General features: G+C 72.9%; 50 protein-coding genes and 2 pseudogenes (1 of these 52 running past the window's edge). 16 read left to right on the forward strand and 36 right to left on the reverse strand.

The window, feature by feature from the left end; all coding sequences use genetic code 11:
* The 3 genes and pseudogenes from ACTMS9_RS15305 to ACTMS9_RS15315 all read right to left on the reverse strand — a co-directional run.
* Positions 1–355: pseudogene (locus tag ACTMS9_RS15305) on the reverse strand (hypothetical protein); the annotation flags it as partial.
* The gene (locus tag ACTMS9_RS15310) at positions 352–1,854 is read right to left on the reverse strand and encodes a replication-associated recombination protein A (RefSeq protein ID WP_441149162.1); all 1,503 of its coding nucleotides are present in this window, start codon (positions 1,852–1,854) and stop codon (positions 352–354) included. The pseudogene ACTMS9_RS15305 and the gene ACTMS9_RS15310, both read right to left, overlap by 4 nt.
* Positions 1,855–1,929: 75 nt before the next feature.
* The gene (locus tag ACTMS9_RS15315) at positions 1,930–2,142 is read right to left on the reverse strand and encodes a hypothetical protein (RefSeq protein ID WP_088962756.1); all 213 of its coding nucleotides are present in this window, start codon (positions 2,140–2,142) and stop codon (positions 1,930–1,932) included.
* A gap of 120 nt (positions 2,143–2,262) precedes the next feature.
* On the opposite strand from ACTMS9_RS15315, the gene ACTMS9_RS15320 reads away from it, so the two are divergent.
* Positions 2,263–2,997, forward strand: coding sequence for a GNAT family N-acetyltransferase (locus ACTMS9_RS15320; RefSeq protein ID WP_441149238.1), 735 nt, complete (start codon positions 2,263–2,265; stop codon positions 2,995–2,997).
* A gap of 169 nt (positions 2,998–3,166) precedes the next feature.
* On the opposite strand, the gene ACTMS9_RS15325 is transcribed toward ACTMS9_RS15320, so the two are convergent.
* The 4 genes from ACTMS9_RS15325 to aspS form a co-directional block, all read right to left on the reverse strand.
* On the reverse strand, positions 3,167–4,576 hold the full coding sequence (locus ACTMS9_RS15325) for an MFS transporter (RefSeq protein ID WP_441165267.1): 1,410 nt from the start codon (positions 4,574–4,576) through the stop codon (positions 3,167–3,169).
* Entirely contained in the window at positions 4,573–5,166 is a 594-nt protein-coding gene (locus ACTMS9_RS15330; RefSeq protein ID WP_280837129.1) for an ArsR/SmtB family transcription factor, read from the reverse strand. The genes ACTMS9_RS15325 and ACTMS9_RS15330 overlap by 4 nt, the downstream gene beginning before the upstream one ends.
* An 84-nt stretch (positions 5,167–5,250) precedes the next feature.
* Entirely contained in the window at positions 5,251–6,063 is an 813-nt protein-coding gene (locus ACTMS9_RS15335) for a sugar nucleotide-binding protein (RefSeq protein WP_441165268.1), read from the reverse strand.
* A 107-nt stretch (positions 6,064–6,170) separates the two neighbouring features.
* Positions 6,171–7,976 (reverse strand): aspartate--tRNA ligase, encoded by a 1,806-nt coding sequence (gene aspS, locus ACTMS9_RS15340; RefSeq protein ID WP_441165269.1) that lies wholly within the window; start codon positions 7,974–7,976, stop codon positions 6,171–6,173.
* Between the two features lie 139 nt (positions 7,977–8,115).
* Between aspS and ACTMS9_RS15345 the strand changes: the two genes are divergently transcribed.
* On the forward strand, positions 8,116–8,730 hold the full coding sequence (locus ACTMS9_RS15345; protein ID WP_441149157.1) for a DUF998 domain-containing protein: 615 nt from the start codon (positions 8,116–8,118) through the stop codon (positions 8,728–8,730).
* A 63-nt stretch (positions 8,731–8,793) separates the two neighbouring features.
* Here ACTMS9_RS15345 and ACTMS9_RS15350 read toward each other — a convergent pair whose 3' ends face one another.
* Positions 8,794–9,849, reverse strand: a complete 1,056-nt coding sequence (locus ACTMS9_RS15350; RefSeq protein WP_441165270.1) for a S1 family peptidase — start codon at positions 9,847–9,849, stop codon at positions 8,794–8,796.
* Positions 9,850–10,095: 246 nt separating this feature from the next.
* Here ACTMS9_RS15350 and ACTMS9_RS15355 point away from each other — a divergent pair, with 246 nt between their 5' ends.
* On the forward strand, positions 10,096–10,926 hold the full coding sequence (locus tag ACTMS9_RS15355; RefSeq protein ID WP_441149155.1) for an SGNH/GDSL hydrolase family protein: 831 nt from the start codon (positions 10,096–10,098) through the stop codon (positions 10,924–10,926).
* Positions 10,927–11,037: 111 nt separating this feature from the next.
* Here ACTMS9_RS15355 and ACTMS9_RS15360 read toward each other — a convergent pair whose 3' ends face one another.
* On the reverse strand, positions 11,038–11,514 hold the full coding sequence (locus ACTMS9_RS15360; protein ID WP_441149154.1) for a winged helix-turn-helix transcriptional regulator: 477 nt from the start codon (positions 11,512–11,514) through the stop codon (positions 11,038–11,040).
* A 56-nt stretch (positions 11,515–11,570) separates the two neighbouring features.
* On the opposite strand from ACTMS9_RS15360, the gene ACTMS9_RS15365 reads away from it, so the two are divergent.
* On the forward strand, positions 11,571–12,086 hold the full coding sequence (locus ACTMS9_RS15365; RefSeq protein WP_441149153.1) for a PaaI family thioesterase: 516 nt from the start codon (positions 11,571–11,573) through the stop codon (positions 12,084–12,086).
* Between the two features lie 145 nt (positions 12,087–12,231).
* Here the strand turns inward: ACTMS9_RS15365 and ACTMS9_RS15370 are convergent, their stop codons facing one another.
* From ACTMS9_RS15370 to ACTMS9_RS15380, 3 genes are all read right to left on the reverse strand, one after another.
* Entirely contained in the window at positions 12,232–13,173 is a 942-nt protein-coding gene (locus ACTMS9_RS15370) for an acyl-ACP desaturase (protein ID WP_088962766.1), read from the reverse strand.
* 69 nt (positions 13,174–13,242) lie between these two features.
* Positions 13,243–14,571, reverse strand: coding sequence for a histidine--tRNA ligase (hisS, locus tag ACTMS9_RS15375; RefSeq protein ID WP_441165271.1), 1,329 nt, complete (start codon positions 14,569–14,571; stop codon positions 13,243–13,245).
* Positions 14,572–14,623: 52 nt separating this feature from the next.
* Positions 14,624–15,343, reverse strand: a complete 720-nt coding sequence (locus ACTMS9_RS15380) for an MBL fold metallo-hydrolase (RefSeq protein ID WP_441165272.1) — start codon at positions 15,341–15,343, stop codon at positions 14,624–14,626.
* A 258-nt stretch (positions 15,344–15,601) separates the two neighbouring features.
* Between ACTMS9_RS15380 and ACTMS9_RS15385 the strand changes: the two genes are divergently transcribed.
* Complete coding sequence (locus tag ACTMS9_RS15385) at positions 15,602–16,483, forward strand: peptidylprolyl isomerase (protein ID WP_441165273.1); 882 nt, start codon at positions 15,602–15,604, stop codon at positions 16,481–16,483.
* A gap of 60 nt (positions 16,484–16,543) precedes the next feature.
* On the forward strand, positions 16,544–17,386 hold the full coding sequence (locus ACTMS9_RS15390) for a peptidylprolyl isomerase (protein ID WP_441165274.1): 843 nt from the start codon (positions 16,544–16,546) through the stop codon (positions 17,384–17,386).
* Between the two features lie 58 nt (positions 17,387–17,444).
* On the opposite strand, the gene ACTMS9_RS15395 is transcribed toward ACTMS9_RS15390, so the two are convergent.
* The 10 genes and pseudogenes from ACTMS9_RS15395 to ACTMS9_RS15440 all read right to left on the reverse strand — a co-directional run bounded on the left by ACTMS9_RS15395 (position 17,445) and on the right by ACTMS9_RS15440 (position 28,296).
* Positions 17,445–19,886 (reverse strand): RelA/SpoT family protein, encoded by a 2,442-nt coding sequence (locus tag ACTMS9_RS15395; protein ID WP_441149237.1) that lies wholly within the window; start codon positions 19,884–19,886, stop codon positions 17,445–17,447.
* Positions 19,887–20,079: 193 nt separating this feature from the next.
* The gene (locus ACTMS9_RS15400; protein WP_179804286.1) at positions 20,080–20,646 is read right to left on the reverse strand and encodes an adenine phosphoribosyltransferase; all 567 of its coding nucleotides are present in this window, start codon (positions 20,644–20,646) and stop codon (positions 20,080–20,082) included.
* A gap of 93 nt (positions 20,647–20,739) precedes the next feature.
* Positions 20,740–21,930, reverse strand: a complete 1,191-nt coding sequence (secF, locus tag ACTMS9_RS15405) for a protein translocase subunit SecF (RefSeq protein ID WP_441149149.1) — start codon at positions 21,928–21,930, stop codon at positions 20,740–20,742.
* Between the two features lies 1 nt (position 21,931).
* Positions 21,932–23,848 carry a protein translocase subunit SecD gene (gene secD, locus ACTMS9_RS15410; RefSeq protein ID WP_441149148.1) on the reverse strand — a complete coding sequence of 639 codons (1,917 nt, stop codon included), beginning with the start codon at positions 23,846–23,848 and terminating at the stop codon, positions 21,932–21,934.
* Positions 23,849–24,076: 228 nt separating this feature from the next.
* Positions 24,077–24,424, reverse strand: coding sequence for a preprotein translocase subunit YajC (yajC, locus tag ACTMS9_RS15415; protein WP_441149147.1), 348 nt, complete (start codon positions 24,422–24,424; stop codon positions 24,077–24,079).
* A 139-nt stretch (positions 24,425–24,563) separates the two neighbouring features.
* On the reverse strand, positions 24,564–26,432 hold the full coding sequence (ruvB, locus tag ACTMS9_RS15420; RefSeq protein WP_441165469.1) for a Holliday junction branch migration DNA helicase RuvB: 1,869 nt from the start codon (positions 26,430–26,432) through the stop codon (positions 24,564–24,566).
* 3 nt (positions 26,433–26,435) lie between these two features.
* A pseudogene (locus ACTMS9_RS15425) lies at positions 26,436–26,636 on the reverse strand (Holliday junction branch migration DNA helicase RuvB); the annotation flags it as partial.
* 40 nt (positions 26,637–26,676) lie between these two features.
* Positions 26,677–27,279 carry a Holliday junction branch migration protein RuvA gene (gene ruvA, locus ACTMS9_RS15430; protein WP_210777247.1) on the reverse strand — a complete coding sequence of 201 codons (603 nt, stop codon included), beginning with the start codon at positions 27,277–27,279 and terminating at the stop codon, positions 26,677–26,679.
* Positions 27,276–27,803, reverse strand: a complete 528-nt coding sequence (gene ruvC, locus ACTMS9_RS15435) for a crossover junction endodeoxyribonuclease RuvC (protein WP_441165275.1) — start codon at positions 27,801–27,803, stop codon at positions 27,276–27,278. The genes ruvA and ruvC overlap by 4 nt, the downstream gene beginning before the upstream one ends.
* Positions 27,804–27,924: 121 nt before the next feature.
* Positions 27,925–28,296 (reverse strand): DUF1905 domain-containing protein, encoded by a 372-nt coding sequence (locus tag ACTMS9_RS15440; RefSeq protein WP_441165276.1) that lies wholly within the window; start codon positions 28,294–28,296, stop codon positions 27,925–27,927.
* A 160-nt stretch (positions 28,297–28,456) separates the two neighbouring features.
* Here ACTMS9_RS15440 and ACTMS9_RS15445 point away from each other — a divergent pair, with 160 nt between their 5' ends.
* From ACTMS9_RS15445 to ACTMS9_RS15455, 3 genes are read left to right on the forward strand one after another with little or no spacing between them, the layout of a single operon-like run.
* Positions 28,457–29,239 carry a 3-hydroxybutyrate dehydrogenase gene (locus tag ACTMS9_RS15445; protein ID WP_441165277.1) on the forward strand — a complete coding sequence of 261 codons (783 nt, stop codon included), beginning with the start codon at positions 28,457–28,459 and terminating at the stop codon, positions 29,237–29,239.
* A gap of 14 nt (positions 29,240–29,253) precedes the next feature.
* Entirely contained in the window at positions 29,254–31,173 is a 1,920-nt protein-coding gene (locus ACTMS9_RS15450) for a helix-turn-helix domain-containing protein (RefSeq protein ID WP_441149143.1), read from the forward strand.
* A 57-nt stretch (positions 31,174–31,230) separates the two neighbouring features.
* On the forward strand, positions 31,231–32,988 hold the full coding sequence (locus ACTMS9_RS15455; protein WP_441165278.1) for a hypothetical protein: 1,758 nt from the start codon (positions 31,231–31,233) through the stop codon (positions 32,986–32,988).
* Positions 32,989–32,992: 4 nt separating this feature from the next.
* Here the strand turns inward: ACTMS9_RS15455 and ACTMS9_RS15460 are convergent, their stop codons facing one another.
* Both ACTMS9_RS15460 and ACTMS9_RS15465 read right to left on the reverse strand, forming a co-directional pair.
* Positions 32,993–33,601 (reverse strand): TetR/AcrR family transcriptional regulator, encoded by a 609-nt coding sequence (locus ACTMS9_RS15460; RefSeq protein ID WP_441149141.1) that lies wholly within the window; start codon positions 33,599–33,601, stop codon positions 32,993–32,995.
* Between the two features lie 11 nt (positions 33,602–33,612).
* Positions 33,613–35,181 (reverse strand): MFS transporter, encoded by a 1,569-nt coding sequence (locus ACTMS9_RS15465; protein WP_441149140.1) that lies wholly within the window; start codon positions 35,179–35,181, stop codon positions 33,613–33,615.
* Between the two features lie 637 nt (positions 35,182–35,818).
* Here ACTMS9_RS15465 and ACTMS9_RS15470 point away from each other — a divergent pair.
* A complete protein-coding gene (locus tag ACTMS9_RS15470; protein ID WP_441165279.1) occupies positions 35,819–36,415 on the forward strand; it encodes a hypothetical protein in 597 nt (198 codons plus the stop codon).
* Positions 36,416–36,596: 181 nt separating this feature from the next.
* Here ACTMS9_RS15470 and ACTMS9_RS15475 read toward each other — a convergent pair whose 3' ends face one another.
* The 8 genes from ACTMS9_RS15475 to ACTMS9_RS15510 all read right to left on the reverse strand — a co-directional run bounded on the left by ACTMS9_RS15475 (position 36,597) and on the right by ACTMS9_RS15510 (position 44,758).
* Positions 36,597–37,613, reverse strand: a complete 1,017-nt coding sequence (locus ACTMS9_RS15475) for a branched-chain amino acid ABC transporter permease (RefSeq protein WP_350797972.1) — start codon at positions 37,611–37,613, stop codon at positions 36,597–36,599.
* Entirely contained in the window at positions 37,610–38,491 is an 882-nt protein-coding gene (locus ACTMS9_RS15480; protein ID WP_441165280.1) for a branched-chain amino acid ABC transporter permease, read from the reverse strand. Before ACTMS9_RS15480 ends, ACTMS9_RS15475 begins: the two co-directional genes overlap by 4 nt.
* Complete coding sequence (locus ACTMS9_RS15485) at positions 38,488–39,738, reverse strand: ABC transporter substrate-binding protein (protein ID WP_441148121.1); 1,251 nt, start codon at positions 39,736–39,738, stop codon at positions 38,488–38,490. Before ACTMS9_RS15485 ends, ACTMS9_RS15480 begins: the two co-directional genes overlap by 4 nt.
* Before the next feature lie 51 nt (positions 39,739–39,789).
* Positions 39,790–40,482, reverse strand: coding sequence for an ABC transporter ATP-binding protein (locus tag ACTMS9_RS15490; RefSeq protein ID WP_154938182.1), 693 nt, complete (start codon positions 40,480–40,482; stop codon positions 39,790–39,792).
* Entirely contained in the window at positions 40,469–41,230 is a 762-nt protein-coding gene (locus tag ACTMS9_RS15495) for an ABC transporter ATP-binding protein (RefSeq protein WP_210777259.1), read from the reverse strand. Before ACTMS9_RS15495 ends, ACTMS9_RS15490 begins: the two co-directional genes overlap by 14 nt.
* A 314-nt stretch (positions 41,231–41,544) precedes the next feature.
* Positions 41,545–42,621 (reverse strand): zinc-binding dehydrogenase, encoded by a 1,077-nt coding sequence (locus tag ACTMS9_RS15500; protein WP_441165281.1) that lies wholly within the window; start codon positions 42,619–42,621, stop codon positions 41,545–41,547.
* On the reverse strand, positions 42,618–44,060 hold the full coding sequence (locus ACTMS9_RS15505) for an aldehyde dehydrogenase family protein (protein WP_441165282.1): 1,443 nt from the start codon (positions 44,058–44,060) through the stop codon (positions 42,618–42,620). Before ACTMS9_RS15505 ends, ACTMS9_RS15500 begins: the two co-directional genes overlap by 4 nt.
* 44 nt (positions 44,061–44,104) lie before the next feature.
* Positions 44,105–44,758: a TetR/AcrR family transcriptional regulator gene (locus ACTMS9_RS15510; protein ID WP_441148117.1), complete on the reverse strand. Its 654-nt coding sequence runs from the start codon at positions 44,756–44,758 to the stop codon at positions 44,105–44,107.
* 84 nt (positions 44,759–44,842) lie between these two features.
* Between ACTMS9_RS15510 and ACTMS9_RS15515 the strand changes: the two genes are divergently transcribed.
* Complete coding sequence (locus ACTMS9_RS15515) at positions 44,843–46,015, forward strand: acyl-CoA dehydrogenase family protein (RefSeq protein WP_441165283.1); 1,173 nt, start codon at positions 44,843–44,845, stop codon at positions 46,013–46,015.
* 165 nt (positions 46,016–46,180) lie between these two features.
* Here ACTMS9_RS15515 and ACTMS9_RS15520 read toward each other — a convergent pair whose 3' ends face one another.
* Both ACTMS9_RS15520 and ACTMS9_RS15525 read right to left on the reverse strand, forming a co-directional pair.
* Positions 46,181–47,218, reverse strand: coding sequence for an aminotransferase class V-fold PLP-dependent enzyme (locus ACTMS9_RS15520; protein WP_441165284.1), 1,038 nt, complete (start codon positions 47,216–47,218; stop codon positions 46,181–46,183).
* Positions 47,219–47,314: 96 nt separating this feature from the next.
* Positions 47,315–48,757, reverse strand: a complete 1,443-nt coding sequence (locus ACTMS9_RS15525; protein WP_441165285.1) for an FAD-dependent oxidoreductase — start codon at positions 48,755–48,757, stop codon at positions 47,315–47,317.
* A 414-nt stretch (positions 48,758–49,171) separates the two neighbouring features.
* On the opposite strand from ACTMS9_RS15525, the gene ACTMS9_RS15530 reads away from it, so the two are divergent.
* From ACTMS9_RS15530 to ACTMS9_RS15540, 3 genes are read left to right on the forward strand one after another with little or no spacing between them, the layout of a single operon-like run.
* The gene (locus tag ACTMS9_RS15530; protein ID WP_441165286.1) at positions 49,172–49,624 is read left to right on the forward strand and encodes an SRPBCC family protein; all 453 of its coding nucleotides are present in this window, start codon (positions 49,172–49,174) and stop codon (positions 49,622–49,624) included.
* Positions 49,621–49,974 carry an ArsR/SmtB family transcription factor gene (locus ACTMS9_RS15535; protein ID WP_441148112.1) on the forward strand — a complete coding sequence of 118 codons (354 nt, stop codon included), beginning with the start codon at positions 49,621–49,623 and terminating at the stop codon, positions 49,972–49,974. The genes ACTMS9_RS15530 and ACTMS9_RS15535 overlap by 4 nt, the downstream gene beginning before the upstream one ends.
* Before the next feature lie 48 nt (positions 49,975–50,022).
* Positions 50,023–50,466, forward strand: coding sequence for an SRPBCC family protein (locus ACTMS9_RS15540; RefSeq protein ID WP_441165287.1), 444 nt, complete (start codon positions 50,023–50,025; stop codon positions 50,464–50,466).
* A 130-nt stretch (positions 50,467–50,596) separates the two neighbouring features.
* Here ACTMS9_RS15540 and ACTMS9_RS15545 read toward each other — a convergent pair whose 3' ends face one another.
* Positions 50,597–51,988, reverse strand: a complete 1,392-nt coding sequence (locus ACTMS9_RS15545) for a cation:dicarboxylate symporter family transporter (RefSeq protein ID WP_441165288.1) — start codon at positions 51,986–51,988, stop codon at positions 50,597–50,599.
* Positions 51,989–52,102: 114 nt separating this feature from the next.
* Here ACTMS9_RS15545 and ACTMS9_RS15550 point away from each other — a divergent pair, with 114 nt between their 5' ends.
* Positions 52,103–53,689 (forward strand): sensor histidine kinase, encoded by a 1,587-nt coding sequence (locus ACTMS9_RS15550; protein ID WP_441165289.1) that lies wholly within the window; start codon positions 52,103–52,105, stop codon positions 53,687–53,689.
* Positions 53,686–54,396: a response regulator gene (locus ACTMS9_RS15555; protein ID WP_441148109.1), complete on the forward strand. Its 711-nt coding sequence runs from the start codon at positions 53,686–53,688 to the stop codon at positions 54,394–54,396. The genes ACTMS9_RS15550 and ACTMS9_RS15555 overlap by 4 nt, the downstream gene beginning before the upstream one ends.
* An 84-nt stretch (positions 54,397–54,480) precedes the next feature.
* Here the strand turns inward: ACTMS9_RS15555 and dnaE are convergent, their stop codons facing one another.
* Positions 54,481–56,903 carry the 3' portion of a DNA polymerase III subunit alpha gene (dnaE, locus tag ACTMS9_RS15560; RefSeq protein ID WP_441148108.1) on the reverse strand. The gene runs 1,111 nt beyond the window's last position, so only the last 2,423 of its 3,534 coding nucleotides appear in the window; its start codon lies off the right edge, out of view; it ends in the stop codon at positions 54,481–54,483.

The following is a 56,903-nucleotide window of genomic DNA, read 5'->3' on the forward strand; positions in this document are numbered from 1 at the left end:
GGCGCGGCGCGGCGGCACGGCCGGGCGGTGGCGCGTCGGCCCGCGGCCCGCGGGCGGGCGGCGGGCCGTCCGGGCTGGGTACGACCGGCCCCGGCCGGGGACCGGCGGGCGGCGTGGCCGGGCCACGGCCGCCGGCGGGCGCGGGCGGCGTCGGGCGGGGTGGCTCACCGTCCGGGCCGAGCTCGCCCCGCTGCTGCTTGGCGCTACGCAGGTCGTCGATCCAGCCGAACTCCTCGCCGGCCGGCTCCGGCGGCGGCTCCTCGGCCCGGCCCCGGCCCCAGCGGCGTCCCTTGGCGCGGGAGTCACGCCGCTCGTCGGGACCGTCCTCCGGTCGCTCCCCACCACGCGATGTCACTGCTGACCCTCCCCGACGACGGCGTCGCCGTCTTCATCCGCCCCACCGGCGTGCCCCGTACCCGACGGGTGGCGGCCGTTGACCGCCACCGGCGTCGGTTCGTCGGGGCGCGGCGCCGGGGCGGACAGCCCCCGGACGATCCGGCGCAGCAGCGGCAGCCGGGCGGCCACCGACCGCTCCGCACCGTGCCCGCTGGGCCGGTAGTAGTCGGTCCCGACGAGATCGTCGGGAGCGTACTGCTGAGTGACCACTCCGCGCTGGTCGTCGTGCGGGTAGCGGTATCCCGTGCCGTGCCCGAGCCCCCGCGCGCCGGCGTAGTGGGCGTCGCGCAGTCCGCGCGGCACCGGGCCTCCCCGGCCGGCGCGCACGTCGGCGATGGCCGCGCCGATGGCGGTGGTGGCCGAGTTCGACTTCGGGGCGGTGGCCAGGTGGATCACCGCCTGGGCCAGGTTGAGCTGGGCCTCGGGCAGGCCGACGTACTCCACGGCGTGGGCGGCGGCGGTGGCCACGCCCAGCGCGGTCGGATCGGCCATCCCGACGTCCTCGCTGGCGAAGATCACCAACCGGCGGGCGATGAACCGGGCGTCCTCGCCGGCGACCAGCATCCGGGCCAGCCAGTGCAGCGCCGCGTCCACGTCCGAGCCGCGCATGCTCTTGATGAGGGCGCTGGTCACGTCGTAGTGGGCGTCGCCGTCCCGGTCGTAGCGGACCGCCGCCACGTCGACCGCCTGCTCGGTGGTGGCCAGGTCGATCCGGTCGGTGCCGGTGGCCACCGCCGAGGCCGCTGCGGCCTCCAGCGCGGTCAGCGCCTTGCGGACGTCGCCGCCGGCGAGGCGTACCAGGTGGTCCTCGGCCTCGGTGTCGAGGGTGAGCGCGCCGCCCAGGCCGCGCTGGTCGGCGACCGCGCGGCGCAGCAGGCCGCGCACGGCCGCGTCGTCCAGCGGCTGGAGGGTGAGCAGCACGCAGCGCGACAGCAGCGGGGAGATGACCGAGAAGTACGGATTCTCCGTGGTCGCCGCGAGCAGGGTGACCGTCCGGTCCTCCACCGCGGCGAGCAGGGAGTCCTGCTGGGTCTTGCTGAACCGGTGCACCTCGTCGATGAAGAGCACGGTCTGCGGTCCGCCGGCGCGGCGCTGCCGGCGGGCGGTCTCGATGACCGCCCGGACGTCCTTGACCCCGGCGGAGAGCGCCGACATGGCGACGAACCGGCGGTCGGTGGCCCGGGCCACCAGGTGCGCGATGGTGGTCTTGCCGCTGCCCGGCGGCCCCCAGAGGATGACCGACATCGGGGCCCCGCCGCCGACCAGCTGGCGCAGCGGCGCACCGGGCGCGAGCAGGTGGTCCTGCCCGACCAGCTCGTCGATGCTGGCGGGACGCATCCGGACGGGCAGGGGCGAATCCTCCCCGACCGCCGTGAAGCCGTCGACACCGCTCGGACCCGCGGGGGCGCTGGGCGCCGCGGCGGGTTCACCGAGGGAGAAGAGGGCGTCGGAGTCCATCACGAAGACAGTACCGGGCTCGGTCCGCTGCGCCGGAATCGCGCCGCGGGCCGAGCCCGTCCTGATCCGTTGCGGTCAGCCGCGACCCGGCCGCCGACCGCGGTACCAGCGGCCGCCGCCGCCACCGCCCGGGCCGCGGCCCACCCCGGCGAGGTAGAGGGAGAGCAGCAGCAGGCCCAGCATCAGCAGGGTGTGCACATTGAAGAGGTCGGGGGCGCCGAAGTTGGTGTCCAGCAGGTCGATCAGCAGCGCGAAGCCGAATACGATCGCGGCGAGAATGGCGAGCATCGTTGTCCTCCGGTGGGGGTTCCCAGTAGGTCGGGGCGGGATGTACCCAATCGGTCGGCTCGTCAATCTCCACCGTGGAACGAGCTGCGCCGGGCCGCGTTCTAGGCTGGGCGAGTGATCATGGCCGACCAGGAGTTGGCGGGCCGCGCGGCCCTCCTCGCCGCCACCGACCACCACCCGTACGCACGGCACGCGCTGTGGCGGGGCGCGGAGCCCCGCGGCTGGCGGCGCGACGGCGCGGTGGTCTGGCTGCTGTCGTCCGGGCCGGGCCCGGCGGGCGGCGCGATCGGGGCGCCGGGGCCGGCGGTGGAGGTCTTCACCGACCTCGTCGCGACCGGCGCGGTCGGTGCCGGGCAGTGGCTGCACCTGCCCCGGACCAGCCCGGAAGCCCTCGCCGGTCGGATGACCGTGGCCCGGCACGACGAGTGGGACTTCCTCTGGACCACCACCGCCCCGCCGCGCCAGCCCGAGGAGGACCGGGTGGTACGCCTCGGCGAGGCCGACCACCCGGCGCTGAGCGGGCTGATCGAGGCATCCTTCCCCAGCACCACCTCGCGCCCCGGCGACCCGCGCATCGTCGACTGGTACGGCATCCGCGACGGCGACCGGCTCGTCGCCTGCGGCGCGGACCGCAGCCGGGGCGACGTCGGCTTCCTGGCCGGGCTGACCGTGGCGCCGGACCGGCGGGGCCGGGGCCTCGGCGCGGCCCTGACCGCCGGGATGACCCGGGCGCTGGCCGCCCGCTACGACCACGTGGCGCTCGGCGTCTACACCGACAACGTGGGGGCGATCCGGCTCTACCGGCGGCTCGGCTTCACCGGCACCCTCGCCCGCAGTTCGGTGCACCTGGCCTGAACCGGCGCGCCGGCGGCCCGCCGCTCCGGTCGGCACTGGAGACGGCCGCCCCGGTCCGCGCTGGAGGCGGCCGCCCCGATCGGCCTGATACCTCAGCGGTATCAAGATGCCTCTGAGGTATCAGGCTCGGACGGAGGTCCGCCGCGACCGCGGCTGGCGCGGCGACCGGTCAGCGGACGGGCGCCGCCTCCCCGCCCCCGGATCCGGCCGCCGGGACCGGTGCCCCACCGCCGGCCACCGGGCCGAAATCGGCGGTCGGCCCGACCACAGCGGGCTCGGCGGTGGGACCGACCCCGCTCGACCCGGCCGTCGACCCGGCCGGGCCGGAGTCCGTCGTCGCGGCTGCCGTGCGCCCGGCACGCCAGGCCGGCAGATAGAGCGGGGCGGCCACGGCCAGCACCACGCCACCCACCACCATGGCCGTGGTGACGCTGCGGGTGTCGGCGAGGAAGGTGAGCAGCACCGCGCCGATGGCGAAGCCGGGCTGCCCGACCATCGAGTTCAGCGAGATCACGCTGGTCCGGTACGGCCCGTCGACCTGCCGGTGCAGCAGGCCCGTGTGCAGTGGGTTCGAGGCGCCGTGCACGGTGTAGCAGGCCAGGTAGGCGACCAGCACGCCGACCGGGCCGGCGAACAGCCCCATCCCGACCACGGTCACGCCCTGGACGATCCGCAGCAGCGCGGCGCTCGGCGCGGCGCCCAGCCAGCGCAGCAGCAGCGGGGTCAGCGCCGCGCCCGCCGCCGAGGCGAGCCACGCCGCCGAACTGGCCGGCCCGAGCAGCGCCGCCGCGCGCTCGGGATTTCCGACCACCTCGGCGAGGCGGACCGGCAGCAGCGACTCGAACGTCACCATGCCGAAGCCCCAGAACAGCTCGACGGCGACCAGGGCGAGCAGCACCCGGGAGCGGCGCAGCAGGCCGAAGGCCTGGCCCACCATCCGGGGCGCCTCGACCATGGAGGCGCGCAGCGCGCCGGCGCCCTTGGCCGGGCCGGTCTCGACCAGCAGGAGCAGCAGGGCCGCCAGGGCCACCGCCTGGAGGGCGATGGCGACCAGGACCGGCACGGTGAGGGCGCTGACCGGCCCGACCGGGCCGAGGGCGATCAGGCCACCGCTGAGCAGCGCCCCGGCCGCGATGGTCACGCCGGCGACGGTGCCGGCGAAGCCGAGGCCGGCCTCGTACTCGGCCTTCGGGTCGGCGGCGAGGGTGGCGTCGACGTACCAGGACTCCAGGGGGCCGCTGTCGAGCGCCCGGTAGACGCCCTGCAAGGCCCAGACCAGGAAGAACAGCGCGAAGGAGTCGGCCACCGCGAAGAGCCCGAGCGAGACCAGGCTCAGCGTCCAGGCGGCGACCAGGACGGGCTTACGGCCGAGGGCGTCGGCCAGGCCGCCGGTGGGCAGTTCCAGCGCGAGCACCACCAGCCCCTGCGCGATGGAGACCAGGCCGATCTCGGACAGCGACAGGCCGCGCTCCTGCATCAGCAGGATCATCACCGGGATCATCAGACCGGTGGGCAGCCAGCGCAGGCCGTAGAGAGTGAGGTAGCGGAACCGGACCTGGCGTACGGACAGGACGCTCACCGCCGGCCCTCCAGCATCGGGTAGCCGGCGAGGAAGAGGTGCACCGGCTCGGCGCCCGGCGCGGCCGGGTCCGCCTCGTCGTGGTACCGCTGCATGACCTGCCACACCTCGGCCTTCAGCGCCTCCATCCGGTCCGGCGGGATGACCATGAAGATGTCGCCCATGCCGAAGGCGTCCCGCCAGGCCGGCGACCACTCGTGCTCGACGGCCAGCCACTGCTCGGCCCGCTCGACCAGCAGGCGTACCTGGTCGCCGTGGATCCACTGGATGGCCGCCCGGGCGTCCGGGTCGTCGTCGAAGTCGGTCGGCTCCCAGCTGGTGACGTCGTGCGCGGCCTGCCACCAGCGCTGCCGCCCGCTGCCCCGGTCGGGGTCCTCGGCGACCAGGCCGACCTCGGCGAGCTGGCGCAGGTGGTAGCTGGTCGCGCCGGTGTTGGTGTCGAGCAGCTCGGCCAGCGCCGTGGCGGTGGCGGGCCCCTTCGTGCGCAGCGCGCCGAGCAGTCGCATCCGCAGCGGGTGCGCCAGCACCCGGACCTGCCGGTGGTCGAGCCGGACCTCACGTGGTGTCGCGGCGTTCTCGTCGTTCCCCATGACTGCACAATATCTGTGCACACTTTCTCTGCACAATAGTTATGCAGAGAAAGTGTGCGTGAGCGGGATGGGAGCGGGTCGGGGTCAGGCCGCGAGGAGTTCGGTGACGCCGCGCAGCCGGGTGCGCAGCAGCGCGGCGGCGCGCGAGCTGTCCAGCCGTACGTCGGTGGGGCGGACCAGCCCGGCCTCCGTGCCCCTGGTGGTCTTCATGCCGGCCGGGTCCAGCCCGAGGCGGCGGGCCACCAGCAACCCGAGCCCAGCCCGGCTGACCGCCTCCGGACCGGCGACGTTGAGCGGGCCGGCGTAGTCGCCGTCGACCAGTTCGAGGACGGCGTCGGCCAGGTCGGTGACGTCGACCGGGCAGCGCAGCTCGTCGGTGAAGAGGGTGGCCCGGCCGGCGAGCGCGTCCCGACAGAGCTGGATCTGCTTGCTCCCCTCCCCCACGATCAGCGAGGTCCGCACCAGCACGGCGCTCGGGTCGATCGCCCGCACGGCGGTCTCCGCCGCCGCCTTCGCCGCTCCGTACGGGTGGATCGGGGTGGGCGGGTCGTCGTCCAGGTAGGGCGTCGGGCGCCCGGCGTGCAGCGCGTCGCTGGACAGGTGCACCAGCCGCGCCCCCGCCTCGGCCGCCGCGGACGCGATGTGCGCCGCGCCGTCGGCGGTGACCGCCCAGTCGTCGTACCGGTAGGGGGTGCCGACCACGGCGGTCGGCCGGACCGCCGCGACCAGCCGGCGCACCGCCTCCCGCTCGGTCACGTCGAGCTGCCGGGTCGCCAGACCGGGCAGCGCGACCGGGTTGGCGTGCCAGGTCCCCACCACCGGCCGGCCCGCCGCGACCGCGCGCCGGCAGATCTCCCCGCCCAGGAAGCCACCGGCTCCCACCACGAGCAGCGTCATCGCGTCCCCCGTCTCCCCGGCCCCGCCGACCGTCGCCCGCCCAGGCGACGAAACGACCGAGAGGTCCACGCCATCATGGCGCGGACCTCTCGGTGACGGGGGTCGGGTCAGACCGGGTCGGCCACCGGGGCGGCCGGGCCGGCGGTGCCGGCGTGCACGCCCGTCGGCGCCTTGGGCTTGGCGTCGATGCCGGCCTCGGTGCGCTGCTGGGCGGTGATCGGCGTCGGCGCGCCGGTCAGCGGGTCGAAGCCGCCCCGGGTCTTCGGGAAGGCGATGACCTCGCGGATGGAGTCCGCGCCGGCCAGCAGCATGCAGACCCGGTCCCAGCCGAACGCGATGCCGCCGTGCGGCGGGGCGCCGTACTTGAACGCCTCCAGCAGGAAGCCGAACTTGTCCTGCGCCTCCTCCGGGGTGATGCCGAGCAGGTCGAAGACCCGCTTCTGCACGTCGCCCCGGTGGATACGGATCGAGCCGCCACCGATCTCGTTGCCGTTGCAGACGATGTCGTACGCGTAGGCCAGCGCCCGGTCCGGCGCCTCCTCGAAGCGGTCCACCCACTCGGCGTTCGGGGAGGTGAACGGGTGGTGCACGGCCGTCCAGCCGCCCTCGTCAGTGCGCTCGAACATCGGCGCGTCGACCACCCAGCAGAACGCCCAGGCGCTCTCGTCGATCAGGCCGGCCCGCTTGGCGATCTCGATCCGGGCCGCGCCGAGCAGTTCCTGCGCCTCGCGGGTGTTGGCGCTGGCGGCGAAGAAGACCGCGTCGCCCGGCTTGGCACCGACCGCGTCGGCGAGCCCGCCCAGGTGCTCGGCGGAGAGGTTCTTCGCCACCGGGCCGCGCGCCTCGCCGGTCTCGGCGTCGAGCACCACGTACGCCAGGCCCCGCGCGCCGCGCGCCTTCGCCCAGTCCTGCCAGCCGTCCAGCTCCTTGCGGCTCTGCGCGGCGCCGCCCGGCATGACCACCGCGCCGACGTACCCGCCGGCGTCGATGGCGCCGGCGAAGACCCGGAACTCGGTGCCGCGCAGGTAGTCGGTCAGCTCGGTCAGCTCGACGCCGTAGCGCAGGTCCGGCTTGTCGGAGCCGTACCGGGCCATCGCGTCGTGCCAGGTGATCCGCGGGATCGGCCGGGAGATCTCGTGCCCGGCCAGGTCCTTCCAGAGCGCCGACACGATCGCCTCGCCGAGGTCGATCACGTCGTCCTCGGTGACGAAGGACATCTCGATGTCGAGCTGGGTGAACTCCGGCTGCCGGTCGGCGCGGAAGTCCTCGTCGCGGTAGCAGCGGGCGATCTGGTAGTACCGCTCCATGCCGCCGACCATCAGCAGCTGCTTGAACAGCTGCGGCGACTGCGGCAGCGCGTACCAGCTGCCGGGCTGGAGCCGGACCGGCACCAGGAAGTCGCGGGCACCCTCGGGGGTGGACCGGGTCAGCGTGGGGGTCTCGATCTCCAGGAAGTCCCGCTCGTGCAGCACACCCCGGGCGAGCTGGTTGGCGCGCGAGCGCAGCCGCATCGCGTTCGCCGGGCCGCTGCGCCGCAGGTCCAGGTAGCGGTACTTGAGCCGGATGTCGTCGCCGGCCTCGACCTGGTCGTCGACCGGCAGCGGCAGCGGGGCCGCCTCGGAGAGCACCTCCAGCTCGGCGGCGGTCACCTCGATCTCGCCGGTGGGCAGCTCCGGGTTCTCGTTGCCCTCGGGCCGGCGGGTCACCTCGCCGGTGACCCGGACGCAGAACTCGTTGCGCAGCGCGTGCGCATCCTCCTCGCGGAACACCACCTGGACCACGCCGGAGCTGTCGCGCAGGTCGACGAAGATGACACCGCCGTGGTCGCGCCGGCGGGCCACCCACCCGGCGAGCGTCACCGTGGTGCCGGCGTCCGTCGCGCGCAGGCTGCCGGCGTCATGGGTACGGATCACGACTTGCGTCTCCTCATCTGCGGTACACCTCTTGCCCTCCGCATTCTGTCAGGCAGCCCGGTCCCCCGATGCCACCGGGCGCGGTTGCCACCACCGGCGGCACCGGCGGTCGCGGTGCGGCCCGCGTACGGTGTGCCGGGTGCGCGTCGTACCCCGTTGGGCCCTGCTCTCCTCCGCCGCCGCCCCGGTCCTGCTGGTCGGCGGCTGGACCCTGGCGGCGGCGCGCCAGCCCGGCGGCTTCGACCAGGTCGCCGGCACCATCAGCGCGCTGGCGGCCCGGGACGCCACGGATCGCTGGGTCATGACGGTCGGCCTGCTGGGGCTGGGGTTGTGCCACTGCCTGACCGCGGCCGGGCTGCGACCGCTGCGTCCCGCCGGCCGGCTGCTGCTCGCCCTCGGCGGGCTCGCCACCCTCGCCGTGGCGACCTTTCCGCTGCCGGCGCAGCAGGGGTCGTCCACCGCGCACGGCCTCGGCGCGGCGGTGGCGTTCGGCGCGCTCGCGCTCTGGCCGGCTCTCGCCGCGCACCGGCGCCGCGCGCCCGCCGGCGCCACCGCCCTGACCGCCCGCCGGGGTACGGCCGCCGCAGCACTGCTGCTGGCCCTGGTCGGCTGGTTCGTGGTGGAGCTGACCACCGGCGGCGCCCGGATCGGGCTGGCCGAGCGGGTGGCCGCCGGAGCGGAGGCGCTCTGCCCGCTGCTGGTGGTGCTGGCGCTCACCCGGCGGACGGCAGGTGGCGCACCCGCACCGCGCTGAGCCCGGCGGCCGGTACGCGAAGCGGGCCGCCGGTCGCCCGGCGGCCCGCTCCCGAGGGGTCGATCAGTAGACGCTGACGCCGTAGCGGCTCAGCACCTCGGGGACCGGCTGGAAGTAGGTGGTGCCGCCGGAGGAGCAGTTGCCGCTGCCGCCGGAGGTGAGGCCCAGCGCGGTGCTGCCGGCGAAGAGCGAGCCGCCGCTGTCGCCCGGCTCGGCGCACACGTTGGTACGGATCAGGCCGGAGACGCTGCCCTCGGCGTAGTTGACCGTGGCGTTGAGGGCGGTCACCGAGCCGCTGCGCAGGCCGGTGGTGCTGCCGCTGCGCCGGACGCTCTGGCCGACGAACGCGTTGCCGGCGGCGGTGATGTCCTGGTAGCTGCCGTTGTAGAGGTAGACGTTACCCGGGCGGGAGACGCTGCTGTTGTACTGCACGATCCCGTAGTCGTTGCCCGGGAAGCTGGTGCCGGTCCGCGCGCCCAGGTAGCTGGTCTGCGCAGAGTTGCTGTACCAGCTGGCCGAGATGTTCGTGCAGTGACCGGCGGTGATGAAGAACTGGGTGCCGGCGCTGTTGCGCACGTTGAAGCCGAGCGAGCAGCGACCGCCCCCGCCGGCGTAGATCGCGTTGCCGCCGGAGATCCGGGTGCTCAGCACGCCGGCCTCGGCCTCGATCCGGACCGCGCCCCCGGTGCGGGCGGCGGCGGCCTTGACCTTGTCCAGCTTGGCGCCGGTGACGGTGCTGTCGACCGAGACCACGACCTGGTTGGTGGCGGGGTCGGTCCACCAGGCGGTGCCCGGGATCTTCGCGGACCGCTCCAGTTCGGCGGTGGCGGCCTGCAGGGTGGCGGCGCCCCGGGTGACGAGCTTCGGGGTGGCGCCGGCCGCGCGGACCTGACGGGCGGCGGCGGCGTCGGTGACGGCGACGACCATGGTGCCGCTGGCGTCGGCGTACGTGCCGGCGGCGCGGTCGCCGAGGCGGTCGGCCAGACCGGCCGCGGCGTCGGGGGAGGCGGGCGAGGCGGGTGCCGCCTGCGCGGGGGCGCCGAGCAGCGCGCCGGTGACCAGGGTGCCGGCCATGGCGACGGCGGCGACGTGGCGGAGCGATGACCTCGTGGGTCGCATGTAACAACCTCCGGAAGGGGGTGACGGGTCGCGTCACGTCGACGCGCCCGGGGACAACCCGGCCGACCTGGGGAAACCGGCCGAGTGACTGAAGTATTCACATATTTAAGATCGTGCGCAAGACAGGGCTTTGCCCGAATTCACCCCGCCGCCCGTTGTAACGCCGAAGCAACATTGTGGACACAGAAAGTCGTCTATACGATCTGGCCACCGCAGCACGCCGGCACCCGTGATCCGGAGGCCACCATGACCCTCGCCCGACGCGCGCTGGCGGCTCTCGCCGGCGCCACCGCCCTCGTCCTGCTCGCCGCTACCCCCGCCGTCGCCGATCCCGGCCCGCCGCCCAGCGCGATGGCCAGCCTCGGCGACTCCATCACCCGCGGCTTCAACGCCTGCGGCTGGTACGTCGACTGCACCTCACGGTCGTTCAGCACCGGCGACAACTCCACGGTGAACAGCCACTACCTGCGTATCCGCGCGGTCAACCCGAACATCCAGGGCCGCAACCTCAACGACGCCCGCAGCGGCGCCAAGTCCGCCGACATGTACGGCCAGGCCGGCACCGCAGTCAGCCAGGGCGTCGGGTACGTCACGATGCTGATCGGCGCCAACGACGCCTGCACCAGCTCGGAGTCGACGATGACCCCGGTGGCCACCTACCGGGCCAACATCGACAGCGCGCTCGCCCGGCTCAAGGCGGGGCTGCCCAACGCCAGGGTCCTGCTGATCAGCATCCCGGACATCCAGCGGCTCTGGCAGGTCGGCAAGGGCAGCGGCAGCGCCCGGACCGCCTGGTCGGCCTTCGGCATCTGCCAGTCGATGCTGGCCAACCCGACCTCCACCGCACAGGCCGACGTCGACCGCCGGACCCGGGTCCGGCAACGGGTGGTCGACTTCAACACCCAGCTCGCCCAGGCCTGCGCCGCGTACGGCCCGAACTGCGACTTCGACGACAACGCGGTGTTCAACTACCCGTTCGCGCTGAGCCAGGTCTCCACCTGGGACTACTTCCACCCCAACACCAGCGGCCAGGCGGTGCTGGCCAGCGTCTCGTACGCCAACGGCTTCGGCTGGTAGCACCGGTGTCGCGGCGCGCGGGCGGCCCGGCCGTCCGCGCGCCGAGGCGCGCCCGACGCGGGCCCGACGCGAGCCCGAGGCGGGCCCGAAGGGACGCCGCCCGGCGCCGGGTCAGTCGACGCGGCGGCGGGCGCCCGGGCCCGGCCGGGGCAGCACATCGCGCGGGTCGGCCACCTCGTGCCCCTCGGCGCAGTGCAGCTCGACCCGGACCTCCGCCCCGCAGTCGCGGTGCCCGACGCCGAGCGGGGGGCCCTCCGGGTCGGCCAGGTAACGGTCCCCCCAGCCGAGCACCGCCACCAGCACCGGCCACAGGTCGAGGCCCTTCTCGGTCAGCCGGTACTCGTGGCGCAGCCGGCTGCCCGGCTCCCGGTACGGCTCGCGACGCAGCACGCCCTGCTCGACCAGGGTGGCCAGCCGGGTGGTCAGCACCTGCCGGGGGATGCCGGTACGGACGCGCATGTCGTCGAAGCGACGGACGCCGTTGAAGACCTCGCGGAGCACCACCAGGGTCCACCGTTCGCCGAGGATCGCCATCGCCCGGGCGATGGTGCAGTTCTCCACCGACCAGTCCAGTGCCGCGGGTCTCATGTCCACCAGGCTAGGTCTGATTGACAGACTCAGCAACGCGCTGCCAGGCTGAGTCCATGACTCAGACGCAGGACCCGGCGCGCAGCCGTACCTTCTCCTGGTCCGACCCGGTGGCCGGCGCCGCGCACGTGGGCCGCCGCAGCGGCCTGGAGCTGCTCCGCGCGATGATCGCCGGCGAGCTCGCCGCGCCGCCGATCATGCACCTGATCGACATGGCCCGGATGGAGGCCGACGAGGGCCGGGTCGCGGTCGAGCTGGTCCCGCAGGAGTTCCACTACAACCCGCTCGGCACCGTGCACGGCGGGGTCATCTCCACCCTGCTGGACACCGCCGCCGCGTGCGCAGTGCACACCACGCTGCCCGCCGGCGTCGGCTACACCTCGCTGGACCTGAACGTGAAGTTCCTGCGCCCGGTGACCGTCGCCAGCGGCATGCTGCGGTGCGAGGGCACCGTCCTGCAACGGGGCAGGCGCACCGCCCTGGCCGAGGCCCGCCTGACCGACGCCCGGGGCCGCCTCATCGCCCACGCCACGTCGAGCTGCCTGCTCTTTCCCCTCGACACCCCCGCCTGACCACCCACCCACCACCCGCGCCGAGCGGGCACTTTCAGAGAAAGCGTGGCTATTTTGCCCGCCATGGCCACGCTTTCTCTGAAAGAGCGGCCACGGCGAGGCGGGTGACGTGGGCGGGGCGGGGGGGCCGGGGGGGCGGGGGGCGTCAGGCGCGGGTGGCGAGGCGGGCCTCGCGGGCGGCGCGCTTCTCCTCGAAGCGGGACGCGGCCCGCTCCAGGTCGTCGAGGTGACCGGCGATCTGGTCGCGGGCGGCCTCGCCGTCGGCGTCCAGGCCGGTGACGTTGAAGACGTCCCACTGGCGCAGCACCGGCTGCACCACGTCGTCGCGGTGCTGGCGCAGGTCGTAGATGCCGGCCAGGGCGATCGCCACCGACTTGCGGGCGAAGCCCTCGATGCCGACGCCGGGCATCTGGAAGTCGGCCACCACGTCGGCGACCGCGCGCATCGCCTGGCTCGGGGCCAGTTCGAAGGCCGCGCCGAGCAGGTTGCGGTAGAAGACCATGTGCAGGTTCTCGTCGGCGGCCACCCGGGCCAGCAACGCCTCGCAGGCCGGGTCGCCGGTGACCCGGCCGGTGTTGCGGTGCGAGATGCGGGTGGCCAGCTCCTGGAACGACACGTACGCCAGCGAGTGCAGCACCTCGTCGCCGTGCACGTTCTCGTAGCCGGCCGACATGTGGGTCATCCGGGCCCGTTCCAGGGCGACCGGGTCCACCGCCCGGGTCACCGTCAGGTAGTCCCGGATCGCGGTGCCGTGCCGACCCTCCTCGGCGGTCCACCGGTGCACCCAGGTGCCCCACGCCCCGTCCCGGCCGAAGAGGCTGGCGATCTCGTGGTGGTACGAGGGCAGGTTGTCCTCGGTCAGCAGGTTGACGATCAGCGCGGTGCGGGCCACGTCGGGAATCGTCGAGTCCGACTCCGACCATGGCTCGCCGCCGAGCGGCCCGTCGAACGTGCGTCCCTCGCTCCACGGGACGTACTCGTGCGGGAACCACTCCTTGGCGATCGACAGGTGGCGGTCGAGGTTCTTCTCCACCACGGCTTCGAGTTCGAGGAGCAGGGCGGTCTGACTCAGCGGGGCGGTGCTCATGCGGATCTCCCTACGGTGGCGTAACTTACGCTACCGTAGGGCCCCGCGAGCCTACGCGCGAGTAGTACCTCAGCTGACCAGCGGTTTGAGGTCCTCCCGGGGCGGCGTCCACTCCCCCGCCGCAGCGGGGATCTGCTCGCCGGACCGGATGTCCTTCACCTCGTCCGACGCCCCCTCCGCGCCCGGGAACCAGACGTACGGGATGCCGCGCCGCTCGGCGTACCGGATCTGCTTGCCGAACTTCGCCGCGCTCGGCGACACCTCGGTCGGCACCCCGCGGGAGCGCAGCGCCTCGGCGACCCGGTTGCTGGCCGGCCGCGCGTCCTCGCTGGTGACCGCGACCAGGACGCAGGTCGGCACGGCCCGGGAGACCGAGAGCGCGTCGGCGCCGAAGAGCAGCCCGAGCAGCCGGGTCACCCCGATCGAGATGCCCACCCCGGGGAACCGGACCGCCCCGGAGCTGGCCAGGTTGTCGTAGCGACCGCCGGAGCAGATCGAACCGAACCGCTCGTAGCCGATCATCTGCGTCTCGTAGACGGTGCCGGTGTAGTAGTCGAGGCCGCGGGCGATGCGCAGGTCGGCCACGCAGAGCCCCGGCGAGTGCGCGGCGGCGGTCTCCACCACCGCGACCAGCTCCTCGATCCCCTCGTCGAGCAGCGGGTCGCTCACCCCGAGGGCGCGCACCGCGTCGGCGAACGAGGCGTCCGGCGCGGAGATCTCGGCCAGCGCCAGGCACGCCTTGGCCTGCGCCTCGCTCGCCCCGGCCGTCTCGGCCAGCAGCTCGGCGACCCGGGCCGGCCCGATCTTGTCGAGCTTGTCGACCGCGCGCAGCGCCGCCTCCGGGTCGGTCAGCCCGACACCCCGGTAGAAGCCCTCGCAGATCTTGCGGTTGTTGACCTGGATGCGCACCGGCGGGATCGGCAGCGAGCGCAGCGCGTCGCCGATGACCAGCGGCATCTCCGCCTCGTGGTGCGCGGGCAGGGTGTCCCGGTCGACGATGTCGATGTCGGCCTGGAGGAACTCGCGGTAGCGGCCCTCCTGCGGGCGCTCGCCCCGCCACACCTTCTGGATCTGGTAGCGGCGGAACGGGAACTGCAGCTTGCCGGCGTTCTCCAGCACGTACCGGGCGAACGGCACGGTCAGGTCGAAGTGCAGGCCGAGCGCGTCGTCGCCGGCCGGGTCGTCGACCACGGCCTGCAACCGGCGCAGCACGTAGACCTCCTTCGAGGTCTCCCCCTTGCGCAGCAACTGGTCCAGCGGCTCGACCGAGCGGGTCTCCAGCGGCGCGAAGCCGTACAGCTCGAAGGTGGCGCGGATCCGGTCGAGCACGAACTGCTCGATCATCCGCTGGCCGGGCGTCCACTCCGGGAAGCCGGAGATGGGCGTGGGCTTGCTCATGGCGTACTCCTTGCGTCCCGCGCGCGGCGGCGCGGGGAGGTCGTGGGCGCGGCTACAGGCCGCGGGCGGGTGCGGCCGGGCGCGCGGCGCCGTCCCCCGCCACCTCGGCGAGGTACGGGTTGGTCGCGCGCTCGCGGCCGATGGTGGTCGCGGGGCCGTGGCCGGGCAGGACGACCGTGTCGTCCGCCAGCGGAAGGACCTTCTCCCGCAGGCTGGTCAGCATCCGGGGCATGCTGCCGCCCGGCAGGTCGGTGCGGCCGATCGAGCCGGCGAAGAGCACGTCACCGGAGAGGCAGATCTGCTCGGCCTCCCAGGGCGAGCCGGCGCCGGGCAGCCGGAACAGCACCGACCCGCCGGTATGGCCGGGCGCGTGGTCGACGGTGATCTCCAACCCGGCCAGCGCCAGCGTCCCGCCGTCGGTTAGCTCGGCCACGTCGTCCGGCTCGGTGTACGGCAGCCGGCCGCCGAAGAGCTGGGCGAGGTCCGCGGAGAGCCCCTTGGCCGGGTCGGCGAGCAGTTCCCGGTCGTCCGGGTGGACGTACGCGGGGATGCCACGCGCGCCGCAGACCGGCGCCACCGAGAAGGTGTGGTCGAGGTGGCCGTGGGTGAGCAGCACCGCGGCCGGGTGCAGACGGTGTTCGGCGAGCACGGCGTCGAGCCGGTCGAGCACCCCGATGCCGGGGTCGACCACCACGCACTGCTCCCCCGGAGCGGTCGCCACCACGTAGCAGTTGGTGCCGAAGGCGTCCGCGGGAAAGCCGGCCACGAGCACGTCCGCTCCCCTTCCGTCGGTACGTCGTTCCCTCCGCAGCCTAGCCGCCACGGCGAACCGATATCCGTGACCCACCCGTCCCGCACACCCCGCCCGGCACAGTGACGCACTCCGATAAACCCAGCCCCGACCTCGTACACCACTTTCCCAGCGGCTACCCGTACACTCTGGCGGGCGTGTGGCGTGGCGCACCTGCTTCACGGGGACGCGAGCGGCCCGACCGCCGGTGACGACCAGGGCAGAGGAAGGGGAGCACGAGTGGCTTCCAGCAGGGACCGGCAGCGCAAGCTGGCACGGGAGAAGCTCGACCGGCAGCTGGCCCGGCGGGCCGCCGCGACCCGACGGCGCCGGCAGATCCAGGCCGGCGTGGGCGTCGCGGTCGTGCTGGCGCTGATCGTGGTCGGCTCCGCCTGGGCGCTGGGCGCCTTCGACCGCGACCCGAAGCAGCAGGCCGCCCAGGACGTCTGCCTCTGGACGCCGCAGGACGCCGCCGCGAACACCAACCTCAAGGACGTCGGCACCCCGGCCACCAGCGGCCTGCCCACCTCGGGCAGCCGGCCGATGACGATCAACACCAACCAGGGCGGCCCGATCACGGCCGAGCTCGACCTCGCCGGCGCGCCGTGCGCCGCGGCGAGCATCGCCCACCTGGCGACCCGGTCGTTCTACGACAACACCACGTGCCACGAGATCACCACCGAGGGGGCGCTGCGCTGCGGCGACCCCAGCGGCACCGGCCTGGGCGGCCCGACGTACTCGTTCTACGACGAGAACGTCCCCACCGTGCCCGAGGCGAGCCCGTCGGCCAGCCCGGCCCCCGGCGAGCCGCCGGCGTACCCGAAGGGCACGATCGCCATGATCGGGAACCCGCCGGGCAACAACGGCAGCCAGTTCCTCGTCTTCTTCAAGGACTTCAACCCGGCCAAGCCGACCTACCCGGTCATCGGCCGGGTCACCGGCGGGCTCGACGTGATCGAGAAGATCGGCGCCCTGCCGACCGTGGACAATGGGACCGGGGCCAAGGTCAAGCCGAAGACCGACGTGCTGCTCCAGAAGCTCACGGTCGGCGAGCCGAGCACGGCGGCGGCCCCGACGAGCCCGGCTTCCGGCGCCCCGTCGGCCAGCCCCAGCGCCGGCTGAGCCGGACCACACCACCCGTACGCGGCGGCGACCGCGCCACATAGTCCAGGAGGAGTGACCGTGACGTCCACGAGAGAGCGGCAGCGCGCGGCGGCGCGGGCCCGGCTCGAGCGGGAGATGGCCGAGCGCGCGGCCAGGGCCCGCAAGCGCCGGCAGACGCAGGCGATCGTCGGGGCCGCTGCGGTCCTGCTGCTCGTGGTCGCCGGCAGCGTCTGGCTGGCGACGACCCTCGGCGGTGACGACGACACGAAGCAGGACACCGCGGGCGGCACCCCGGGCTACGCCCAGTGCGCGTACACCGAAGCGCCGAAGGAGGGCCGGACCCCGCAGATCAAGGACGTCGGACTGCCGCCGGCCCAGCAGAAGAACACCGGCACCCAGACGATGACGATCGACACCAACCTGGGCCCGATCACCGCCAAGATCGACCGTGCGGCGGTGCCCTGCACCGCGGGCAGCTTCACCCACCTGGCCAGCAAGGGCTTCTTCGACAACAGCAAGTGCCACCGGCTGGTCACCGAGGGCATCAAGGTGCTCCAGTGCGGCGACCCGAGCGCGACCGGCAAGGGCTGGCGGGAGACCGACGGCACCGGCGGCCCGGCGTACAACCTGGCCGAGGAGAACCTGCCGACCGACAAGCGCCCCGCCTACCCGGACGGCGTCATCGCGATGGCCAACTCGGGCCAGCCGGGCAGCACCGGCAGCCAGTTCTTCATCGTCTACGGCGACTCGCAGCTCGACCCGAACTACACGGTGCTCGGCACCGTCACCGGCGGCATGGACCTGGTCAAGCAGGTCGCGGCGGCCGGCGACGACAAGGCCTTCGCCCAGCAGGCCGGCGGCGGCCACCCCAAGAAGGAGGTCGTCATCACCAAGCTGGCGATGAGCGACATCCAGGGCTGACCCACCCGTACGACGAAGCGCCCGCCGGCCGAGCCGGCGGGCGCTTGTCGTTGCTGCCTCAGGCCCCCGAGGTGACCCGGTACGCGTCGAAGACGCCGTCGACCTTGCGCACCGCGGCCAGCAGGTGGCCCAGGTGCTTCGGGTCGGCCATCTCGAAGCTGAACCGGCTCACCGCCACCCGGTCGCGGGTGGTGGTGACGGTGGCGGAGAGGATGTTGACCCGCTCGTCGGAGAGCACCCGGGTGACGTCGGCGAGCAGCTTGTGCCGGTCCAGCGCCTCGACCTGGATGGCGACCAGGAACGTCGAGGCGGAGGTGAGCTTCCAGCTGACCTCGACCACCCGCTCGCTCTGCGCCCGCAGGTCCTCGGCGTTGGCGCAGTCGTCGCGGTGCACGCTCACCCCGCCGGAGCGGGTGACGAAGCCGAAGACCGCGTCCGGCGGCACCGGGGTGCAGCAGCGGGCCAGCTTGATCCAGACGTCGCTGACGCCCCGGACCACGACGCCCGGGTCCGCGCTGCTCTGCCGGCTGCGCGGCGGCCGGGTGGCGACGGCGGTCTCGGCGATGTCCTCCGCCGCGCCCTCCTCGCCCCCGTAGGTGGCCATCAGCTTCTGCACCACCGACTGGGCGGAGACCTGGCTGTCGCCGACCGCCGCGTAGAGCGAGGCGACGTCGGCCAGGTGCAGGTCCCGGGCGATCGCCATCAGCGCGTCCGAGGTGAGCATCCGCTGCAACGGCATGCCCTGCTTGCGCATCGCCTTGACGATCGCGTCCTTGCCGGCCTCGATCGCCTCCTCGCGCCGCTCCTTGTTGAAGTACTGGCGGATCTTGGTGCGGGCCCGGGGGCTCTTGACGAAGCCCAGCCAGTCCTGCGTCGGGCCGGCCGTATCGGACTTCGAGGTGAAGATCTCGATCACGTCGCCGTTGGACAGCGTCGACTCCAGCGGCACCAGCTTGCCGTTGACCCGCGCCCCGATGCACTTGTGCCCGACCTCGGTGTGCACCGCGTACGCGAAGTCCACCGGCGTCGAGCCGGTCGGCAGCGGGATGACGTCACCCTTCGGGGTGAAGACGTACACCTCCTGGCTGGACAGGTCGAAGCGCAGGGCGTCGAGGAACTCGCTCGGGTCCGCCGCCTCCCGCTGCCAGTCCAGCAGCTGGCGCAGCCAGGTCATCTCGTCGATGTGCGCCGGCGGGCCGACGATCTGGGTGCCCTTGTGCTCCTTGTACTTCCAGTGCGCGGCGATGCCGAACTCGGCGGTGCGGTGCATCGCGTAGGTGCGGATCTGCATCTCCACCGGCTTGCCGGTGGGCCCGATGACCGTCGTGTGCAACGACTGGTACATGTTGAACTTGGGCATGGCGATGTAGTCCTTGAACCGGCCCGGCACCGGCTGCCAGTTGGCGTGGATGACCCCCAGCGCCGCGTAGCAGTCCCGCACCGTGTCGACCAGGATCCGCACACCCACCAGGTCGTAGATGTCGTTGAAGTCGCGACCCCGCACGATCATCTTCTGGTAGATCGAGTAGAGGTGCTTCGGCCGGCCGGTGGTCTCCGCCTTGATCTTGGCGGCCTTCAGGTCGGTCTGCACCTTCTGGGTCACCTGGCGCAGCAGCGCCTCGCGCTGCGGCTGGTGCTCCCCGATCAGGCGGTTGATCTCCTCGTACCGCTTCGGGAACAGCGTGCCGAAGGCGAGGTCCTCCAGCTCCCACTTGATCGTGTTCATACCGAGGCGGTGCGCCAGCGGGGCGAGGATCTCCAGCGTCTCCTTGGCCTTCTGCTCCTGCTTCGGGCGGGGCAGGAAGGTCAGGGTGCGCATGTTGTGCAGCCGGTCGGCCAGCTTGATCACCAGGACCCGCGGGTCCTTGGCCATCGCCACGACCATCTTGCGGATGGTCTCCGCCTTGGCCGCGTCGCCGAGCTTGACCTTGTCGAGCTTGGTCACCCCGTCGACCAGCAGGGTGACCTCCGGGCCGAAGTCCGCGCGCATCTGGTCGAGGGTGTACTCGGTGTCCTCGATCGTGTCGTGCAGCAGCGCGGCGACCAGGGTGGTGGTGTCCATGCCCAGGTTGCCCAGGATGGTGGCCACGGCCAGCGGGTGGGTGATGTACGGGTCGCCGGACTTGCGGTACTGACCGGAGTGCCAGCGGGCAGCGGTGTCGAAGGCGCGCTGCAGCAGCCGCGCGTCGGCCTTGGGATGGTTCTCCCGGTGGGTGGAGATCAGCGGCTCCAGCACCTCGCTGACCTGCGAACTCTGCCAGGGCGCGTTGAACCGGGCCAGCCGGGCCCGCACCCGACGGCCGGTCGGCGCGTTGGAGAGGGCGAAACCTCCGGTCGGCGAAGCTTCGCCGACGGTCGGCAGCGGCGCCACGGGCGCGCCGGCGTCGACGGCCTCGGCAACGGCGCCGTCGACGGCACCCGTCACACGGGCCGGCGGGTTGCTCTTCCGGTCGGTCACCGAGCCGTCAGCGTCGCCTGTCGGGTGCACCGTGCCCTCCACCGGAGGGACGACATCGTGGGACACCGGCCTCCTCACCGCTCGCCGGAAAACACCGACCGTGGCTCCGGCCGGTCTGGTCCTTCGCCGCCGGACGGGGAACCGCCCGGTCAGCAAAGGGCAATGCTACCCGCACGGTGGGTGCGGTGCCGCTCCGCCGGACGGTCCGCACCGCGTCCGTCCGACCGCATGGGGGTCAAACGGTCAGCAGGGCATGGACCGGGCGCCCGGCGAGCTTCTTGCGGCCCTCCAGGAAGCCCAGCTCCAGCAGAACGGTGAAACCGGCCACCGTGCCGCCGGCCCGCTCGACCAGGTCGAGGGTGGCCTCGGCGGTGCCACCGGTGGCCAGCACGTCGTCGACCACCAGCACCCGGTGCCCGGCGGTGAAGGCGTCCTGGTGCACCTCCAGGGTCGCCTCGCCGTACTCCAGCGCGTACGAGGCGGCGTACGCGGCACGGGGCAGCTTGCCGGCCTTGCGCACCGGCACCACGCCCACCCCGGTGGCGTACGCGATGGCGGCGGCGATCACGAAGCCGCGGGCCTCGATGCCGACCACGATGTCGAACGAGTCACGCCCGTGGTACTCGACGATCCCGTCGATCACCTCGCGGAACACCGCACCGTCGGCGAAGAGCGGCATCAGGTCCTTGAACATGACGCCGGGCTTGGGGAAGTCCGGCACGTCCAGCACCCGGCTGGCCACCAGCCGGGCGACCTGCGGGCCGCTGTCCCCCCGTACCCCGGTGCTGTGGGTCTCCGTCACGGTGCTCCCTCCAACGACGACGGCGTCCTCCATGCCGCTCGCACAGCATGAAGGACGCCGTCGGGTCGATTCCTACCGGGTGTCCCCGCCCGGTCAGCGCCGCTTGGCGCCACCCGGCCGGTTGCCGCCGCCCCCGCTGGGACGGCCGCCCCGGGCGCCGGTCGGGCGCTTGCCGGCGGGACGGGCGCCCACCTTCGGCGCCGTGCCGGCCAGGGCCGCCGCGTCGGAGTCGATCGACTCGTCGGCGCCCTCGGCCGCGCGGGGCGCGCCCTTCGGGGCCAGCTCGCCCCGGGCGATCGCACCCCGCCGGGCCAGCACCCGCTTGTTGTGCGCCTGGATCCGCGGGTCGTAGTTCTTCAGCAGCACCAGCAGCGGGGTGGCCAGCAGGATCGAGGTCAGGAACGCCACCGCCATACCGACGAAGAGCACCAGGCCGAGGTCCTTCAGGGTGCCCGCGCCGAGCAGACCGGCACCGATGAAGAGCAGGCCACCGACGGGGAGCAGGGCGACCACCGAGGTGTTCAGCGACCGCATCAGGCTCTGGTTGAGCGCCAGGTTGGCCGCCTCGCCGTACGTCTGGTTGTTGTTCGCGGTGATGCCGCGGGTGTTCTCCTGCACCTTGTCGAAGACCACCACCACGTCGTAGAGCGCGAAGCCCAGGATCGTGAGGAAGCCGATGATGGTCGACGGGGTGACCTCGAAGCCGACCAGCGAGTAGATGCCGGCGGTGAGGAAGAGATTCATGAACAGCGAGACGATCGCGGCGACCGCCATCCGCCACTCGAAGCGCAGGATCAGGTAGATCGCCACCACCGCGACGAAGATGATCAGACCGAGCAGGGCGCGCGAGGTGACCTGCTCGCCCCACGCCTCGCTGACCTGGTTGCCGCTGATCTGGTCGGCGTTGATCCCGAACTCCCGGGCCATCTCGGCCTTGACCTCGGTGGCCTGCTGCGGGGTGAGCTGCGAGGTACGCAGCTCGTAGTACTCGCCGCTGGTGCTGCCGACCTTCTGCGCGGTCACCACCTCGGCGTCGCCGCCCTCGGCCGCGAGCGCGGCGCCGACCTTCTCCTCGGCCTGCTCCAGCGTGCCGACGCTGGCCGGCACCTGGAACGAGTTGCCGCCGGCGAACTCGATGCCGAGGCTGAACCCGCGCACCGCGAAGCTGAGCACCGCGATCAGCACCAGCGCACCGGCCACGGCGAACCACAGCTTGCGCCGGCCGACGATGTCGAGCCCGGCCTCACCGCGGTAGAGCCGGCTCGCGAGACCACTCTTAGCCATCTCAGGCCTCCTTGACGCGCGGGGTGCGGGGCGAGTCCTGCTCGGCCGACCGGGCCGGCAGGGCCCGGCCGAGACCGCTGACCCGCGGGGACAGGAACGCCCGGGTACGGGCGAACATCGTCATGATCGGGTGCCGGAAGAGGAAGACCACGATCAGGTCCAGCACCGTCGCCAGGCCGAGGGCGAAGGCGAAGCCCTTCACCGTGCCGACCGAGACGACGTAGAGCACCACGGCGGACATCAGCGTGATCGCGTTCGCCGAGATGATCGTCCGGCGGGCCCGGATCCAGGCCCGCGGCACCGCGCTGCGCGGGCTGCGCCCCTCCCGGATCTCGTCCTTGAGCCGCTCGAAGTAGATGACGAAGGAGTCCGCCGCCACACCGAGGGAGACGATCATGCCGGCGATGCCGGCGAGGGTGAGGGTGAAGCCGATCTGCCGGCCGAGCACCACCAGCGCGCCGAAGACCAGCGCCGCCGAGAGCACCAGGCTCAGGAAGATCACCGAGCCGAGCAGCCGGTAGTAGAAGAACGAGTAGACGATGACCAGCAGCATGCCGATACCCGCGGCGAGCAGGCCCGCGCGCAGGTGGCTGTCGCCCAGGGTGGCGGTGACGTTCTGCTGCTCCTGCGGCTCGAAGGTCACCGGCAGCGCGCCGTAACGGAGCTGGCTGGCCAGCTTGTTGGCCTCGGTGCTGGTGAAGTTGCCGGTGATCTGCGAGTCACCGGTCAGCACGCCCTGGATCTCGGGCGAGGAGACGATCTCGTTGTCCAGCACGACCGCCACCCGGCACTTGCCGTCCTGGCCGAGCGCGGTCTGGTCGCAGGCGCCACCGGTGTTGTTGAACGCCTCGCGGGTCAGCTCGGTCCACTTGTCCTGGCCGCCGCCGGTGAAGTTCAGGCTGACCACCCAGGCGCTGGCCTCGTCGAGCACGGCGTTGGCGTCGTCGACGTCGGTGCCGACCACCTTCGCCACGTCGAGCAGGTACTTGGCCGCGCCGTCCTCACAGGCGACCGCCTGCTGCTTCTCGTCCGTGATCGACGCGGCCGGCCGCTTGTCCAGCTGGGCGCAGGTGATGGTCGGGACGTTGAACTGCATCTGCGGCGTCAGCACCGCGATCTCCCGCGGGGAGAGCGCGCCGAACGGCTTGAGCTTCTCCGCCAGGGACGGGTCGGCGGTGAGGTCGGCCGGGGCCTGCAGGGCGCTCGCGGCGGCCCAGGCCGCCGGTCCCACCTTCTTCTCGACGGCGTTGCGCTGCTCCTGGATGCTCTGCGGCACCGGGGCGGCGCTGGCGCTCGGCGAGGCAGCCGGGGCGCTCGGCGAGGCCGGGGCGGAGGGGGTGGCGCTGGCGCTCGGCGCGGGGGCGCCGCCGCCCTGGCCACCGGCGGTCGGCGAGGAGGTGACCTTCGGCGACGCACTGCCCGACGGCGCCGGCGACGCGCTGCCCGAGGGCGCCGGCGAGGCGGTGCCGGAGGGGGCGGGGGTCGGGGCCGCCGTCGGGGCGGTGGCCGCGCCGCTGCCGTCCGCGGCCTTGAGCACCTTGCGGAAGCGCAGCTCCGCCGCGGTGCCGACGTCGGTCAGCTCGCGGTTCTGACCGGGCAGGGAGATGACAATGTTCCGGTTGCCCTCGGTGACCACCTCGGCCTCGGCCACGCCGTAGGCGTTGACCCGGCTCTCGATGATCTGCCGCGCCTCTTCGAGGTTCTCGGAGGTCGGGGGCTTGCCGTCGATGCTGTTGGTGGCCTCGAGCGTCAGCCGGGTGCCGCCGATCAGGTCCAGGCCGAGCCGGGGCTCCAGCCGGTCCTGCCAGCCGCCCTTGGCGCCGCCCGAGAAGAACACCAAAAGATAGAGGACGACGAAGATGAACCCGAGTACGGCAAGCTGCCGCCCGGGGCGCATCTGTCCCTGAGGTGGTGCCACGGCTGTCCTGTCTCCCTGTAACGGTCGCGCCGCCGGTGCGGGCGGCGAACGTCGGGCCGGGGGTCCGGGCCGACGTGCTCTGCAGGGTCGGCACCCGGCGATCGGCACGACGTACCGCCACCGACGCGGGGGCGTCGGTCGGGGGCGCGTGCCGGCGTCGGGCGTCGACCCACCTGTTCAGTTGTCACGGTCCACCCGCCGCTCCGTCAGGAGGGCGGGCGGGACGTTTCACTCCTTGACGGCGTCCGCCGCTTCCTCGGTGACCGGCTCGGTCGACTCGACGCGCTCGGCCTGATTGACCACCCGGGCGATGGCCGGCCGGGCGTAGCGGGTCTGGACGCCGGGGGCGACCTCGAGGAGCACGGTGTCGTCGCTGACACCGGTGACCGTGCCGTAGAGCCCGCCGATGGTGACGACCTCGTCACCCGGGGCCAGCGCGGACTGCATGGCCTCGGCTTCGCGCCGCCGCTTCTGCTGCGGGCGGATCATCATGAAGTACATGACGCCGAAGAGCAGGGCGATCATGAGGATCGGCGTGAGACCGCCGGCTCCCCCGCCCGCTGCTGCGTAAACCACGGTGTGTGACCTTCCCATTGGCCTCCCGACCGGCACGAGGGGTGCCGGAGCGGAGGCGGATTCTCACGTCCTGTACAGACCGCGGCGAGTCTAATCCCTGCACCTGAGAACGCCGAATGCGGTACAGATCACGTTCACATCACGGCTGATCCGGTGCGGCGGAGAACAGATCGGGCACGGAAGGGGCCTCAGCACCAAATGTACCATTTGGCGGCGTACGGCCCAGATGGTGCCAGGCCGCCTCGGTAGCCACCCGCCCGCGGGGCGTCCGGGCGAGCAGACCGGCCCGGACCAGGAACGGCTCACAGACCTCCTCGACCGTGTCCGGCTGCTCCCCCACCGCCACCGCAAGGGTGGAGAGCCCGACCGGGCCGCCCCGGAACGAATCCACCAGCGCGGTCAGCACCGCCCGGTCCAGCCGGTCCAGGCCGAGGGCGTCCACGTCGTACACGGTCAGGGCGGCCCGGGCGGTCTCCAGGTTGACCACGCCCTCGGCCCGGACCTCGGCGAAGTCCCGCACCCGGCGCAGCAGCCGGTTGGCGATCCGGGGGGTGCCCCGGGAGCGGCCGGCGATCTCGGTCGCCCCGTCGTCGGTGATCGGCACGCCGAGAATCCGCGCCGAACGGTGCAGCAGCGCCTCCAGGTCGGCCGGAGCGTAGAAGTCCAGGTGCGCGACGAAGCCGAACCGGTCCCGCATCGGCCCGGTCAGCAGACCCGAGCGGGTGGTCGCGCCGACCAGGGTGAACGGCTCGACGTCCAGCGGGATCGCGGTGGCGCCGGGCCCCTTGCCCACCACCACGTCGACCCGGAAGTCCTCCATCGCGCTGTAGAGCAGCTCCTCCGCCGGCTTGGCGATCCGGTGGATCTCGTCGATGAAGAGCACGTCGCCCTCGGCGAGGCTGGTCAGGATGGCCGCCAGGTCGCCGGACCGCTCGATGGCCGGGCCGCTGGTCACCCGGATGCCGGCGCCCAGCTCGGCGGCGACGATATTGGCGAGTGTCGTGTTGTGCACGACGAAGTCGTTCACCGTGAAGGTGTGGTCGCCGTCGACCGTCAGACACCGGCACTCGTGCAGGCCCGCCTGCTCGACCGAGACCACCCGGTCGGCCGCCAGCCGCTCTTCGAAGCGGTCGCGACGTGGCGCCCACTCGGCGAGCCGCATGCCCCGCTCGCCGATCACCGTGACCCGCTGCACGAACCGCGCCACGTCGTCCTGGCTGGTGATGCTGAGTCGCCACGACTCGTGGGGCCGGCCCTGATAGCGGCCACGCTTGAGCTTGAGCCGGGACTGGATGCCCAACCGCAGCAGGAGATGCTGCACGTCCGCGAGCAGCCCCCGCGAGACGCTGTAGTACTCGACAACGAGGTCGTAACGGTCGCGCCCGCGCCGGCTGACCGTGCCGTCGCAGGCGAAGTACGCGCCCAGGAAAGCCCCGACCTGCCAGCTGTCACCGCGGAAGACGAAGTCGGGCACGCGCTTCTGCCAGGCGTTCTTGTCGAGGAGCCCGTGCTCGGCCAGCCACGGTCGGAGTCCGGAGATCCTGATGAGCGAACTCCGGGCGCTGTTGGGCCTCGTGACGTGGCTGTATCCGAGCCGGTCACACGTCGACCGGAAGTCGGCGAGCACGTCCTCGTCGCCACCGGTGAAGGTCACCTGGTTGGTCGTGCACCCGTCCCCGACGAGGTAACCGGCGAGTTTGAACTCGTCGACGTCCTCGGTGCCGTCTGCGACGAGCTCCGGACACAGGACGTTGGCGACGTAGTCCCGCTCCGTCAGGTCCCCCGCCTTGACCCACCCGTCCGGCGTCCAGAACGGGTGGTCCGGTGCGGCGACCACCTCGCGCCCGGTGGCCGTCCGGATCCGGACCGAATCCAGCTCGCCCTGCTCGTGGACCGCGGTCACCACCGCGCCTTCCCCGGTGCGGGTGATGACGCGGTCCCCCACGGCGATGTCCCCCAGCCGCCGCCGCGAACCGTCCTCGAGCAGTACCAGGGCGTCGACCGACACGGGCTTCCCGAGGCCAGGCGGCCCCGACAGGAGGATGTGGTCCGGCGGGGAGCCGCGCCGCATCGCGCCCTGCAGCAGCAGGTCGAGCTGGTCGCGGACCCGGTGCTGGGCGATGAACTCCGCGAGCCGCTTCGGCCGGACGCTGGCCTCCGCGTCCAGTTCGGCGTCGTTGACGTACGCCGAGACCAGGCCGTCGCCGGTCACCGGGCCACCTCCGGTCGCTGGGCCGGCGCGGTGGGCGCGCTCATCGGGTGCGGCCCAGCAGTCGGATCGCCTGCTTCAGCAGGACCGGCACCGGCGGGGTGTCCCCGTCGACGCTCTCCGCCACCGCCGCCACCGCCTGGTCGGCCTGCCCCGCCGTCCAGCCCAGCCCGACCAGCGCCTGGCGGACCTGCTCGGGCCAGGCCCCGCCGGTGACCCCGGCCGCGCCGTCGGCGCCGACCGGCACCGGGCCGATCCGGTCGCGCAGCTCCAGGACCAGGCGTTCGGCACCCTTCTTGCCGATGCCCGGCACCCGGGTCAGCGCGGCGGTGTCGGCGTTGGCGATGGCCTTGCGGACCGCGTCCGGGGTGTGCACGGCGAGCACCGCCTGGGCCAGCCGCGGACCCACCCCGCTGGCCGTCTGGAGCAGCTCGAACAGCTGCTTGGCGTCGTCGTCGGGGAAGCCGTAGAGGGTGAGCGAGTCCTCCCGGACGACCAGGCTGGTGGCGAGTCGGGCCGGCTGGCCGACCCGCAGGTCGGCGAGCGTGCCCGGGGCGCACTGCACCGCCAGGCCGATCCCGCCCACCTCCACCACCGCGTGGTCCGGACCGGTCGCGGTCACCGTGCCGCGCACGCTGGCGATCATCGCGCTCCTCCTCGTCGTGCCCGGTCGGCGGCGGCGGCCAGCTTCGACCGGGTGCCGCCGCGCCACACGTGACAGATGGCCAGGGCCAGGGCGTCGGCCGCGTCGGCCGGTTTCGGCGGCTCGGGCAGCCGCAGCAGCCGAGTGACCATCGTGGTCATCTGCCGCTTGTCGGCCTGACCGGAACCGGTCACGGCCGCCTTCACCTCGCTCGGGGTGTACGTCTGCACCGGCAGTCCGGCGCGCGCCCCGGCGAGCACGGCGATCCCGCTGGCCTGGGCGGTGCCCATCACGGTGCGGACGTTGTGCTGGCTGAAGACCCGTTCGACGGCGACGGCGTCCGGCCGGTGCTCGGCGACCAGGTCGGTCAGCGACCGGTCCAGGTGCAGCAGGCGCAGCGCCAGTTCGTCGGCCGGGTCGGTGTGGACGACGTAGTAGGCGACCAGGCTGCAGGGCCGTCCCGGCACGCCCTCGACCACGCCGACTCCGCACCGGGTCAGCCCCGGGTCGACGCCGAGCACGCGCACGCCGCCTCCTCCCCCAGCCGCCAGCAGTACGTGTGTTCGACACCCTACTGGTCGGCCCGGCCCGGCATCCCGGGGGACACGCCGGCCGTACCGGCGCGTCGCGGTGGCCCGGACCACGCCGCTACGTCCGGGCGTGGTCGACCTCGACGGCGACGGTGACGACGTCCCCGTCGTCCTTGCCGGCGCGGATCCGCGCCGGCACGGCCAGCAGCCAGCCGGCCGCCCGGTCCCGCCAGACGCTGGTCGACCAGGTGCGGCCGTCCACGGTGGCGGTCACCGGCACCCGGCCGAACGGGCCGGCGGCGTCCGGCGCGTGGGCGTCGGGCACCGGGGCGAAGACCCACCCGCCCGCGCCCGGCCAACGGATCAGCGTCGCCCGGAAGGCCGGCCGGCCGGTCGGGCCCTCGTCGGGGCCGCCCGGTCGCACGTGCCCCGCCATCTCCACCTCCCGTCCGCCGAGCCGGCCGAGGGGTGGCCGGCGCGATGCTGTCACCCGCAGGCGAGGGTGCCACCCACCGCCGACAGTTCCGCTACGCGACGGGGCCGGGTCGCCCGTTCCCGGGCCGGTGCCGGCGCGCCCACACAGACCGACGGTCGAGTATGTGTCGCCGCCCCATGTGCCGCCGGCCACACAGCTCGTAACTTCTTGCGCCATGACGGCAGAACCCGTGGCGGTCCCCCACGTCGTACACGTCGACCTTTCCGGTCGTAGCGCCCTGGTGACCGGTGGTGGCAGTGGCATCGGGCGGGCCTGCGCGCTGCGCCTGGCGGAGGCCGGCGCGAAGGTGCTGGTGGTGGACCGCAACCTCGAGGCGGCCAAGGTGGTGGCCGCCGAGGCCGGCGCCCGCGCCGAGGGGGTCGACCTGTCGGACCTGGCGGCGGTGGACCGGCTCGACGCCGACGTCGACATCGTGGTCAACAACGCCGGGCTCCAGCACGTCGCGCCCGTGCAGGACTTCCCCACCGAACGCTTCTCCCACCTGCACCGGGTGATGGTGGAGGCGCCGTTCCAGATCATCCGGCGGGCGCTGCCGCACATGTACGCCCGGGGCTGGGGCCGGATCATCAACATCTCCTCGGTGCACGGGCTGCGCGCCTCGCCGTACAAGGCGGCGTACGTGTCGGCCAAGCACGCCCTGGAGGGGCTGTCGAAGGTCGTGGCCCTGGAGGGCGCGGCGCACGGCGTGACAGCCAACTGCATCAACCCGGCGTACGTCCGTACCCCGCTGGTGGAGAGCCAGATCGCCGACCAGGCGGCCAGCCACGGCATCGGCGAGGACGAGGTGATCGAGAAGATCATGCTGGCCCGGGCCGCGATCAAGCGGCTGATCGAGCCGGATGAGGTCGCCGAGCTGCTGGCGTACCTCTGCTCGCCGCCGGCGGCCTTCATCACCGGCGCCTCCATCGCCCTCGACGGGGGCTGGACGGCGAACTAGTGGCACCGCGCACAATGAGCGTCATGTCGTCGCCGGTCGAGTTCCTGGAGCTGCTCGCCCGGGAGGCGGCTGCGGTCGAGTTCGAGGGCCCGCTGGTCGCCGCCCGGGCCGCCGGGCTGCCCGCCGACCGGCTGGCCGAACTCGAACAGGCCAAGACGGTGGCGCTGCGCGTCCGCGCGCTGCTGGAACGCCGCCGCCGCCGGGAGACCGAACTCTCCGGCCTGTACGACACCGTCAGCGACCTGGCCGGGCTGCGCGACCTGGACGACGTGCTGCGGGCCATCGTGCACCGGGCCCGGCACCTGCTCGGCGCCGACGTCGCCTACATGACCCTCAACGACGACGAGCGCGGCGACACCTACATGCGGGTCACCGACGGCTCGGTCTCGGCCCGGTTCCAGCGGCTGCGGCTCCCGATGGGCGCCGGCCTCGGCGGCCTGGTGGCCCAGTCCGGCGCCCCCTACGTCACGGCGAACTATCCGGAGGACGACCGCTTCCACCACACCGGCGAGATCGACGCCGGGGTGGGCGAGGAGGGGCTGGTGGCCATCCTCGGGGTGCCGCTGCGGCTCGGCTCGACCTCGATCGGCGTGCTCTACGCCGCGAACCGCTCGGCCCGCCCGTTCGTCCGCGAGGAGGTGGCCCTGCTGGTGTCGCTGGCCGCGCACGCCGCGGTGGCGATCGACACCGCGCGGCTGCTCGCCGAGACCCGCTCGGCGCTGGAGGAACTGTCCGCGGCCAACACCACCATCCGGGCGCACAGCAGCTCGGTGGAGCGGGCCGCCGCCGCCCACGACCGGATGACCGCGCTGGTGCTCCGCGGCGGTGGGGTGGAGGACGTCGCGGCGGCGGTCACCGAGGTGCTGGGCGGCGCGCTGCTGGCGCTGGACGCCGAGGGACGGCTGCTGGCCCGGGTCGGCGAGATCGAGGAGCCGGACCGGGCGGACATGGTCGAGGCGGTGGCCGCGTCGCGTACCGAGGGGCGCAGCGTGCGCCGGGGCCCGCTCTGGTACGCCGCCGTGGTCGCCGGCGCGGAGAACCTGGGCGCGCTGGTGCTGCGCCCGGACGACGACCTGGTCGACGCCGACCAGCGCATCCTGGAGCGGGCCGCGCTGGTGACCGCGCTGCTGCTGCTGTTCCGGCGTACGGTCGCCGAGGCCGAGGGGCGGGTGCGCGGCGAGCTGCTCGACGACCTGATCGCCCGGCCGCTGCGGGACACCGACGCGCTGCGCAGCCGGGCCCGTCGGCTCGGGATCGACCTGGACGCCCCGCACGTGCTGGTGGCGGTCGGCGACGACGCGATCGCCGCGACCGGCTCGGCCCGGTTGCGGGTGCTCTCCTGGGCCACCACGTACGCCTCGACCCGCGGTGGCCTGGCGGCGGCCCGCGACGGGCGGGTGGTGCTGATGCTGCCCGGCCGGGACGCCGGTGGCAGCGCCCGGTCGGTGGCCCGGGACCTGTCCCGGGTGACCGGCCGCCCGGTGACCGCCGGGGCGAGCGGCCCGGCGTGCGGGCCGACTGCGCTGGCCGCCACGTTCACCGAGGCGGACCGCTGCCTCACCGCGCTGGGCGCGCTGGGCCGGGCCGGCGAGGGGGCGAGCACCGCCGAACTGGGCTTCGTCGGGCTGCTCCTCGGCACGGTCGGCGACCAGGGCGAGCGGGACGTCGCCCGGTTCCTGACCGCCACGGTGGGGCCGGTGCTGGACTACGACGCGCGGCGCGGCACCGCGCTGGTGCGCACGCTGGAGGCGTACTTCGGGGTGGGCGGCAGCCTGGCCCGCGCGGCCGAGCAGCTGCACGTGCACGTCAACACGGTGACGCAGCGCCTGGAGCGGGTCGGGCAGCTGCTGGGCGCGGACTGGCAGAAGCCGGAGCGGGCGCTGGAGGTGCAGTTGGCGCTGCGCCTGCACCGGCTGCGCACGCCCGCGAGCTGATCCGGGGCGGGGCCCGACGGGGCGGCGCGGCGGATGATCATGGGGCATGATCGCGTCGTGACCGACCCCGACCAGGAGCCGTTCCGGCGGCTCGCCACGGCCGCCGACCGGGTGTGCCGGTTGGCCGACCACCCGGACGTGCAGGACGAGTACAACCGCAGCGACGAGTACGCGGCGTTCCGGGCGGCCCTGGCGGAGCTCGCCGCGGTGCTGCGCGCGGTGGACCCGGTTTCCCTGCCGTCCTCGCGGCGGGCCCCGACGGTCGCCGACGTGGCGGCCACGGTGCTCGACCTGCCCGGTCTACCCGGTCTTGAGGAGGTGGCCGACCGGCTCACCGACGCGCAGGTCGAGCGCGCCCTCATCGCCGCCCTGGCCCTGCCCGACCGGGATCGGCAGGCGGACCTGCTGGTCGCCGTCGCCGCCCGGCTCGACGCCGGTCAGGCGGAGCGGGCGCTGGCGGCGGTGCCCCACCTGGACCGGGCGTCGCGGCAGGCCTGCACGGTGACCGCGCTGCTGCCCCGGCTGCCGGACGAGCGGCGGCCCCGGGCGGCCGCGTTCGCGTTGGCCGCCGCGCGCCGGGCACACCCGTCGCTGATCCTGCCCACCGTCGGCGACCTGGCGCCCTGGCTGGACGCCACCGGGCGGGCCGAGCTCTACGCGATCGCCGCCGCCGAGCAAGGTCCGGGGTGGCACCTGCACCTGCTGGCCGCGCACCAGCTGCCCGCGCGGCGGGCCGCGGTGCTGGCCACCGCGCTCGGGGACGAGCACGAGCCCAGCCTGGCCCGGTCGCTGGCCGGGCTGGCGCCCCACCTGGACGACGAGCAGCTCGCGACGGCCGTGGCGGCCGCGCGGGGCGTCGGTGACCCGACGTGGCGGGCCACGGCGCTGACCGGGCTGGCCACGGCACTGGCGGGTGAGCGGCGCCGCGCCGCTGTCGACGCCGCGCTCGACGCCGGGGCCCAGGGCGGCCGGCTCGACTGGCCGGCGGTGCTGCCGCTGCTCACGCCGGACCAGATGGACGCGGCGCTGGCGGCGGTGGCGTCGTCGCCCTACCCGGACGGAGCCGCCGCCGCCCTCGGCGGGCTGCTCCCGCTGCTGTCGCCGGCCCGGTTGCCCGCCGCCGTCGCGGCGGCCCACGCGATCCGGGACGACCGGACCCGCGCCGTCGCGCTGGCCGAACTGGTGCCGGCGCTGCCGGCGGAACTGCGCGCGACGGCGGTGGCCGCGGCGGTCGACGCGCTGGTGGCGAGCCCGGTGTACGGCTGGTTCAACCCGCTCGGAGCGCTGGGCCCGCACGCCACCCCGGCGCAGCTGGCCCGGCTGTGGGCGGCGGCGCTGGCCGGGGAGGACGACTACCCGCAGGGCGCCCTCGCCGCCCTCGCCCCGTACGTCGACGCGGAGCGGCGCGAGCAGGCGCTACGCCTCGCGCTGGGCTATGAGCCCGCGCACCGGGCCGAGGCGCTGGGCGGACTGGTCCCGCACCTGGACGAGGCGCAGCGGCGGCGGGCGTACCGGGCGGTGTCGGAGATCGGGGACCCGTCCACCCGGGCGGTCGGGCTGGCCGGGCTGGCCGCGTACCTCTCCGCCGCCGACGCCGCCGAGGCGACCGAGGCGGCGCTCACCACGGCCGCCGGCCTGCGCGACCCCGTGGCCCGGACCCGGCTGCTGACCGACCTGGCCCGGCGGCTCGACGGGCCAGCCCGGGACACGGCGCTGGCCTGGGCGTTCGCCGCCGCCCGAACGATCGGGGCGGAGCAGCGGGGGCCGCGCTTCCCGGCCCTCACCGACCTGGTCCCGCTGCTCGCCGACGGCTGAGCGGTCAGCGGGCCCGGATGCCCTCCAGCACCGTGTCGACGACCTTCTGGGGCAGGATCAGGTCGTCCAGTTCGGGATGCCAGCGCAGCATCCGCTGGATCAGCATCGGCCCGGTGAGCAGCGCCATCGTCACCTCGACGTCGAGGTCGGCGCGGAGCTCGCCGGTGCGGATCCCGCGCCGCAGCACCTCGCGCATCAGCTGCCGGCGCGGCTCGATGATGTTCTGGTAGAGCTGGAAGTGGTCCGGGCTGCGGTTCACCTCGGGCACCAGACAGGGCATGATCTTCGCGGCGCGCGGGTCGATGTTGTGCCCGACCGCGCCGACAATCAGCACCAGGTCGTCGCGGACGGAGTGCCCGACCGGCTGCGGCAGGACCCCCTTGAGCCGGCGCAGCGCGTCGAGCAGCAGCGCGTCCTTGCCCGGCCAGCGCCGGTAGATGGTGGCCTTGCCGACCCCGGCGCGGCTGGCGATCGCCTCGATCGACAGCGCCTCGATGGTGCTGCCCTCGGCGAGCAGATCGAGGGTGGCCTCGATGATGGCCTCGTCCGCGCGGACGCTCCGCGGTCGCCCGGGCGACCGCGGAGCATCAGCGGTGGAAGTCATGTCGGACATTATCCCCGAACCTATGCCGTTCCGGCCAACTCCGGTTCGCCCACCACTTGCGCGGCGGCGGGCGCTCCCGCGGCCCGGCCCGGCATCCACCGCAGCACGATGAGGATGCCGAGGGCGGCCACCACCGCGGACAGCGCCGCCGCCCAGTGCATGGCCGCGACGAACGAGTCGTTGGCCGCCGCGATCAGCTTCGGCGCCGCCGGCCCGAGCTGTCCCGCCGCCGCGTACGCACCGGAGATGGACTCGTTGGCCGCCTCGCGGGCCGGGGCGGGAAGCCCGTCGACCGCCGAGGCGATGTCCTCCCGGTAGACCGCGGAGAGCACCGAGCCGAGCACGGCCACGCCCAGCGCCCCGGCGACCTGCCGCACCGTGTTGCTGACCGCCGAGCCCACGCCCGCCTTCTCCCGGGGCAGCGCCGACATGATCGACTCGGTGGCCGGCGGCATGATGTTGGCCATCCCGGCGCCCTGGAGGAAGAAGAACACCAGCACCACCCAGATCGGCGTGCTCGCGTCGATGAAGGCGAACGCGCCGAGCGCCAGCACGGTCAGCACCAGCCCGACCACCGCGACCGCCTTGCCGCCGTACTGGCGGACCATGGCGGCGCTGCGCGGCGCGAAGATCAGCTGGGCGCCGGCGAAGGGCAGGAAGAGCAGGCCGGTCTGCAGCGGGCTGTAGCCACGGACCAGCTGGAGGTAGAACGAGCTGAAGAACATGACGCCCATCGCGGCGAAGAAGATCAGGCCGACGATGGCCACCGGCGCGGCGAAGCGCGGCACCCGGAACAGCCGGACGTCCAGCGACGGGTGCTCACTGCGCCGCTCGTGGGCGACGAACCAGACCAGCACCGCCAGGCCGCCGACGATGGACGCCCAGACCACCGGCCGGTCGAAGCCGTGCTCGCCGCCGTCGATGATGCCGTAGGTCAGCGCGACCAGACCCACCACCGACAGCAGCACGCCGAGCAGGTCCACCCGGCCCGGCCGGGGGTCGCGGGACTCCGGCACCAGCAGCGCCACCAGGACCACGCCGGCCGCCACCACCGGCACGTTGATCAGGAAGACCGAGCCCCACCAGTAGTGCTCCAGCAGGGCGCCGCCCAGGATCGGGCCGATCGCCACGGCGAGGCCGACCGCGCCGGCCCAGATGCCGATCGCCCGGCCCCGCTCACGCGGGTCGAAGACGTTGGAGATGATCGACAGGGTCACCGGCATGATCGCCGCGCCGCCGACGCCCATCAGGGCGCGGGCCGCGATCAGCTGGCCGGGATCCTGCGCGTACGCCGACAGCAGCGAGGCCAGGCCGAACAGCACCAGCCCGATCAGCAGGAAGCGGCGGCGGCCGAAGCGGTCACCGAGCACGCCGAACGTGAACAGAAGCCCGGCGAAGACCAGCGTGTAGGAGTTGATCGACCACTCCAGCTCGCCCTGGCTGGCGCCGAGGCCGTGCACCGGGTCGGCGAGGGTGCGCAGTGCGACGTTGAGGATGGTGTTGTCGAGGACGACGACGAGCAGGCTGATCACCAGCACCCCGAGGATCCCCCACCGCCTCGGATGTCCGGTGTTCTCGTGCGGTTCCATGTGTCCGGTTCTCCCCCCGGCGTGCCCGTACCGTGAATTACGATACGAGTCAGACTCGTAACGAGCCTGAGCGTACGGGCCCGAGTTTCGATACGGAACCGGATCGTTTCGCATGTGTCCGGCGTCACCCTCCCTGCGTCATGTCGAAGGCCGGCCGGGGCCTCGCGCTTCCGGGCACGGTTTGCGGCGTGTCGGGCTGTCCCGCGCCCCCGTCACCGCGACACGCCGCAAACCGCGCGGCGAGACGTGGTTGCAGGCACGCAGCGCGGGATGTCCGGTTCGGGGCCTACTCGGTGCGCCCGGGATGTCCGTTCTGAGCCGGCAAGTGACGGGCCGTCCCGTGACCGGGGGCACCCCGGCGGTGGAATGCTGGCCGGGCCGGTGTCGTTACATCACCTGGACGATCGCAGCAGCACCCGCTGGCGTGGCCCGATACATGGGGCCGCCCGGGATGCGGGGCCCCCGGAATGATGGTGGGCGGCCGGTCGTTACACCTGGACCCGGCGCCGTGAGCCCCCGCTCGCGAAGCCTGCCGGGCGAAGACTTCCCCTTGATCTTTTGAGCGCCTTGTCGTGGTGCTTGCGCCCGCTCGACCCCCGTCGGGTCTGGGTGCCAACCCCCGAATGGAGCCACTCTGATGAACACGACCATTCTGCGGAAGAGCGTTCTGGGTATCGCTGGTCTGGCTTTCGCCGGTGGCGTCTTCGCCGGCCCGGTCACCGAGGCCCACGCCACCCCGGCCGCTGAGGCGAAGTCGGTTGCCGTGGTGCAGGCCGACAAGCCGGGTGTGGACAAGGGCAAGCTGATCCCGCACGGTGTGCAGGGCAAGCAGTCGCGCATCGACCTGGACAGCGAGCAGACGGCGAACGTGAAGGCGATCATCGCGGCGACGAAGAAGTCGGGTATGGACGAGCGGGCCGCCGTGGTGGCGATCGGCACCGCGCTGCAGGAGTCGAAGTTGGAGAACCTGGGTCACCTGGGTGACCGTAACGACCACGACTCGCAGGGCCTGTTCCAGCAGCGCCCGTCCAGCGGTTGGGGCACGGTCGAGCAGATCACCGACCCCGAGTACTCGACGATGGCGTTCCTGAAGGGTCTGAAGCAGGTCGACGGCTGGAAGGACATGCCGCTGACCAAGGCCGCGCAGACCGTGCAGGTCTCGGCCTACCCGGACCACTACGCCCAGTGGGAGAAGCAGGCCGCCGACCTCGTCGCCAAGCACTGGAACAACTGACCCCACCTGAACGATCAACGCTGGCCGGCACCCCGAGCGGGGTGCCGGCCAGCGGCATGTCTAGGGCAGCCCGCCGGCCCGCAGGCGGCGACGGCGGCGGCGAAGGTGGTGAGGCGTCAGGGGTTCTGGGACGCGCGGTTCGGATGCGCCGTCGCGGGACTTCATCCGCCATCGCGGGACTTCATCTGCGGCGGGCGGCCATCCAGCGCAGCGCCAGGGCGGAGACGGTGCCCCACAACCCGCGGCGGAACAGCAGCACGACGAGGACGAAGATGCTGCCGGTCACCAGGCCGATCGCCTCGAATCCGGAGAACGACAGCCAGTCCTCCAACCGCACCACCACGGCCGCGCCGAGCACCCCGCCCCACAGCGTGCCGATGCCACCGAGCACGACGACGATGACCGCCTTGCCGGAGGTGGTCCAGTGCAGCACGTCGAGGGAGACGAACCGGTGCCCGACGGCGAAGAGCCCGCCACCGAGACCGGCGATGAAGCCGGAGAGCACGAACGCGGTCAGCTTGTAGCGGTGCACCGGGTAGCCGAGCGCACGGGCCCGGGCCGGGTTGTCGCGGATGCCGACCAGTACCCGGCCGAACGGCGAGTGCGTGATCCGCCAGGCGGCGGCCAGGCCGAGCAGCACGATCGGCAGGATCGCGTAGTAGAAGTAGTAGTCGTCGGTCAGGTCGAGGCCGAACAGCGACCGGGGCACGCCCTGCAGGCCGTTCTCGCCCTTGGTGACCGAACGCCACTCGTTGGCCACGTAGTAGACCATCTGCGCGAAGGCCAACGTGACCATGGCGAAATAGATGCCGGTCCGCTTCACCGCGAGGTAGCCGATGGGCAGCGCGAGCGCCGCCGCGCCGAGCGCCCCGGCCAGCACGGCGACCGGGAACGGCAGGCCGGCGTGGATGGCGACCAGGCCGGTGAGGTACGCCGAGGTGCCCCAGAACGCCGCGTGCCCGAAGGACATCAGCCCGGTGAAGCCGAGCAGCAGGTCCACCGACACGGCGAACAGCGCCCAGCAGAGGATGTCCACCGCCACCGCCGGGTAGAGCCCGTTGGGCAGCCAGATCGCGGCGGCCAGCCCGGCGGCGAGCAGCGCGTACCGGACCCAGCCGGGCGCGCGGGCGACGGCGAGGAGTCCGGACGGCGGGGCCGGCCGGCTCGCCTCGGCCGGGGTGTCGACGGTGCTGGTCATGCCGGTGCCTCCTCACGGCCGAACAGCCCGGCCGGCCGCCAGAGCAGCACGGCGGCCATCACGACGAAGACGATCGTCTGGGACACGATGGGGAACTCGGACAGGTACGCCTCGCCCCACGCCTGCACCAGACCGATGCCGAAGCCGGCGGCGACCGAGCCGAAGATCGAGCCGAGGCCGCCGATCACCACCACCGCGAAGACCACGATGATCAGGTCGGCGCCCATCAGCGGGTTCACCGCCCGCATCGGGGCGGCGAGCACGCCGGCGAGCCCGGCCAGGCCGATGCCGAAGCCGAAGACCGGGGTCACCCACCGCCCGACGTCGATGCCGAACGCCCGGGTCAGCTCGGGCCGCTCGGTCGACGCCCGGACCACCATGCCCATCCGGGTACGGGTGAGCACCCACCACACCGCGACGCAGAGCAGCACCGCGAAGCCGAGGATGAAGACCCGGTACGTCGGGAAGTCGAAGAGTCCGAAGTCGACCGAGCCGCTGAGCTCGTCCGGGGTGGCGTACGGGCTGGACTGCACGCCGTAGCGGGTCTTCACCAGGTCCTGCAGGATCAGCGTCAGGCCGAAGGTGAGCAGGAAGTTGTAGAGCGGGTCGAGTCGGGTGAGCCGGTGGATGACGGCCCGTTCCAGGATCATGCCCACCACGGCGAGCGCCACCGGCATGATCACCAGGGCCGCCCAGAACGGCACGCCCGCCTCGGCCAGCAGCACGTACGCGCCGAAGGCGCCGAGCATGTAGAACGCGCCGTGGGCGAAGTTCACCACCCGGAGCATGCCGAAGATGACCGCGAGCCCGAGGGCGAGCAGGGCGTAGAACGCCCCGCTCACCAACCCGTTGAACGTGTTCTGGAGAAAACCGGTCACAGCTTGCAGTCCGGGGACGGGGCGCGGAACGCCTCGGCGGCGGGGATGGTCTTGAGCACCTTCACGTAGTCCCAGGGCTCGGCGACCTCGGCCTGCGGCTTCACCTGGGCGAGGTACGCGTCGTGGATCACCCGGTGGTCCTCGGCGCGGATCTTGCCGTTGCGCAGGAAGACGTCGTTGACCTCCTTGCCCTCCAGCCCCTTGACCACGGTGTCCGCGTCATCGGTGCCGGCGGCCTGCACGGCCTCCAGGTACTGCATCGCCGCGGAGTAGTTGGCGGCGTGCGCGAAGGACGGCCGGGTGCTGGTCTCCTTCTGGAACCGGTCGGCGAACTCCCGGTTCTGCTGGTCGAAGTTCCAGTACCAGGCGTCGGTGTAGGTGGTGCCGGCCAGCGCGGCCGGGGTGAGCGAGTGGATGTCGGTGATGAACATCAGGCCGACCGCCAGGCCGACGCCCTTGTCCCGCAGCTTGAACTCGTTGTACTGCTTGACCACGTTGACCAGTTCGGCGCCGGCCTGCATGGTGCCGAGCACCTGCGGCTTGGGGTTCAGCGTCGGCGCCTTGAGCAGGAAGGTCGAGTAGTCGCCGGTGGTGTTCGGGAACGGCGCGCCGTCCTTGCCGACGACCGTGCCGCCGGCGGCGGTGATGGCGGTGGAGAAGCTCTTCTCCATGTCCTGCCCGAAGGCGTAGTTCGGGTAGAGGATGTACCAGTTCTTGCCGACCTGCTCGGTGGTGGTCTTGCCGGTGCCGTTGGCCAGCATGTAGGTGTCGTACGCGTAGTGGAACGTGTACTTGTTGCAGCTCTTGCCGGTCAGGTCGGTGGTCGCCGCGCCGATGTTGAAGTAGAGCTTCTTCTTCTCCTTCGCCACGTCGGCGACCTTCAGCGCGGCCGACGAGGTGGGCACGTCGAGGATCAGGTCGACGCCCTTGCGGTCGTACATCTCCTGGGCCTTGGCGTTGGCCACGTCCGGCTTGTTCTGGTGGTCGGCGGTCTCCACGGTGATGTCGGTGGTCACCGCCTTGTCGCCGTGCTTGGCCTTGAAGTCGGCGATGGCCATCTCCACGGCCTTGACCGAGTTCTTCCCGGACAGCTCCGAGTAGGCCCCGGACTGGTCGTTGAGCACGCCCAGCACGATCTTGTCGCCGGTCAGCTTCTGGTCGCCGCCGGACTGGGGCCCACCGCCGCCGCAACCCGCGGCCAGCACCACCGCCGCCGAGGCGGCGGCCACACCCACGCTCCTACGCATGTCAATCCCCTTCGTACCGCGCGGGCACCGCGCGGGTCAGCCGTCGAAAATTCAGATACCGAGGTACGCCAGCAGCTCGCGCTCCCGCGAGCGCACCTCGGAGTTCGCCATCGCCTCCACGACGCGTCCTTCGGCCAGCAGGTAGTGCCGGTCGGCGACGCCGGTGGCGAAGTGCAGGTTCTGCTCGACCAACAGCACGGTCACCCCGTGCTTCTTGGCCTCCCGCAGCAGGTCGCCGACCTGCTGCACGAGCAGCGGCGACAGGCCCTCGGTGGGCTCGTCGCAGAGCAGCAGCCGGGCGCCCATCCGCAGCACCCGGGCCAGGGCGAGCATCTGCTGCTCGCCGCCGGAGAGCATGGTCGCCGCCGAGTCGCGCCGGGAGTACAGGGCGGGGAACGCCTCGTACACCCGCTCCAGCGGCCACGGGTCGGGGCCGACCCGCGGCGGCAGCGTCAGGTTCTCGGTGACGCTGAGGGTGGCGTACGCGCCCCGGTCGTCGGGCACCCAGCCGAGGCCGAGCCGCGCCCGCTTGTACGCCGGCAACCGGCTGATGTCCCGCCCGTCCAGCTCGACGGTGCCGCGCTGGCCGGGGTGCAGCCCCATCACGCAGCGCAGCAGGGTGGACTTGCCGGCGCCGTTGCGCCCGACCAGGGTGACCACCTCGCCGGCGGCGACCTCCAGGCTCACCTCCCGCAGCACCTGCGCCTCGCCGTAGAAGGCGGAGAGGGTGTCAATGCGCAGCATCAGCGGCTCCCAGGTAGGCGGTGATGACCCGCTCGTCGGCGCGGACCTGCTCGTACGGGCCCTCGACCAGCACCGTGCCGGCCTGCAGCACGGTGACGGTGTCGGCGAGGCGGCCGACGACGCTCATGTTGTGCTCGACCATCACCACGGTGCGGCCGGCCCGAACCCGGGCGATCAGCTCCACCGTGCGGTCGACGTCCTCCAGCCCCATCCCGGCGGTCGGCTCGTCGAGCAGCAGCACCTTCGGATCCAGGGCGAGGGCGATGGCCAGCTCCAGGGCGCGCTTGCGCCCGTACGCCAGCGCCTCGGCCGGGGCCTCGGCCAGCGCGCCGAGCCCGACCATGTCCAGCAGTTCGTCGGCCCGCTCCCGGTAGCGGCCCATCAGCTTGGCCGACCGCCAGAACCGCCAGCCGAGCCCGCTCGAGCTCTGCAACGCCAGCTCGACGTGCTCGCGGGCGGACAGCTGCGGGAACAGGCTGGTGATCTGGAACGAGCGGGCCACCCCGAGCCGGGCCACCTGCTCCGGGGGCAGGCCGGTGACGTCCCGGCCGTCCAGCTCGATCCGACCCTCGGTCGGCGGCAGGAAGCCGGTGAGCAGGTTGAACAGGGTGGTCTTGCCGGCACCGTTGGGGCCGACGAGCGCGTGCACGCTCTCCGGGGCGATGTCGAGGTCGACGTGGTCGACCGCACGGAAGCCCCGGAAGTCACGGGTCAGCCCGCGCGCCGACAGGAGCGCTTGCCCGGCCATCGCCTCATCCTCCGCAGGTCACTGGCGACGACCGGGTCGGTGACCGGGGTCACAGGGCCGTCGCGTGGAGGAAACCTACGGGGAACGGCCGGAGTGCAGCCATGTCGGTCCGCCACACTTTCCGGCCGGTCGGCGCGGGGCCGGCCAACATGAGCACCGGTCGGGAGCCGTCCGCAGGGGATCGACAGGCGTGAGCGAATGGTCTGGGAGACCGCTCCCATGTGGCCCGGCCACCTGACCCGCGGGGGCGCGGCGGGCGTGTCCGGCCACGCCCCCGGGGTCACCGGGCCACGACTCCGACGGCGGCCGGTCGGTCAGTCGGGGAAGGTGACCACCCAGCGGGCGCCCTCGCCCCGGGCGAGCCGGTCGAACGCCTCCGGCGCCTCGTCGAGGGTGACCAGCCCGCTGATCAGCGGAGTCAGGTCGAGCGTGCCGTCGCCGACCTCGCGGGCCAGGCCCGGCACCTCCCGGTCCGGATCGGACGAGCCGTACACCGAGGAGCGCAGCGTCCGGGCGGAGTGGAAGATGTCCAGCGCGGAGAGGCTGACCAGGTCGTCCTTGCCGCCCATGCCCACCACGGTGACCGCTCCCCCGCGCCGGGTGAGCCGCCAGGCGGTCCGGATGGTGGCCGCCCGCCCCACGCACTCGAAGGCGTGGTCGACGCCGCGCCCCTCGGTGAGCGCCCGGATCTCCTTCGACAGCCGGTCGTCGGGCGCGAGGAAGTGCGTCGCCCCGGCGGCGAGGGCCAGGCCCCGCTTGGCCTCGGCCACGTCGATCGCGATGATCGGGACGGCGCCGGCGGCCCGGGCGGCGGTGAGCACCGACAGGCCGACCCCGCCGAGGCCGATCACCGCGACCGACTCGTCGGCGACGACGCGGGCGGTGTTGCGGACCGCCCCGGTGCCGGTGAGCACGGCGCAGCCGAGCAGCGCGGCCCGCTCCGGCGGCAGGTCGTCGGGGACGGCGACGACGGCGGCCTCGGGCACCACCACCTCCTCGGCGAACGCGCCGAGCCCGAGCGTGACGTGCAACGCCTCACCGTCGGCGGTCTCGCCGCGCGGCACGGCCGGGGCGGTGTTGGCGGCGCAGAGCCACGGCTCGCCGTGCCGGCAGTGCCAGCACCGCCGGCAGGCGGGCGCCCAGTTGAGCACCACCTGCGTGCCGACCGGTACGGCGGCGCCGGGGCCGGCCTCGACCACCACGCCGGCCGCCTCGTGCCCCAGCACCAGCGGGTACGCGGGTGCGAGGGTGCCGTTGACCATGGACAGGTCGGAGTGGCAGACGCCGGCGGCGCGGACGCGGACCCGCAGCTCGCCGGGGCCGGGCGCGGGCAGGCGGATCTCCTCGACGCGCAGCGGCGCGCCGGGCGCGCGGGCGACCAGCGCCCTCACCGCTGGATCGCCTTGATCTCGCGGAACTCGTCGATGCCGTACGGGCCCAGCTCCCGACCCAGGCCGGACTGCTTGTATCCGCCGAACGGGGCCCGCGGGTTGAACCCGCCGCCGTTGACGTCCACCTGGCCGGTACGCAGCCGCCGGGCCACCGCCAGCGCCCGGTCGGCGTCGGCGGACCAGACCGCGCCGGCCAGGCCGTAGCGGGAGTTGTTGGCGATGGCGACGGCCTCGTCGTCGTCGCCGAACGGGATGACGGCGAGCACCGGGCCGAAGACCTCCTCCTGGGCGAGCGCGCTGTCGGGGTGCACGTCGGCCAGCACGGTCGGGGCGACGAAGTGCCCCCGGGGCGGCAGCGGGGCGTCCGGGCCGCCGCAGACCAGGCGCGCCCCGTCGGCGAGGGCGCGGTCGACGTGGCCGCGTACCCGCTCGGCCTGGGCGGCGGAGACCAGCGGGCCGAGCCGGGTGTCCGGGTCGAACGGATCCCCCGGCCGGTACGCCGCGGCGGCCCGGGCGACCAGGTCGAGTGCCTCGTCGTACCGGTCGCGGTGGACCAGCATCCGGGTCCACGCGGTGCAGGTCTGCCCGGAGTTGAGCAGCGCGTTGCCCACCCCGACCTTGACGGCGGTGGGCAGGTCGGCGTCGGCGAGGATCAGGTTGGCCGACTTGCCGCCCAGTTCCAGGGCCACCCGGGCGATCCGGTCGGCGGCGAGGTGGGCGATCCGGCGGCCGGTGGCGGTGGACCCGGTGAACGAGACCATGTCCACGTCCGGGTGGGCGGCCAGGGCCTCGCCGACCACCGGCCCGGTGCCGGGCACCAGGTTGACCACACCGGCGGGCAGCCCGGCCTCGGCGACCGCGTCGAAGAGCAGGTACGCCGTCAGCGGGGTCAGCTCGCTGGGCTTGAGCACCACCGTGCAGCCGGCGGCCAGGGCGGGTGCCAGCTTGGCGACGACCTGGTGCAGCGGGTAGTTCCACGGGGTTATCGCGCCGACCACGCCGACCGGTTCGCGGACGACGAGCGAGTTGCCGATCGTCTCCTCGGCGGGCGGCCGGGCGGCCAGCTCGACGCAGTCGCGCAGCACGGTCAGCGGCAGGCCGGTCTGCACCCGGGCGGCCAGCTTGAGCGGGGTGCCGAGTTCGAGCGCGACGGTCCGGGCGATGTCCTCGGCGCGGGCGGTCAGCGCCGCGAGCAGCCGGTCGAGGTGGGCGGCGCGCTCGGCCGGCGCGGCGGCCGCCCAGCCGGGAAAGGCGGCCCGGGCGGCGGCGACGGCCCGGTCGACGTCGGCCGGGGTGCCGGCCGGCACCTGCCCGACGGTCTCCCCGGTGGCCGGGTTCTCCACGTCGATCGGCTCGTTCTCGGACGGGTCGGCCCAGGCGCCGCCGAGGTAGAGGTGACGGCGGACCAGGAGCGCGGGGGGCGCGGCGGCGAGATCCATGTCGTCCTTCGGGGGTGAGGAAACTAGCGCTGGGAGTTTTGACGCTACCCGTTCGCCCCGGGTGGTTCCAGCGCGAGTAGGCGCCGGTGTTCGGCGGCGAGGCCGTGCAGCAGCGCGTCCAGGCCGAGGGCGAAGGCGCCCTCGTCCACGCTGCGCTGGTGCTCGGCGAGCCGGTGCGCCTGGCCCAGGTGCGGGTAGTGCGCGGCGTACAGCTCCGGGTCCTCGACGAAGCCGCGGGCGAACGAGCCGAGCGCCGACCCGGCGACGAAGTACCGCATCGCCGCGCCGACGTGGGTGGCCCGGGCCGGCGGCCAGCCGGCCTTGACCAGTGCCCCGTAGACGGCGTCGGCCATGGCCAGCGCGGCCGGCCGCCGCCCGGGGCCCTGGGCCAGGTAGGGCACGACGTTCGGGTGCGCGGTCAGCGCCGCCCGGTACGACCAGGCCCAGCGGCGCAGCGCCTCGCGCCAGTCGTGACGGCCGAAGAAGCCGATGTCCACGGCGACGGTGACGCTTTCGGCGACCGCGTCGAGGATGGCCTCCCGGTTGGCGAAGTGGTTGTAGAGCGAGGGACCCCGCACGCCGAGCGCGGCGGCGAGCCGCCGGGTGGAGAAGGCGGCCAGCCCGTCGGCGTCGATCAGGGCCAGGGCCGCGGCGACGATCCGGTCCCGGGTGAGCACCGGCTGCGGGGGTCGGGGCACGTCGACTCCTCGGGGGTCTGGACGACAGAAAACTTACACCGCTAGTTTAAGCGGGACGCAGCCACGACGGCGGAAGGGATCAGCATGGACTTCTCACTGACCGACGAGGAGCGGGCGGTCCGCGACACCGTCCGGTCGTTCATCACCCGCGAGGTGATGCCGCTGGAACAGGAGGTGCTGCGCCGCGAGCGCGCGCACCAGCCCGGCGTGACCCGCGACGAGCTGCGCGAACTCCAGCAGAAGGCGAAGAAGTTCGGCTTCTGGGGGCTGGCCACCCCCGAGGAGTACGGCGGGATGGACCTGCCCGCCGTCATGCAGTCGCTGATCTGGACGGAGCTGGGGCGTACCTTCGTGCCGTTCCGCTTCGGCGGCGAGGCCGACAACATCCTCTTCCACGCCACCGAGGAGCAGAAGCGCGAGTTCCTGCTGCCCACCATCGAGGGCGAGCGGATCTCCTGCTTCGCCATCACCGAGCCGGGCGCCGGGTCGGACGCGGCGAACATCCGGCTGGCGGCCCGCCGCGACGGCGACGAGTGGATCCTCGACGGCGAGAAGACCTTCATCACCAACGGCAACGACGCCGACTTCGCCATCGTGGTCGCGGTGACCGACCGGGAGAAGGGCGCCCGCAACGGCGGGGCAACCGCGTTCCTGGTGGACCGGGCGATGGGCTGGCGCTCGGAGTTCATCCAGACGATGGGCGAGGGCGGGCCGGCGTCGCTGATCTTCGACGGCGTACGGGTGCCGCACCGCAACATCCTCGGCGAGATCGGCCAGGGCTTCACGCTGGGCATGGAGTGGATCGGCAAGGGCCGCTACACCATCCCGTCGCACGCGATCGGCATCGCCGAGCGGGCGTTGCAGATGGCCATCGACTACGCCAACACCCGGGAGACCTTCGGCGCGAAGATCGGCACCAACCAGGCCATCCAGTGGATGATCGCCGACTCGGAGACCGAGCTGGAGGCGGCCCGCTGGCTGGTGCTGCGCTCCGCCTGGACGGTCGACCAGGGCATGGACCCCCGGCACGCCTCCTCGATGGGCAAGCTCTACGGCGCCGGCATGGTCAACCGGGTGGTGGACCGGGTGCTCCAGATCCACGGCGGCATGGGCTACACCCGCGAACTGCCGGTCGAGCGCTGGTACCGGCAGGTGCGGCTCTACCGGATCTTCGAGGGCACCGACGAGATGCAGCGGCTGATCATCTCGCGGGACCTGCTGCGCGGGTACACGAAGATCGGCGGTCACCTGGCCTGAGTCCGCGCCGGCTCCTCATTTCCCCCCTGCCCCGGCGCCTGATCGGCCAGGTCGAAACCGTGACGAGGGTCGAGGAGCCGGCGGCCCGGTGAGCCGGACCGCTCGGGTGGGCGGCGGTGACAGCCGCCCACCCGCCCGCTCGCCCGCCACGTGACCTGAGCGGGCTCAGCCGGTCAGCGCCGTCAGGGCGGCGTCCACATCGGCCTCGGTGGAGTACACGTGGAAGGAGGCGCGGACCCGCCCGGCGCGCACCGCCGCCCGGATCCCGGCCCGCTCCAGCCGCTGCTCGGCGTCGGGCACGTCGACGGCGACGATGGCGCTCTCCCCCGGCGGCCGACCCAGCCCGGCCAGGAACCGGTTGGCCAGCGCCACGTCGTGCGCCCGGATCGCCGGCACGCCGATCTCGGCGACCAACTCCAGTGCGGGTGCCGCGCCGACCCAGCTGAACCAGGCGGGCGAGATGTCGAACCGGCGGGCGTCGTCGGCCAGCCGCAGCGGCGGGCCGTAGTAGGAGGCGTGCGGGTCGGCGCCCGCGTACCAACCGGCGGCGTCCGGACGCAGCCGCTCGCGCAGCTCGGGCGCCAGGTAGGCGTACGCGCAGCCGCGCGGGCCCATCAGCCACTTGTACCCGGCCACCGCCACCACGTCGGCCCGGCTCCCGTCGAACGGCAGCCAACCACACGCCTGGGTCGCGTCCACCGCGACCAGCGCACCGTGCGCCCGGGCCGCGGCCACGATCTCGTCGTACGCCGCCACGGCGCCGTCGGCGGACTGCACCAGGCTGAACGCGACCAGATCGGTGTCGGCGTCGATCGCGTCGACCAGCCCCGCCAGCGGCACGGTGCGGACCGTGACGCCGCGCTCCTGCTGAACCAGCCAGGGAAACAGGTTCGAGGTGAACTCGACCTCGGGGACCACCACGTTCGCGCCCGCCGGAAGGGCCGCCGCGACCGGTGCGAGGAGCTGGGACACGGCCGCGCCGACCGCCACGTCCCCGGCCGGTACGCCGACCAGGCCGGCGAACGCGGCCCGGGCCCGGTCCACCGACTGCCCCCAGCCCTCCCAGGAACTGCTCCCGATCCGCCAGTCGGCCAGCGCCTCCTGCAATGCCGTCCAGGCCGGCTCGGGCGGCAGCCCGTAGGAGGCGGTGTTCAACCAGCCGGGCTCCGGCTTCCACAACTGCTGCGCCTGCTCGATGTCCACGGCCCGACGCTAGGCGGGGTGGCGCCGGATGGGCACGGCCAATCGGCGACCGGCGGCCTGCGGCACGTCGGCACGCACTGGCCGGTCCGGCGACTGCTAGGACTGCCGGAGGTTGTTGGTCGACCCGGTGGCGGCACGGCGCCGGAACAGGCCGAGCCGGAGCGCCCGGAGCAGGGTGCCGGGCTGGCTCAGCGTCGCCGGATGGTCGAGCATGGTGGTGACCCGGCCCAGCCGGGCGCTGAGTACCGGATCGGTCAGCGAGGTCCGGAAGAGCAGGTCACCGAACCACTTGGTGACCCGGTACCCCGGCGGGTACGGCCCGTCGACGTGTGGAAGCTCGATGTCGGCGGTGGTGGAGGTCTGCCAGGCGGCATCGACGATCACCCGGACCCGCTCGAAGTATGCCCGCGCCGGTTCCTCGTGCAGGTTCGGGCTTGACCGGAGGTACGCCGACAGGCAGGAGGCGTGCAGCATCGCGGAGGTCATGCCCTGGCCGTACACCGGGTTGAAGGAGGCGATCGCGTCCCCGGCGGCAACCAGTCCGGCGGGCATCCGGTCGAGCTTGTGGAAGTCCCGGCGTCGGCTGTCCGCCTGGTGGTACGTGACCACGCCGCCGAGCATCTCACCGTACTCCGCGATGTCACCGAACATCTGCGGATAGTGCTCCCGGCAGCGGGCGGTGAAGTCGGCGACCTCGCGGCTGGGCCGGTCCTCGTCGTAGCCGGCCACCAACATGATCCAGCGGTCCCCCTCGACCGAGTTGATCCCACCGATCCGAGCGGTACGATCCTTGCCGGCCATGGTGTGGTAGACCACCACCCAGGCGTCGCTGACCTTCTCGTCCTGCTTGAAGAGCGCGGTCGCGTAGTTCAGTCTGATCGGCATCCGCTGCATCGGCGGGCGGGGCCACCCGTTGTCGGCCAGCCAGTCGCTCAGCCGGCTGGACCGTCCCATCGCGTCGACCACCAGGTCCGCCGGTTCGACCACCGGCTCACCACCGCCCTCGGGCACGTACCGGGCGCCGGTGACGCGCCGGTCGGCGAAGACCAGCCCGTCCGCACGGCCGTACACCATCCGGATGTTGTCCACGGCGAGGGTCCGCCGCCGGACCAGCGCCTCGAGGAACGGTCGCGTGGTGATCAGCGTCGGACCGGTGCCGGACGGTGCCGGCGGCAGCCCCAGCACACCATTCACGAAGATCTTCGCCGCGCCCTCGTCGCTGGGCGGCGGCGGGGCACCTAGCGCGTGCGCCTCGTCGACGATGCCGGGAAACCACCGTTCCAACTGGATCTGACCGGCGGGCAGCAGCGCGTGCACCTGGCTGCCCTGCGGCACGCCCGGCCGGGGCCCGTCATCCACATTGGACGGATCGCGTTCGATGATCAGCACCTCCTCGGCGTGGTCACTCAACACCCGAGCCGCCATCAGTCCGGCGATGCTGCCGCCCAGCACCACGGCACGACGCATGACCAGCGTGGTCTGAGCCGGCCGCTCGGCGGTCGCGATCTCCGCGAAGAGCCGGGACGGAGAGGGGGGCATACGATCACTCCTCGAGTGGTCGGGAAACCTCGGCATCCACGACCGTAGCCACCGGAGCCCCCGCCGTCATTGGTCAACCGACGTGCCGCGGCTCGCCTCGGTCCTTGGGTCGACCCGGTCGCCCGGGCCCGCCGCCACGTGGTCAGGAAGGCCGGTAAGGATGAGCGCCTGGACGCGCTGGAAGATCGCGGTTCCATTGATCGGCCTCAGCCTGCTGCTGCTCGTCCCCGCCGCGTCATAGCTTGCCATCGCGAAACCCGGGCCATGCCGGGTTGCCTCCCGCGCTGACCGTGTGCGGTCCACCGGCTCTGGGGCAGTTGCTCCTCGAGCAGAAGCAACCAATGGTTGCGTGGCGGCGGCTGGTCGGCTAGCGTGACGTGCAACTAAGGGTTGCATATCAAGGAGTGGCGGAGCATGGAGTACGGCAGCATCGAACGAGAGATCCACGTCGACGCCTCGCCGGAGGTGGTCTTCGAGGTCGTCAGCAGCCCCGAGCACATGTCGCAGTGGTGGACCGACGACGCCGAATTCGAGGCGACTCCCGGCGCGGTCGGTGAGCTCGTCTGGGACGACCGGGCACAGGTCGTCCCGATGGTCGTGGTGAACGCCGAGCCGCCTCGACTGTTCTCGTTCCGCTGGTGTCATCCCGAGGGCCAGGTCGACGACCCGGCCAACTCGCTGCTGGTCACCTTCGAACTCACCCCGTCGGGCACGGGCACCAGGCTCCGGCTCACCGAGACCGGGTTCCGGGAGATGGGCTGGGAGGCCGCGAAGCTGGAGGAGCAGTACCGCGACCACGTCGTCGGCTGGGACACCTTCGTCCCCCGGCTCGGGGAGTACCTGGCCCGGCTGGTGTCGACCCGGTGACCGCCGCCGTCGACGACGACCTGTGGTCCGCGGTGGGGGATCCGACCCGTCGGCGGATGCTCGACCTGCTCCTGGCCGATGGCGACGGCACGGCCACCAGCCTCAGCGAGCGGCTGCCCGTGACACGGCAGGCCATCGCGAAACATCTCGGCGTGCTCGACCGGGTGGGCCTGGTGCACTCCACCCCGGCCGGGCGCGAGCGAAGGTACCGGGTGGACGAGGCGCAGCTCGCGCGGGCGGTCGCGCAACTGTCCTCGGTCGGAGCGGCGTGGGACGCCCGGCTCCGGCGCATCAAGCGGATCGCCGAGGCTGTCCAGCGCACGAAGGACCAGCGCGCCACCCAGCAATGACGTCATGAGGGTCAATCCGGAGAACCGACACCAGAAAGAAGATCGAAGATGGTGGACATCCTGCACAAAGTCGGAATCACGTCGTCCACGGCCGAGGTCTACACGGCCCTGACCACCGTCGAGGGACTTGCCGGCTGGTGGACGACCAACACCGGGGGCGTCGGCGACGGCCTCGGCGGCGTGCTCCAGTTCCGGTTCGCAGCCGGTGGATTCGACATGAAGGTCCTCGAGCTCGACCCCGGCAGGCGCGTGCTGTGGGAGGTGGTCGACGGACCCGACGAGTGGATCGGCACGCAGGTCGACTGGCGCCTCGCTCAGGTCGACGACTACGCCGTCGTGCTCTTCAGCCACCGGGGCTGGAAGGAGCCGGTGGATTTCATGCACCACTGCAGCACCAAGTGGGCGGTCTACCTGCTGAGCCTGAAGTCGCTGATCGAGACCGGAAAGGGCGCTCCGCACCCCCACGACGTCAAGATCGACAGCTGGGACTGAGGGTCCGCTCGGTCCTGACGGGTCTCGCACCGCGAAGCCACGACGCCACCTCCACCGGCAGCATCGCTGCCGGTGGAGGTGGCGCGGGCGCCCGGCCGGCGCGACCCCTGGTGGTTCCGCGACCGCGGCGTCAGGCCGGTACGCCGGCCATGGCGGTCGACTCGTCGGCCGGCCGCCGGGTGGCGGGCTCGCCCTCGTCGGCGTCCTCATCGAGCATGGTCGCCTCGTCGAACGGGTCGTCGCCGCGCAGCACCCGATCGGCCTTGTCCCGGTCGAACTCCCCCGTCCAGGTCCCGACCAGCACGGTCGCGACCGCGTTGCCGGCGAAGTTGGTCAGCGCCCGCGCCTCCGACATGAACCGGTCGATCCCCACGATCAGCCCGACCCCGTCGACCAGGTCCGGACGGTGCGACTGGAGCCCACCGGCAAGCGTGGCCAGCCCGGCACCCGTCACCCCGGCAGCGCCCTTCGACGCGATGACCATGAACAGCAGCAGCGACACCTGCTCGCCGATCGACAGCGGCTTGCCCAGCGCGTCGGCGATGAACAGTGACGCCATGGTCAGGTAGATTGCCGTGCCGTCCAGGTTGAACGAGTACCCGGTCGGCACCGTGATGCCGACCACCGGCTTGCTCACCCCGACGTGCTCCATCTTCGCGATCAACCGCGGCAGCGCCGACTCCGAGGACGACGTCGACAGGATCAGCAGGAACTCCCGGCCCAGGTAGCGCAGCAGCGAGAAGATCGAGATCCGGGCCACGAACCGCAGCAGCGCACCCAGCACCACCAGCACGAAGATCAGACAGGTCGCGTAGAAGCCGAGCATGATCTGCGCCAGACTCTTCAACGCGTCCATCCCGGTGGCGCCGACCACGGCGGCGATGGCGCCGAACGCGCCGATCGGAGCCAGCCACATGATCATGGCGAGCACTTTGAAGACCACCCGCTGGAGCAGGCCCACGGCGGTCAGCACCGGCTCGCCGCGCCGGCCCAGGCTCTGCACGGCGAAGCCGACCAGCAGCGCCACGAGCAGCGTCTGGAGCACCTCCCCCTCGGTCAACGCGGAGAAGAGCGTGGTCGGGATGACTCCGAGCAGGAAGTCGACGGTCCCGCCGGCCTCGTCGCCGGCGGCGGCCTTGCCGGAGCCGGCGAGGTCCTGCCCCAGGTCGAGCCCGGAGCCGGGGTGGATGAGGTTGCCGACCACCAGGCCGATGGCGAGCGCGACGGTCGACATGACCAGGAAGTAGCCGAGGGCGAGGCCGCCGACCCTGCCGACCTTCGCCGCCTGCCGGACCGAGCCGACGCCGAGCACGATGGTGCAGAAGATGACCGGGCTGATCATCATCTTGATCAGGTTGACGAAGCCGGTTCCGAGCGGCTTGAGTTCCTTGCCGACCTCGGGGGCGGCGAGGCCGACCACGACGCCGGCCAGCACGGCCACGATGACGGCCAGGTAGAGGTAACGGGTACGGTCCCGACGGACCGGGGGTGACGGTGTGGTGGTGGATGTGGTGGTGTCCATCTCGACAATGTGAAGCGCGTCTCACCACAAGGCAGCCTTGCGGTCATTCTGTTCATCCCGTCGGAGCACGCGCGACGCGTGCCGGTGACGACGGCGCGGACGAGGAGGGGAAACATGGCCCGGCGGCAGTGGAGCATCGCGGGGCAGCTGTTCGCTCTCCAGGCCGTGGTGGTGACCCTGCTCGTCCTGGCCGGCGCCGCCGGGGCCGTCTGGCTGGCCCGCAGCGATTCCCGGCAGGCGGCACAGGAGGAGGTGCTCGCGGTGGCGCAGACCGTCGCCCGCTCCCCCGACGTCCGCGCGGCGCTGCGCAGCGCCGACCCCAGCGCCGCCCTCCAGCCGTACGCGGAGGCCACCCGGGTGGCGACCGGCACCGACTTCGTGGTGGTGATGGCACCCGACCGCACCCGTTACTCGCACCCGCACCCGAAGCGGATCGGCCAGCCGTTCGTCGGCGACATCGCGCCGGCTCTGGCCGGCCGGCCGTTCACCACCACCAACGTGGGCACGCTCGGCGAGTCGGTGCGCGCGGTGGTGCCGGTGTACGACGACGAGCGGATCGTCGGCCTGGTCTCGGTCGGCATCACCACCGAGGCGATCGATCGCAAGCTGCTCGGCCAGTGGCCGGTGCTGCTCGGCGTCGCCGCACCGGCGCTCGCCCTCGCGGCCACCGGCTCCTGGCTGCTCAGCCGTCGACTGCGTCGGCAGACGCACGGCCTCGGGCCGGCCCAGATGACCCGGATGTACGAGTACTACGACGCGGTGCTGCACTCGGTGCGGGAGGGCCTGCTGGTACTGACCACCGACCGCCGGGTGGCGTTGGTCAACGACGAGGGCCGCCGGCTGCTCGGGCTGGACGCGGACGCGCCGCTGACCGACCGACCGGTGGCCGGGATCGACCTGCCGCCCGCGGTGGCCGAGCTGCTGACGTCGGCCCGGGACGCTCGCGACGAGCCCGTCCTGGCCGGTGACCGGGTGCTCGTCGCCAACCAGCGGACCGCCCGCTTCGAGGGCATCGCGCTCGGCACGGTGCTCACCCTGCGCGACCAGACCGAGCTGCGCACGCTCGCCAGCGAACTCGACTCGGTACGTGCGTTGACCGAGGCGTTGCAGGCGCAGACCCACGAGTCGGCCAACCGGCTGCACACCGTGCTGACTCTCGTGGAGCTGGGCCGTACCGACGAGGCGGTTCGCCTGGCCACCCGGGACCTGGCCGCGGCGCAGCAGCTCACCGACCGGGTGGTCGGCGCGGTGACCGAGCCGGCGCTGGCCGCCCTGCTGCTCGGCAAGTCGGCCCAGGCCGGTGAGCGCGGCGTGGACCTGGTGATCGACCCGGAGTGCCGGCTCGACGGCAGCCCGCTGCCCAGCGCTGACCTGCTCACCGTGGTGGGCAACCTGGTGGACAACGCGCTGGAGGCGGTCGCCGGCAATCCGCCGCCGCGACGGGTCCAGGTCTTCGTCGGCGCGGTCGACGGCGAACTGGTGGTCCGGGTCGGTGACAACGGCCCGGGACTGGACCCGGAGCGGGTGAACGACGCGTTCCGGCGCGGCTGGTCCACCAAGAGCGCGGGCCGCGGCCTCGGCTTGGCGCTGGTCGAGCAGGTGGTCCGCCGGCACGGGGGCAGCTACGAGGTTGACCGCTCGAACGACGGCGGGAGCCTGTTCACCGTCCGGCTGCCGGTCGGGGGCGGCGAGGCCCGATGAACGACATCCGGGTGCTGGTGGTCGAGGACGAGCCGCTGCTGGCCGAGGCGCACACCGCGTACACCGAGCGGGTGCCGGGTTTCGTGGTGGCCGGGGTGGCGCACACCGGTCGGGAGGCGATGGCGGCGCTGCGCCGGCGCGGCGGCGCGGACGTCGACCTGGTGCTGTTGGATTTCCGCCTGCCCGACGTGCACGGCCTGGACGTCTGCCGGGCGTTGCGAGCGGCGGGCAGCGGCGTCGACGTGCTCGCGGTGACCTCGGCCCGGGACCTGGCGGTGGTCCGTACCGCGGTGTCCCTCGGGGTGACCCACTACCTGCTCAAGCCGTTCACCTTCGCCGCCTTTCGCGACAAGCTGGAGCGCTACGCCGACTACCGCCGGCAGGCGCTCGCCGACGGCGAGGTGGCCGCCCAGCACGAGGTGGACCGGATGTTCGCCACCCTGCGCGGTGCCGCCCCGCACACCCTGCCCAAGGGGCTGGACGTGCACACCCTGCACCGGGTGCTCTCCGCCCTGGCCGACCGGCCGCGAGCCACGCCCGCCGACGCCGAGGCCGGGCTGTCCGCGACCGAGGTGAGCCAGCGCACCGGCATCTCCCGGGTGACGGCCCGCCGCTATCTGGAGTACCTGGTGACCATCGACCGGGCAGTCCGCAGCCCCCGCTACGGCACCCCAGGGCGCCCCGAGGTCGAGTACCGGCCGACCTGACCGACACCCGGCCGGCTGCCGGTGGCGGTGCTCTGCGGTGGCGAGCGGCTGCCCGCCACCCTGGCGTGACGTCCCCCGGCCGGGTCAGCTCACGTTGGCCGGGCCGAGCACGCTCTTCAGGTCGCCCATCAGCGCGGTGGTCGCCGCCACCCGGAACGGGCCCAGCCGCAGCGTGGTGGTCTTGCCGCCGTTGAGCAGCTTGACGTGCACCTCGGTATCGCCGGGGTGCAGCACCAGGGTCTCCTTGAGCCGTTCCACCAGCGGCGGCGTGCAGCGGTGCACCGGGATGGTGAGGGTGACCGGCTTGTTGGCCGGGTTGCTGCTGACGTCCGGCATGGACATGTCCATCGCCATGATCCGCGGCGTGTCGTCGCGGCGGTCCACCCGACCCTTGACCACCACGATGGCGTCCTCGGCGATGTACTGCCCGATCACCTCGTAGGTGTTCGGGAAGAACAGCGTCTCCACGCCGCCGGCGAGGTCCTCCAGGGTGGCCGAGGCCCAGGCCCGGCCCTGCTTGGTGACCCGGCGCTGCACGCCGGAGAGGATGCCGGCCAGGGTGACCACGGCGCCGTCCGGGACGGTGCCCTCCTCGGAGAGGGCGGCGATGGTGGTGTCCGCCGCAGCGCCGAGGACGTGCTCCAGGCCGAAGAGCGGGTGGTCGGAGACGTAGAGGCCGAGCATCTCCCGCTCGAAGGCGAGCTTGTCCCGCTTGTCCCACTCGCTGTCGCTGATGGTCGGCATGACCGTGGTGCTGCCGCCGGTGTCGGCGTCGCCGAAGCCGGCGCCGAAGAGGTCGTACTGGCCGACCGCCTCCTTGCGCTTGACGTCGGCGTACGCGTCGATGGCGTCGGCGTGCACGGCGAGCAGGCCCTTGCGGGTGTGCCCGAGCGAGTCGAAGGCCCCGGCCTTGATCAGGGATTCGATGGTCTTCTTGTTGCAGGCCACCGCGTCGACCTTGGCCAGGAAGTCGTAGAAGTCGGCGTACTCGCCCTTCTCCTCCCGGCACCGCATGATCGCGGCGACCACGTTCGCGCCGACGTTGCGGACGGCGGCGAGGCCGAAGCGGATGTCCTTGCCGACCGGGGTGAACGGCCCGGCCGAGGTGTTCACGTCCGGCGGCAGGACCTGAATCCGCATCCGGCGGCACTCCGACAGGTAGAGCGCCATCTTGTCCTTGTCGTCACCGACCGAGGTGAGCAGCGCCGCCATGTACTCGGCCGGGTAGTGCGCCTTCAGGTACGCCGTCCAGTACGACACCAGCCCGTACGCGGCGGAGTGCGCCTTGTTGAAGGCGTAGCCGGCGAACGGGACCAGCACGTCCCACACCGCCTGGATCGCCTCGTCGGAGTAGCCGCGCTCGCGGCAGCCGTCCCGGAACGGGATGAACTCCTTGTCGAGGATCTCCTTCTTCTTCTTGCCCATCGCCCGGCGCAGCAGGTCGGCCTGGCCCAGGGTGTAGCCGGCGAGGATCTGCGCGGCGCGCTGCACCTGCTCCTGGTAGACGATCAGGCCGTGGGTGGGCGCCAGGATCTCCCGCAGCGGCTCCTCCAGCTCCGGGTGGATCGGGGTGATCTCCTGCAGGCCGTTCTTGCGCAGCGCGTAGTTGGTGTGCGAGTCGACGCCCATCGGGCCGGGCCGGTACAGCGCCAGCACGGCGGAGATGTCCTCGAAGTTGTCCGGCTTCATCAGCCGCAGCAGGGAGCGCATCGGCCCGCCGTCGAGCTGGAACACGCCGAGGGTGTCGCCCCGGGCCAGCAGCTCGTAGGCGGCCTTGTCGTCCAGCGACAGGGCCAGCAGGTCGAGTTCCCGGCCGTGGTTGAGCTGGATGTTCTTGACCGCGTCGTCGATGATCGTCAGGTTGCGCAGGCCGAGGAAGTCCATCTTCAACAGCCCGAGCGACTCGCAGGTCGGGTAGTCGAACTGGGTGATGATCGCCCCGTCGGCGTCCCGGCGCATCAGCGGGATGTGGTCGATGATCGGCTCGGCCGACATGATGACGCCGGCGGCGTGCACGCCGGTCTGCCGGATCAGCCCCTCGATGCCCTTCGCGGTGTCGATCACCTTACGGACGTCCGGGTCGGACTCGTAGAGGCCGCGGATCTCGCCGGCCTCGGCGTAGCGCGGGTGCTTCGGGTCGAAGATGCCGGAGAGCGGGATGTCCTTGCCCATCACCGCCGGCGGCATCGCCTTGGTGATCCGGTCGCCGACCGCATACGGGAAGCCGAGCACCCGGGCCGAGTCCTTGATCGCGGCCTTCGCCTTGATCGTGCCGAAGGTCGCGATCTGGGCGACCTTGTCCTCGCCCCACTTGTCGGTGACGTACTTGATCACCTCACCGCGCCGGCGCTCGTCGAAGTCGATGTCGACATCGGGCATCGAGACGCGCTCGGGATTGAGGAACCGCTCGAAGATCAGGCCGTGCGGGATCGGGTCCAGGTCGGTGATGCCCAGGGCGTACGCGACCAGCGAGCCGGCGGCCGAGCCACGGCCCGGGCCCACCGCGA

The organism is Micromonospora sp. L31 (genome assembly GCF_052068075.1).
GTDB lineage: Bacteria > Actinomycetota > Actinomycetes > Mycobacteriales > Micromonosporaceae > Micromonospora > Micromonospora purpureochromogenes.

Bases quoted from the DNA above. Each gene is read 5' to 3' on its own strand.
- ACTMS9_RS15310 (WP_441149162.1), bottom strand. From the start codon at position 1,854: ATGGACTCCGACGCCCTCTTCTCCCTCGGTGAACCCGCCGCGGCGCCC.
- ACTMS9_RS15315 (WP_088962756.1), bottom strand. From the start codon at position 2,142: ATGCTCGCCATTCTCGCCGCGATCGTATTCGGCTTCGCGCTGCTGATC.
- ACTMS9_RS15320 (WP_441149238.1), top strand. From the start codon at position 2,263: ATGGCCGACCAGGAGTTGGCGGGCCGCGCGGCCCTCCTCGCCGCCACC.
- ACTMS9_RS15330 (WP_280837129.1), bottom strand. From the start codon at position 5,166: ATGGGGAACGACGAGAACGCCGCGACACCACGTGAGGTCCGGCTCGAC.
- ACTMS9_RS15335 (WP_441165268.1), bottom strand. From the start codon at position 6,063: ATGACGCTGCTCGTGGTGGGAGCCGGTGGCTTCCTGGGCGGGGAGATC.
- ACTMS9_RS15350 (WP_441165270.1), bottom strand. From the start codon at position 9,849: ATGCGACCCACGAGGTCATCGCTCCGCCACGTCGCCGCCGTCGCCATG.
- ACTMS9_RS15355 (WP_441149155.1), top strand. From the start codon at position 10,096: ATGACCCTCGCCCGACGCGCGCTGGCGGCTCTCGCCGGCGCCACCGCC.
- ACTMS9_RS15360 (WP_441149154.1), bottom strand. From the start codon at position 11,514: ATGAGACCCGCGGCACTGGACTGGTCGGTGGAGAACTGCACCATCGCC.
- ACTMS9_RS15365 (WP_441149153.1), top strand. From the start codon at position 11,571: ATGACTCAGACGCAGGACCCGGCGCGCAGCCGTACCTTCTCCTGGTCC.
- ACTMS9_RS15370 (WP_088962766.1), bottom strand. From the start codon at position 13,173: ATGAGCACCGCCCCGCTGAGTCAGACCGCCCTGCTCCTCGAACTCGAA.
- hisS (WP_441165271.1), bottom strand. From the start codon at position 14,571: ATGAGCAAGCCCACGCCCATCTCCGGCTTCCCGGAGTGGACGCCCGGC.
- secF (WP_441149149.1), bottom strand. From the start codon at position 21,930: ATGGCTAAGAGTGGTCTCGCGAGCCGGCTCTACCGCGGTGAGGCCGGG.
- ruvA (WP_210777247.1), bottom strand. From the start codon at position 27,279: ATGATCGCCAGCGTGCGCGGCACGGTGACCGCGACCGGTCCGGACCAC.
- ACTMS9_RS15445 (WP_441165277.1), top strand. From the start codon at position 28,457: ATGACGGCAGAACCCGTGGCGGTCCCCCACGTCGTACACGTCGACCTT.
- ACTMS9_RS15450 (WP_441149143.1), top strand. From the start codon at position 29,254: ATGAGCGTCATGTCGTCGCCGGTCGAGTTCCTGGAGCTGCTCGCCCGG.
- ACTMS9_RS15460 (WP_441149141.1), bottom strand. From the start codon at position 33,601: ATGTCCGACATGACTTCCACCGCTGATGCTCCGCGGTCGCCCGGGCGA.
- ACTMS9_RS15465 (WP_441149140.1), bottom strand. From the start codon at position 35,181: ATGGAACCGCACGAGAACACCGGACATCCGAGGCGGTGGGGGATCCTC.
- ACTMS9_RS15470 (WP_441165279.1), top strand. From the start codon at position 35,819: ATGAACACGACCATTCTGCGGAAGAGCGTTCTGGGTATCGCTGGTCTG.
- ACTMS9_RS15475 (WP_350797972.1), bottom strand. From the start codon at position 37,613: ATGACCAGCACCGTCGACACCCCGGCCGAGGCGAGCCGGCCGGCCCCG.
- ACTMS9_RS15485 (WP_441148121.1), bottom strand. From the start codon at position 39,738: ATGCGTAGGAGCGTGGGTGTGGCCGCCGCCTCGGCGGCGGTGGTGCTG.
- ACTMS9_RS15490 (WP_154938182.1), bottom strand. From the start codon at position 40,482: ATGCTGCGCATTGACACCCTCTCCGCCTTCTACGGCGAGGCGCAGGTG.
- ACTMS9_RS15495 (WP_210777259.1), bottom strand. From the start codon at position 41,230: ATGGCCGGGCAAGCGCTCCTGTCGGCGCGCGGGCTGACCCGTGACTTC.
- ACTMS9_RS15505 (WP_441165282.1), bottom strand. From the start codon at position 44,060: ATGGATCTCGCCGCCGCGCCCCCCGCGCTCCTGGTCCGCCGTCACCTC.
- ACTMS9_RS15515 (WP_441165283.1), top strand. From the start codon at position 44,843: ATGGACTTCTCACTGACCGACGAGGAGCGGGCGGTCCGCGACACCGTC.
- ACTMS9_RS15525 (WP_441165285.1), bottom strand. From the start codon at position 48,757: ATGCCCCCCTCTCCGTCCCGGCTCTTCGCGGAGATCGCGACCGCCGAG.
- ACTMS9_RS15530 (WP_441165286.1), top strand. From the start codon at position 49,172: ATGGAGTACGGCAGCATCGAACGAGAGATCCACGTCGACGCCTCGCCG.
- ACTMS9_RS15540 (WP_441165287.1), top strand. From the start codon at position 50,023: ATGGTGGACATCCTGCACAAAGTCGGAATCACGTCGTCCACGGCCGAG.
- ACTMS9_RS15545 (WP_441165288.1), bottom strand. From the start codon at position 51,988: ATGGACACCACCACATCCACCACCACACCGTCACCCCCGGTCCGTCGG.
- ACTMS9_RS15550 (WP_441165289.1), top strand. From the start codon at position 52,103: ATGGCCCGGCGGCAGTGGAGCATCGCGGGGCAGCTGTTCGCTCTCCAG.
- ACTMS9_RS15555 (WP_441148109.1), top strand. From the start codon at position 53,686: ATGAACGACATCCGGGTGCTGGTGGTCGAGGACGAGCCGCTGCTGGCC.